Here is a 57,671-nt window from a genome sequence, read left to right on the forward strand (position 1 = left end):
AAATGTTATCGAAAATCGATCCTCACCGTTGATGTCAAGAAAATTGGCACTTTCACTCGGCGGAGAATGCACGAGAAAGAAGCTTAAATCGGCAAAGTTTAGAATCGCTTTCATGTTATCCATATAAGATACGGCAGCACCCAGTTTTTCCACATACCAGTCGGTTGCTGCTTCTACTTCCTTGACCGGTATGTAAATTGTGCCGACCCTTATTAAATCGATGTTCATTGAATTTCTTCCCTCCCATAAAATAAACCCCAATTTGAAAACAATGATATTTTCGAATTGAGGTCTTCCATTTATGTAGTTCTAGTTGCCAAAGCATTTTGAATATGTGCAAGATGATGATTGACGTGCCAAGTACTAAAAGCCAATGTGGAGAGTATAGTTTGTACACCCGTTTCCAGATGCGTATACTTCCGTTCTAATTGGTCCTTTGTTAACTTTTCAAATAAATACGCCAACCGCGCATGAAGTCCTTCTATGATTTGTAAGGACGTGATGATTGGGAGGCTGCAATCTGCAAGAGTTGCCCAGGAATTTTCTTCAAATGGTTTTATCTGTGGATTGTCCTCCGTTAATGCCAGTTTAATGCGCGTATATACATTTATTTGGGCATCCGCAATATGATGCACAAGTTGTTTAATTGTCCATGCACCTTCCCTGTATGTAAGCTGCTGTTCTTCATCATTCAAGGACCCTGCTATTTCCGTTAAACTTTGAGGGTACGTTGAAATACTTTGAATCCATTCAGTTACTAATTCATCCGTCAGAAAGTCAGGTTCTTTAAATTTTCCGATTGGGTATCTTTCATCCATTCTCTTTCACCTCATATTACCGTTTACAATGACCCCCCAGGCTTTTCAAAATTTCCTGTATTTGACTGAAATGATGCTCATCATGTTCAACAAATCCTTTTAAATAAGCTGTTAGCGTCAATGTCGTTTGATTTACTTTAATTTCTTGTGCCCATAGTTCATCTTCAATATTATTAATAACAATAATCAAGCTTCTTCTTGCAGCAATAAACCCTTTAATGATTTCCCCCTTTGTCTTTACTTTACTCTTAATAGAAGACTGACGATTTAGCTGCTCTGTTTCGGGACCTTTGGGAAGAATGGCACCTTCAATTAAATAGGGAAGGCGTTCATTTAAAAGAAACCGATCCCAAGCCTCGAAATGGCCGACGACTTCCGCGATTGTCCATTTCCCTTGCGCAATTGGTGTCCGCCATTGTTCTTCTGTCAAATTTTCTAAATTCTTCACCCAGTCTACCGAATTCTCAAAATGCATTAAGACTTCTTCCTTATTTTGATGCAAGAATTTCAGCTCCTATAGGTTTTCTTTGTTACTAGTTTTCTATAGAAAATCAAAAATCCCTTCTTTAATCTAATATGTATAGAAAAAAACCGAAATCATTTAATGACCTCGGCTTCTTATTATTTGTTCAAGAATTATTTTGCTTTTAGGAATGCTGGGGATATCATCTATTTCAAAGCTTAAATCTTGTTTCGGCACCTTGTATTCCATTCGATTAACCAAATAATCCAGGCTCAATTTCATTACGTCCACAGTAATCTGTTCACCCGCACATCGGTGTCCTAAATAATAATCCCCTCCCCCTTGAGGGATAAAACTAAATGGACTTCCTTGCCAATAGGTAAACCGTTCAGGGTTGAATTTTTGTGGGTCTTCCCATTTCACTGGATCATGGTTCGTGCCGTATAGATCTAACAGCGTTAACGTACCTTCTTTAAACTCGTATCCATTCCAGGTGAAATCAGTTTTTACTTTCGCAGCGATAAAAGGGAAGAACGGATAAAATCTTCTGACCTCCTGGACGAACATTTTGGAATAGTCCTTATAAGACCGAAGTTTCTCTTTTTCTTCAGGGAATTCAAGAAGCGCCAAAAGAGAGAAATTAATATAGATTGAAATAGCTACAATTGGCCTTAGCATGTTTATAATTTCAACTGCCACCGTCTCAACATCCAAAAGATTTCCTTGTGAATCTTTGTGAAATGAAAATTGATGAAGTACTGTACTTTGGGGGAACTTGATTTTCCCATCCCGTGTATCCTGGATTAGTTGATGAATTGTTTTTTCACAGTTGTTGCGAAAGGTTCTACCCACCCAATGTGCAGGACCGATTGCTGCCGCTGTTTCGAACATGGAAGCCAGCTCTTTTGTCATTTTCTTCACATCATCTTCATGCAAAGGATAGCCTATCCATTTAAATGCCACAATACAAAGCAATTCTTTTACTTCCTCATAAAAGACGATGCTATCCATTTTGCTCCACTTATCGATGGATTGTTCCCATTGCATCTGTATTAACTCAAATAAATGACTTAACTGTTCTTCCGTCATAACGGACATAAGCATTTCTTTTCGATTACGATGTTCTTCATCGTCCAAGGTTTGCACACTATTTTTTCCAAAAAGGGTTTGGACAAGTCGATTAGGTGCAGCATCTTTCCTTTGAAACTTCTGGGGATCATAGAAAATTTGGGCGGCTTCCTCCCCTAACATGCAAATGGCCTTTTTTCCTAAAATACGTGTCTCAAAGACGTTGGATCGAAGTTTCTCACTTCTATTTAGAATAAAATGATAGCCTTCCTTTAAAAGGCCTATACTATGATCGATTCCTTCTTCTCTCGGCATTTGATTTTCCATTATTGTCACCTCATTTTCCGTTCACTTTTTTAGTCTTTCTAAACCTGTTGTGATTATACTTACCCCTATGACATTAAACGTAATCAAAAAACACCAAAATGCAATTTAAGAACATTTTGGTGTTTGGTGCATGATTATATAATTAATAAATTACGGGAAGAACCCCTTTGGAGGAATCCCTTACCAATAGGTCTGCCAATTGTCCTTCGAATTCTAATTGAAGGTTTTTCAACAATTGCAGATCATTGGGGGACACAAGAGAAATAGGCTTCTCGAAACGGCTTATGCCGCCTTCATCCAGTACTTGTGCAACAAATTCCGAACAAAAGAAGGCATGCTTCCTGTGATACGGTTTATTTATAATAAACGTTATGAGTCCTAAAAGGTTATATCGATAGAGGTGCTTTTCTGTTTCAATTTTTTTAATAAATGCTTTCATTTTTTCGATTTGCGTAGCTGTTGCATCAAAACTATAGATTGCACATCTTGCATTTTTAAATAAGTCCTGTCTTAAATCTTCATTGACAAACCCACCAATAAAAGGATTCCGTGGTCTCTTACGCCCGAAACTATAAACTTCGTTGAAATGCTCATCAAATACAATCGATGCATGGTTATAAGGCTTTCTTGTATAAAGCTTAATCATTCTTGTAAACATTGTGCCTGTATCAGTCAGTAATAAATAAACTTTCATTCTTTCCACCCTGTTACCCCTTCGTTCATATCTTACTACCAATAATAAAATATCGACTCTCACCTGATAACCGACTGAAGAAATATTTCAGCATCAGACCTAAGACGTAGTTTCAATGCTATTATCATCTTTATGAAGAGTTATGTTGTTTATCAAAACTAATGCATAATAGGTGCACTTTTACATACTTGTTCTTATGTAATTACTTCGGAAAATAGAACTAGCTACTTCTCATTTAACGTTTTCCTCCTCAAGATTAGGCTTCAATCCACAAATAATAACCCGAAGAAACAATTAAGTCTCTTCGGGTTTCATCTATATAAAGCTAAGTTGTAATTAAGCATCTTATCCATTTCACTTTTTCTTTTGTTGGTTCTCACGCTCAATATGTTCCCGCATCTTCTTCAATCTTTTTATTTCGTGCTTCTTGATAGGAATCATTTCTGTCCTTAGCATTTTCCACAGTGTGATGGCAAGCAGCAATATAATGAAAGTGAAAGGTAAAGCAGCAACCAAGGCGGCTGTTTGCAAAGCATCCAAGCCCCCAGCATAAATTAAAACTCCACAAATAGCAGCCATTAAAACTCCCCAAATTAATTTTGTAATAACTGCCGGATTCATCGCTCCGTTTGAAGTCATGCTGGCCATTATAAATGTGGCTGAGTCTGCCGATGTGATTAGGAAAGTAAAAATCAGTATAATACCGATTGCTGATATTACCATGGATAGTGGCAAGTTATTCAACATCTGGAACAAGGCACTGGTAACGTCCTCATTTACCAATTCAGCGATATTGGTATTTTTGTGTAAGTCATACCAAAGTGCAGTCCCCCCAAAAGTTGCAATCCAAAAGCATGAGATTACTGGTGGAACGATTAATACACCGTATATAAACTCGCGCACTGTTCTGCCCTTTGATACCCTCGCTATAAAAGCTCCGACAAATGGTGACCAAGAAATGGCCCATGCCCAATAAAATACAGTCCAATCCTTTACCCATGTATCTTCTTTATATGGCTGCAGGCGCAGGCTATATTCAACAAAATGTGTAATATAATCACCTATCGCCAACGTGAATGTCTCCAAGATAAATACTGTCGGCCCCATAATAAATACAAAGGCCAGCAAAAGTAAAGCTAAAGCCATATTCACATTGCTTAGAATCTTGATGCCCTTTTGTAAACCGGTAGTAGAGGATAGCATGTAACCAATGAACATTATGGCAATAATTATGAGCTGCACTAAAAAATTGTTCGGCAAACCGAAAACTGCATTTAAACCGCCGTTTGTTTGCAGCACTCCTAATCCTATCGAAGTTGCCACTCCCATGACAGTAGCGATAACAGCAAAGATATCAACGAGATTTTTTATCCCTTTTTTAGGACCGGTAATTGGCTCTAATGAGGTGGATATAAGCAAATCTTTCTTTTTATTAAATTGCATATAACACATTATTAGTCCCATCAAGGCATAGACAGACCATTGGCTGATTCCCCAATGGAAGAATGAATAGCCCATGGCGAGCCTTGCTGCGTCAGTTGTTAATGGTTGCACTTTATCTGTTGGTGTAGTGAAAAAATGGCTCATTGGCTCTGCCACTCCCCAGAAAACCAATCCTACTCCAAGTCCCGCTGAAAACAGCATCGAAATCCAAGTAACAAATGAGAATTCAGGTTTGGCTTCATTTCCACCAAGTCGAATTGTTCCAAATTTACTAATTGCCAAAGAAAGCAAAAAGAGAATAATAAAAAAAACCGAAAGTAAATAAAACCAGGAGAAATTTCGAGTAGTCATATCAAATACTGCACTAGCGATTTCTCCAAACCGGACCGGAAACAAACCGCCTAGCAATACCAACACTAATATGATTAAAGCTGAAACCGAAAACACCGGGTTTTTTACTATTTCTTTCATAGAAAAAAACATCTCCTCATCAATGAAAACTCCTACTCTCAATCCGCTACCCGAGATCGCTCCAATAAAAACCTTAATTAATGGCGAAGGTTTTTGTAAAAGAACATACATAATATAAAAGTCCGGAATTATCCGGACCTTTGATTTACATAAATCTATTAGCTTTAGCGGCCGTTCTCAAAACTTGGGTCTGGAGCGGAATCTTTGTTTCTCCATTCATTTGAGATTTATGGAACTTCGGCTTAGCCCAGTTGCGGTGATTCTTTGAAGAATTAGGATCAAGTATTCCCTTTTTTCCCATCGGTCACACCCCTGTTCAAGTTAGTAGATTTATCAGTAAAATCAAAATTAGTATGATACACTTTCATCAAATCATGCGCCCATTCTTTAAGTTTACAAACTATACAGAAATTCCTTTGCTCAATAAAAGTTCTCCGCTCCATTTAATTATTCATTCTATATGGGAACACTTTTTTCACCCTTCCATATTTTATAAAGGAAAGGGGCGATAAATATGGTTTCGATAGAACCACTCGAAATAAACGGACACATGTTTACTGCTGTTACTGTACGGTTACCAAAAACAACACTTTTAACTGTTTCGAACGAAAACGGGTACATTATGTGCGGGGCGTTGGATGTTGGATTGTTGAATAGTAAATTAGCCGACCGCAAAATTATAGCAGGTCGTGCAGTAGGTGTAAAAACCATTGATGATCTACTAAAAGCACCTTTAGAATCTGTTACTCATGAAGCAGAAAAACTGGGCATTGTAAAAGGAACAATCGGTGAAGACGCTTTAATGATGATGATTTAAAAAAAAAGCCCAAGAAATTATTTTTCTTGGGTCACTTTCGTTTTCAGAAGCCCTTTATGCACAAATAAAATACCAATCGTTATCACTGCGCCAATATAAATAGACATTTGGATTGGTAATAGAAAAGCCCCAATAATAATGCTGGATCGCGCAATTAGGTCCCCTCCTGTATAACCTAAATTGGCAAAAGCCGCATAAGATCCCCTTTTATCTTCCGGCATCATGCTAGCCTGCTCAGCACTTACAATTGGAGAGTAGATTAATTCCCCGATGGTTGCAACAAAATTGAAAAATATTAGAATGTTCCAAGGATTTGCGGATGTAACGACGACATAACCCGCCCCATAAACAATCAGTCCAACAAAAATGATCTTTCTTTTATCGAACCGATCCGTTAAGCGGCTAACAAAAAAGGTAAGCAGTACGACGAGCAACATGTTCTCGACATTTAGAATACTAAGCATTCTAATCCCGGCAATCTGGAAATCACCGATGAAAATCGGCTCAAAATCTTCTGCCAATCGGACGGCAATATAATTGTTTAATGTCAATTCAGCTGCATTAATGCACATTAATCCAACTACCAATATAACAAATGATCGATCACGCAAGGCCATTTTATAGTTATGTATAATATCTTTCATTGCATTTCTATGCTCTTGTTTGAGGTAAGGTCGTTTGATGTCAGTGAGCCAACGCGCATATACAATGAAAATACCGATAGATATAAATGTGAGGACCGCAAATAATTCAATCTGGTGGCTTACATACAAAAGTCCACCGATTGCCGTTCCGATCGCCATGGATAGATTGTGCAGCCAATAGTCGGCTGTGTAAATTGATTTCCTATTCTCGGGAGTTGTGGAATCGATTATAAGCGCATCCATTGCCGGGTACTCAAGACTACTTGTCATGGTGAACACAATATAAGCAAATGCAAACAACAGGACAATGTTATGTTCCGGCAGCAAGCTTACCGTCATCAACAAGAACATTACCGCCGTAAAGAAAGATGATACCAATAGGAGCTTCTTGCGGCTAAAACGATCAGCCACATAGCCACCTACTAAATTGAAGATGAAACTGATGCCAACAGTTAATACTAAAAAGGTGCCAGCAGACACTTTATTCCATTCCTGTGCGAAAAATAACGCCATAAATGGCAATACGGCAGCTGAAAGAGCCCGGTTAAAGAATGATGTCAATAATCTCACTTTTACATTTTGAGGATAGTCCTTCCATTTCATGATGTAGATCCCCCTATCTACTTCATTTATAGCAGAATCCACGGGTTTGTAATAGTAAATTTTGTAAATACATACATCTACTCCTCTAAGTATAGCCATTATCATAATGGATAAAATAAACCAACAGCAATACTGATCCAAAGCGGGGTGAAACTTTGAAAACAGTACTTGAAATCATAATTTGTTTTATGCTTTTCTTTTGTTTAGGCAATACTGCACCCACACTGGCCCAAGAACCTCAAGTAAAATCGGAATCATCAAATGTAGATATAACAATTACAGGCGAAGTAGATGAACAGCTTCTGGATCGATTAAAGGAGAACCTGAAAACTGGCAATGAAGACGAATTCGATATCGAGGAAGCTATTAAAGGGCCAACGCAATATCTTGATATGGAACAATTTAGGAAAACAGCTCTTGATCTTCCTTACACTGATACACAAAACGACCGGCAACAACTCGATATTGTTTATCCATGGATCGGAAATCCTCCACATAAAGTAATAGTGGCCCTCCATGGTGGTGGTTGGTCAAACGGTAATCGTAAATCAGCATCTTTGAAATTAGTCCAGATGGCCACTCAGCAAGGTTATGCAGTGATAAATGTAGGTTATCGACTATCAGGCGAGGCGAAATGGCCGGCTCAACTTCATGATGTAAAAGCTGCCGTCCGTTTTATACGCGCCAATGCAAAACAATATCGATTAGACACACGCAATATCGTAGTTTGGGGAAATTCCGCGGGAGGACATTTAGCTAGTATGCTTGCAGCTACAAATGGGATGGAAGAAATGGAGGACCTCTCTATGGGTAACTCCAGCGCTTCATCCGAAGTACAAGGGGTGGTATCCTGGTACGGGATTTCGGATGTTTCCAAATTGCCAGATGCCAGCATTGATATAGCAAACAAGCTGATGGGTTACAATGTTCGGGACAAGGCAGAAGAAGCAAAGGTTGCCAGTCCAATTTATAATATTAATAAAAACTTTCCCCCGATTTTCATGATTCATGGCACAAACGATCAAGTCGTTCCGTTTGAGCAATCTGTCGAATTTGCAAAAAAAATTAATCAGATCACACAGAAAAAACAAGCCGCATTGAAACTTCACGTTAACGCAAAACATGGGGATGACCAGTTGAAGACTATGGAAAACGTGGATGAAAGCCTGAACTTTATAGATAAAATTATGTACCCCGAACGAAAAAATCCTTATCGTACGAAAAGATTTAAGGAAATCAAAACAACCTCAGATAAACCATCCTAATCATGAGCTGCTACAAAACAAAAATGCAAAAGACCATTTTCCCCAGTGGGGAAATGGTCTTTTGTTGATATACCAAAAAATTGATTACTCCATCGATTTTCAAATTGGTTATTAAAAATCTTCCTTCGTTCTAATGATTTCTACTTCTGTTCCGAGCTTCATTCGTAGTTGCTAATGGCTTATAGCATCACTAAACTTCCCGGTGATTTTTTCAATTTCGACCTCAAACAATTCCGTTTTCGGTAATGCAGGATAGCCATCCTTTTCAAAAGTCCAGTTTGGATCGCCGTATTTTTTCCATAGACGATCATAAAACCACTCTTTTTTCTCGACTTCCTCGATATGTTGAACTGTCCCGAATACAACAACACTTGTATAACCTAAAGCCGATTGGCATGCATATTTTTTACCCGGTACAATATCCCCCATCTCGCATACCTCAATACTCGTTTTGTCGTTTGCTTTGACATTTTCCCAAAAGTGACTTTCCCGCAAGTTTCCAATATGTATATAAAGTTTTGAACCACCTTCGTATACATACACAAAAGGAATCACATAAGGATACCCATCTTGACTGATGGTTGCAACATGAGCAACTTGTGCATATTTCAGAAATTCGTATGCTTCTTCTTCCGTTACTTCTCTTTTTTTGTTATGAATCGTTCCCCTCAACTTCTATCTCCCCTTTACTAAAAAGCATATAATCGCCCTTAAATATATATTCTAAATACTCTTTTAAACTCCTTCTTTTAAGTTAGTGACAAAAACAAACCTTCCCAACATTTATAAATGAACGATTATGTGATAAAATCAAATCGAACAAGCGAATACATGAGGGGGAATTGACAATGGGTAATTCAGTTTTAAAACCAAATGCCAAGATTAGTCCAGAACGCGAAAGTGAAGCATTGGCTATTCGTAATAACTTAATTATTGAATTATTAGTAAGTGTACTAGATGAAAAATTAGTTATCGAACGTCATATTTTACGTGAACGTTTAGCAAATCTTATCGAACTAGCTAAGTACGATGAGGAGCTAAATGAAACGCTTCACGGTGTAATCAATAAATTATAATTTCCGTATATAAAAGAGTCGCTCCATCTAAGGAGCGACTCTTTATATTTTCAAATAAGCAATGTTCGTGTCTGACTTTTGCTTAAATAATCGATACCGGACAAGCATAAACTTACTTATCAAATCGAAAGGAAGATGTATGTGGCATCTGCATTACTTTATATGGTGGTATTGCGGCTAATTTCCGGAAGTATAGAGTTGACAGTAGCTGGCTTAATGTATAAGACGCAGGATTTGGAAAAGGCACTTGCCCTTAATTCCATGCTCGCCTTGGTTGGTCCATGTGTTCTTATCATTACGACCGGTTTGGGAGTTGCTGGATTGGGCGATAAAATCTCCTTCCAAAAAATACTTTGCCTGTTCGGAGGAATATTGTTGATTTTATTAAGCTTGAAGATGAAATGATTATGCTCCATCCAACCTTATTTAAACCAGCCTTTCCTTCTGAACCAAAGCAACATAATAATACCGATGATCACCATCAACACCAGCGAGAACAGATACCCAAACTTCCATGAAAGCTCGGGCATATGCTCGAAATTCATGCCATAAATTCCGGCTATGAAGGTTAAAGGCGCAAAGATTGATGTAATGATGGTAAGTAGTTTCATGACATTATTTGTTTGATGTGAGTTTAACGAGAGATAACTATCTCTTATATCTGCAGTGACTTCCCGATTTGTCATGACCATTTCCGATAATTTCAACAGATGATCATAAATATCTGAAAAGTATTCCCTTCTCTCGCTAATGCGGTTGACATTCAAATGGTGGGAATTCAGCATGCGGTAAAGTAAATCCCTCATAGGATTGACTGAATGCAATAGGTTCAATAGCATATTTCTCGTCTCAAATAATTCATTCATCAGATGATTCATCGATTTCTTGTTCGTATTTTCAATCATTCTTTCCAGCTCATCTTCGATTTTATAAATCAACGGAAAGTAATTATCTACGATTTTATCCAGTATTTCATAAAAAATATAATATGGATCCCAGCCAGTTATTGAATCTTGGGATAAAAATCGATTCCAGACTTTTGAAACCTCTTCCGAAGGCAGCTTATGGAATGTAACAATACAGCTTTCCCCTACAAAAAAATCTAATTCATCCTTGTAGATACTCTCGTTTTCTTCCCGGAGGAGATGGGTTACATAAAATGTATAGCTTTTATAATAATCCAATTTAGGGCGCTGAAATTCAAGTACACAGTCCTCGATCGCAAGAGGATGAAAATGGAAAGTATCCGCAAGATGCTGGATTTCCTCTTCCGTTGGCTCGCTAAAGTCCACCCAAAACCATTTATAATCCGACAATACCGCTTGATTAATCGCAATATTCTTTTCTAAGTGATTGTCAGGTGTAATACCTAATATATTGATCATAAGACTTAACCCTCTCGAATTTAAACATATGTTATAAAAGGAATTCCCTTTTGCAAAGCTAAGCAAACTTTCGTTTGAAGTAATAGAAGTATGTAACTGCGTGCCCATTATTAGTCGTAGCCAATGGCAATTTCTATTCCCTGCTGTTTGCCTTCAATTTTTATGCTGAATAGAATCGAAAATCTTACGAATACTTTCTATGAGGCAAACTACTTTCTAGGGAGGGAAATTCGTGTATTTCTATAAAGAAGATTTAATTAATATGATTGTTCCAGATAAACCAGATCCTGCTGCTGCAAAGGTTTTGCAAGAAACCCTTGGTGGACGTTTTGGAGAAATGCGTACAATGATGCAATTCTCATTTCAAAGTGCCAATTTCCGAGGCAAAGCAAAGCCATACCGGGATTTAATTCGTGGTATTTTTCTTGAAGAGATCAGTCATGTTGAGCTTGTTCAGACTACTATCAATCAATTATTGAATGGTGCCGGGGATTCTGGTGTCGGCAATGCCGGGATTGATCAGGCCCCACTAGATGAGGCGATAAAACACGCAAATCCGCATCACTTCATCATGGGTGCCCAAAGCTCATTGCCAGTTGATGCAGCCGGGAACCCTTGGATGGGGAATTATGTTTACAGTCATGGAAATTTAGTGGCTGATTTATTAGACAACCTCGTACTTGAGTCGACTGGCGTTCTTCAAAAAACAAGAATTTATGAAATGAGCTCAAATAAAACACTCAGGGAAACGCTAGCCTTTTTAATTGTTCGTGATAATGCCCATCAAAACGCTTTCGCCAAAGCTCTTGAAACACTGGGAGTGGAATGGGCAAAATTATTCCCTGTACCGAATTATGACATTACCAAGTATCCGGAATGCCAAAAATATATTGATATGGGCTTCCATAATGCATTCTTTAACTTCCGATTGGATGACCATCGTGTAGGGGAAATCTTCACTGGCCAATCACCTAGCCGCAACGATGGCGAACTGCGTGTAGTTGATCCGCCGGCACCTCACCCAATTCCTGAATTGCCTGAAATGCCAAACGAACACAGCCCAGGATTATCCGATTTAAGTAATTAAAACAAGTGCTAGTCTCTATTTTTCCATAGAGACTAGCACACATACTGCACTTTTATCTCACATCGGCGAGATTACCTTTTTTTGTTGACGTTTTACCGGGTCTAATTGACGCTCTATGGCTCCTAGTAATATATCCGATAAAATAGCCATCAAAGCTGTCGGCAGAGCACCGGCCATAATAATCGCTGTTCGATCCGTTGCATTTGTACCCCGGATAATAATGTCGCCTAAACCTCCAGCACCAATAAATGCCCCGATAGCTGTAATACCAATGGCAATGACAAGGGCAATACGGATTCCTGTAATCATCACCGAGAGCGATAAGGGCAACTCAATCATATATAACACTTGTGTCTTCGTCATCCCCATACCTCGCCCTGCATCTGTTACACCTTTATTGATCGTTGTAATACCAACATAGGTATTTTTTATAATGGGAAGTAACGAGTAGAAAAAAACCGTTACAATAACAGTTGTTTTTCCTAATCCTAAAACAAGCATTAAGATCGCCATTAATGCTAAAGCGGGTATCGTTTGTATAATATTAGCCAATGTAATTACAACGTTAGAGGCTTTTCCATACTTCGAAATAAAGATGCCTATCGGAATTCCAACCAGGGCCGCCAGTAGTACACCATATATCGAGATTAAGAAGTGATCAAGAAACTGATTAAAAACGTACAAGCCATTTTCCTGCATATAGAAGATAAACTGATCTGTTGCAGACATTTGGGACATATCCTGCATTACTCCCCACCTCCTGAGAAGTATTTGTGTTCTTTCAAGAATTGTTCCGCCACTACAGCAGGTTCGATTAAATTATTGTCCGCCAAAAAGTTTAATTCCTGCATTGTTTCAGTAGAGATTGTTCCGATTAATCGTTCCACTGCATCCTTGACTTCCGGTTTTTCCTCTAGTAGTTCATTATCAGCAAATGGACTTGCATCATAAGGGGGGAAAAAATTTAAATCGTCTTCTAATACGACTAAATCATAAGATGCAATACGTCCATCCGTTGTATAACCGAGGACTACATCTAGCTCGCCGGAATCTACCGCATCATAAACCAAGCCAATTTGCATTGGGTAGGTGCGTGAAAAATCAAACCCATATTCTTCGACAAACGCTTTATATCCATCCCCTTCACGGTTCATCCAGGAAGTATCTACACCTGCTTCAAGTTCACCGGCTACGGAGGCTAGATCACTAACTGATGTTAAGTTATATTTTTCTGCTGTTTCCCTCGTTACCATAAAGGCATACGTATTTTCAAACCCATATGAATCGAAGAAAGTTTGATTAAAGTCTTCTTTAAACTCCTTCTGCACAAATGCAATTGCCTTATCCGCATCTTTTATAGGTTGAGCCTGCAATGGGCCTGTAACATCGGTCCCGGTATATCTGACAGCAGACATATTAGCATCCCCGTTTACCATCGCTTGATGGACGACCGTACCCGTACCCAGGTTATTTATGATTTCTGCCTCTTCATCTGTATAATGTTCAATCATATATTTCATTATATAGGCCAATATTTGGCTTTCGGTTGTTACAACTGAAGCGATTTTTATTGTGCTGTCTTCTTTATTATTGGAGAATGAGCATCCACTGACTAGTAAAGATAAAATAATGGCACTCGCTAGCAGAATACTTCTCATGCGGCATGACCCCCTTCAATCCTTAATCCTTTCGGAGTAACCCATTTTTCCAGCTTGGATAAGAGAAAGTCGGCAAGCAATGCCAAAAGAGTAACAATTATGGCACCACCAATAATAAATTCTGCTTGATATAAATTTAAACCGTTAAAAATAAAGTCACCTAAACCACCGGCACCAATATAGGAAGCAAGCGTTGCCCAGGAGATGACATAAACTGCGGATAGCCTGATACCTGACATAATGACGGGAATCGCCAACGGCAGCTCTACTAATACAATGGACTGGACGGTTGTCATACCCATTGCAATCCCTGCACCCTTCGTATTTCCATTAACCGAGCGCATGCCGATGAACGTATTATTTAAAATCGGCAATAATGAATAAATACATAATGCAATTACGGCTGGCACCTTCCCAACACCAAATAATGGAATCATGATCGCCAGCAATGCTAAGGATGGTACAGTTTGCAGAACACTCGTAATAGTTAAGGCAACCTTCGAAATATATTTAGATTTTGATAAAAGGATTCCTATCGGGACGGCAAAAACCACGCCTAAAGCTAAAGCAATCATAGAAATATAAAAATGCTCCCAAGTCTTCAAAAGGATATCCGAGCTGTTTTCAATGAAAAAGGTCATCATCCGCTAATCAACTCCCTAAAACTATCAGAAACGGTTTGCCCTTCGGATGAAGTTGTCGGTTCTTCATCCCCCCAAATTGTGTCATAAACGATATCTACAATATTTGCACGTGTCACTAATCCTACTAAATGATGTTCTTCATCAACGACAGGGATATTTTTTAAATTACGTTTTAAAATTCTTCGGACAGAGTCTTGTAATTTGGAACCAGTTTTTACGTAGAAGATGTCTTTTTCATAGCATTCTGAAACACTTCTCTTCGTTTTACGGGCACCCGTAAAGCTTTCCACATCCAAATATCCTTGCAGTCGATTATCGCCATCCGTTACAAATAGCGTATCAACCCGTTTTTCCACCATTAAACGAATGGCTTCATCCAGACTTTTTTCAATTGTTATGGAGATAGGCTTTATCATTACTTCATCAACGGTCTTAATATTCGGTTTTTGTTGAATGAGGCGATGGGAACCGATAAATTCTTTAACAAAATCATTAGCTGGGGCTGCTAATATATTATCTGGGGTATCGAATTGAATTAATTTTCCTTCATGCATAATCGCGATTCGATCTGCTAGTTTGATCGCTTCATCCATATCATGGGTAACGAAAATAATTGTCTTTTTCAGTCTCTGTTGAAGATCTTTAATCAGATCTTGAAGTGTATCCCTGGTAATCGGGTCAAGCGCACCAAAAGGTTCATCCATCAATATGATGTCTTGGTTTGCAGCAAGAGCGCGCAAAACACCGATACGTTGCTGCTGCCCCCCTGAAAGTTGGGCTGGGTACAAATCCAAGTAAGACTCTGGTAAATTGACCATTTCAATCAAACGGCGAGCGGTCTCGTCCTTCTTCTCTTTCGGCCATTTCAAAAGTTGTGGAACCAATGTAATATTTTCTCTTATCGTCATATGTGGCATCAAACCAATCTGCTGTATGACATAACCGATACTCCTCCTTAAAGTAACGGCATTCATCTTGGTCAGGTCCTTACCGTTCAAGGTCATCCTCCCACTTGTAGGCTCGACCATTCGGTTTATCATCCTTAGTGCGGTCGTTTTACCACTTCCACTTGTGCCAATGAATGCAATTAGTTCTCCCTCTTGGATATCAAGATTTAGCTTATCAACAGCGATTTTGCCGCCTCGGTATATTTTAGTTAAGTTTTCTATTTTCAACATGCTTTAATCTCCTTCCTCGCCTTCAATCATCCGCAGATTTAAGTACAAATCAAAGGGAAAGATTTACTTTCGCGCATAAAAGCGGCAAATTGACATTCCTCCATAAAATTATGTAGCAAGCAATCTATCTTTCAAGTACTAACTACCCTCTATTTTTTTATATAAACCAGTTTGAAAACGCACGGAAAATTCAAGCACAAGGGGGGATAAATGAATTAGATAAGCCATCAATCGGAGCGGGCGGCACAATGGAGCTATGTTATTTCTAGTTATTTTTTTGATATATTTGGCGCTGCTAAGCATATTTTCAAAAAAGTTTCAAATTTCATACTATATTAAGATATTATTAGATTAATAATTAGAGGGAGGAATAGAATATAATGCATAACAAGAGAGCACCGAAAAAGATACCTTCTTGGCTTCTCATATTTATCTTAACCTGTTATACACTATTAACCGGCTTACCAAATACGGCTTTTGCTAATACGGAGGAACAAATCATACAAGAAGATGCTTCGCCCGAAGATAATCCTCAGACAATTGGAGATATTGCCAACATAGAAGTGTCAGAGCAAAATAATACATACGATCATCTTATTACTGGTCAAACTTATCTCTTTATGTTTAAGCAAGACTACATAAACAACCAAATATCAATTACCAAAGGTGCAGAGCTCGGTGGTATCGCAAGTTCTGAAAATACAATCCAATTAATTATTGGAGAAGACACTTTATCAATCGATAAAAATGATGTGGAAATGATTGGCGCCACTGAGAATGGTGCTAATCATGTTCTTGAAAAGATAACTGCGAAAGGTACATTCACTATTTTTAAAGATAGCCAAATGACGATTCCCTTGGTTACAAGTACAAGAACAATGTCATTAAACGTTCTTGAAAAGGAAAATCATCTGTATACTGTTGATATAGGCAATACAACAGGTTATCTACCAATTGATTCAGCTGCAGTTGAACAAGCACAAGCAACAGAAAACAGTTATTCGGCCACTATTATCGCAGATGGGAATTTGCTTTCTGCAGATGGTGAAATTGCAGGTACAATCCATCAAAGCAATACAAGTTATACAGTCGAACCGGCGTCCGACCCTACTAAAGTTAAGATGACGATTGGGAACCATCAATATTTAATCGATAAATCATTAACTTCAACAACCGATCGTACGACTGCATCACAAGCTTCAACTAGAAATGAAATCATCCAATTAAAAGAAAATAGCACTATTTACTCGGATAGTAATCTTACAACCGCCGCAGTGTCTCTGTCCCAATCTGACAGAATAGGAATTGTTGGAGTTAATGGGAGTAGCTATGAAGTTTTAGTTGGACAAACCGTTGGATATGTCCCTATTCTCTCGACAATGGATGATTTCACTGTCCAACTGAAATCCGATGCGAAAATTTACGCTGATTCCAACAAATCTCAAGTCTTGGCCATCAATACAAATACATCCACAGTTTATACAGTTTCTAGAACTGAGGACACTAATCTCTTTTTAATATCAATTGGGGACTATCATTACTATGTTGAATATTCTGATTTAATTTTCACTGAAGATTCCATTACTTTAACAGATAATTTGCGTAAGGACACACTTACAACAAAGGCAGGATTTATTTTATATAAGGATGCAAGCACAAAAACACCTTTAGTGAAAAATGGGCTGGCTAATCAAAGGTTTACCGTAGTCGGTATAACCGGGCAATATTATCGTATTCTCTTCGGTGGTACCGTTGCGTATTTACCAGCTAAATACGCAACTGGCTTCGGCCCCAACAAAGAAATATCGACAATCGGAAGTTCTATATTGTACAAAAAAGTAAAAGATAACTACTATCCCTTTGGAACACTTAAAAGCGGTTTTACCTTTAAACCAACTTCAGCTAATTCAAAGTATTATTTGTTTACAAAAGATAATATAACTTATGCTGTCGAGAAGAGTGCGGCTGCTCCAACAAACAAATCGGCGACTTTAACAGTCAAGCAAAATGCCTCTTTCCCTATTACTTTATATACAGAAAATAACATTGCTGTTTATGATGAAACGGGGAATCATATTGGTGCTCTATACACTGCTAAAGGTGTGGACCTACTGGGGATTTCAAAAGACAAAAAAAGAGCCATTATCAATTTCATGGGACAGAGCGCACAAGTAAAATTCGAAGAGCTTTATCATAAAGACATTGTTAATGGGAAATCAACCGTCTCTTACTCGAAAATGTCCTATTATATCGAAGTATTATCACTCCTGTACCCTGAATTTACTGAACGCGAAATTATTGGATATTCCGCTGAAGGGCGCGCCATCTATGGTCTTCGTGTAGGAACAGGCGATAAGGAAATATTAATGGACGCTTCTTTCCATGCCCGCGAACATATGACCACTAATGTATTATTGGAAATGATAGATACATATAGTTTCTCATTTAACCGCAATGCGGTATTTAACGGATGGGATGTAAGAAATACTTTAAATAAAGTATCTATTTGGTTCTTGCCGATGATGAATCCTGATGGCGTTACCCTCGTTCAACAAGGCATCAGTGCACTAAAGGATCCAAAAAACATCAGTTATGCGAAAGCATACGCTAAAGACGGATCATTTAAAAGTTGGAAGGCCAATGGTCGGGGAGTAGACTTGAATCAAAATTTTGGCGGCGTAAGTTGGGACAAGATTCCTTCCAAAAAAAACTACCGAAACTATAAAGGTCCAAGTGCATTCTCTGAACCGGAAACACAAGCATTTGTAGAGTTTGTAAATGAACATAGATTCAAAACAAATCTTTCCTATCACTCCTCAGGCAGCATCATCTACTGGGGCGGAGTCCAAACAGCCAGTGAATTGGAACGCGATCGCAAACTTGTCAATAAAATTGCCAACTTAACGGGATATAATCCTATTAAGCCGAAAGGTGCCGCATATAACTATAAATATGGCTCGGGGAACTCCACAGCTTGGATGATAAAAGAAAAACGTATCCCTGCAATCACAATTGAAATTGCGACGTATCAAGGTGAAATACCTGTGGCATTAAACCAATGGACCTCCATTTGGAACAAAAATAGAACCATTGGGTTACATGCCGCGAAAGAAGCAGCTTCACGATAAACGTATGATGAAGTGATTTTAACCAGTTACTTACGAATTGTGAGTAACTGGTTTATATGTTTATACGATGAAGCGAATAAACATATAAACCGAGGTTCCGCAAGAAAGTTCGCTAAAATTTAAATATGGAACCTTCTAGTATTGTTAGGGAAGGTACTTTATATAAAATTTCCTGATTGGATGATCCCCCATTTGCCAGATAAGAGCGGACAATTTTGTAGCCAAGACAGTAGCCGATCCACTTTGGCAGCCCTTCTCCCTCATTGCCATATAAATATGAGAAATGGTTATCCACACTTTTTAATTTGATTGCTTCCACAAAGTGGTTCTTCCATACTTTCATACACTCTTCCTGTGAATATCCCTTTGTCCATGGGGATAACAAATTCTCACCGTATAACTCCCCAACAGCACATTCTGCCATTCCTTCGATTAGCAGAGAATCTAGCAGCTCAATTTCATGTGGAGATTTATTTAGGTAAGCAAGTCTGCATATATGGTGATACTCATGTGCAAACAAAGCTCTCAATTCTTCTGTTTCAAGTTCTGCGGATACGAATAAAATTAACAAATTATTATAAGAGACTCCATTCTTTGTTACTTCTTTACCGTCCACAATAGGCCGATGCTTTGTAAGTGGATAAATAAATATAGATACATCTGGTCCTTTCCATTTTTCTTTTAAATAGTCATATTCTTTTTGAATCGTATTCCAGACTCGTTTTGCTTCAAGCCTCTTTAAAACGTTTTCTAAAGTATTACTTTCAGATGGCTCAAATATCCCTCTCCATAAAAGCTCTTCCTGGATTTCATCGCATGAAGCTTCAGGGAAGTATCCCCTTAACTGTTCACACAGAACTTCGCGATGCATTTCTACTATCTTGACCTCCGTCTGCTGTTTGGACATTTCATTTAGTTTATGCAATAACGGCTTCGTATCTACGACTGACATCTACTTCTCCCCATTCCAAACTGTTATTTCTATAATTTATTGCTGCTATGGGAATATGTTTTGGACTCATAACTCGTGTCTAATTAATTTAGCTCCATATATTGATTATTAGTCTAGCAAAAAGGGGGGAAATAGAATGAATCCAAGAGAAGCATACGATCTATGTTGCCGTCACATTGGCAAAAGAGTCCACATAACGGAAAAATGCGGCCGTCGACACGTTGGTACTATTACTAGGGTTGATAGGGACATGGTTTGGATTATGCCAAGTCGTCGTTTTGGCGGCTTTGGTCTTGGCTACTGGGGCTTTGGCGGAGGCGGATTAGGTATTGGAATCGCAATCGGTGCAATTGCTGGAATCGCTTTGGCAGGAGCTTTCAGATGGTAATATGAATAAAAGAATCTATTTTGGACACATGCTCCAAAGTAGATTCTTTTATAATTAAAATTATTTATTTAACGTGTCGTTTTCAACTGCATACTTCAGTTTTGCCAATTTGTTATACCAGAATTTCTCATAGTAGGCGAGCCAATCCTTTAATTCCTGCAAGGGTTCAGGTTGAAGGTAATAGATTTTCTCTCGCCCATTCTTCTCCCCACGCACTAATCCAGCTTTCGTCAAGACATTCAGATGCTTTACAACGGCCGTTCGACTCACGTCAAAATGTGAAGACAGCTCAGCAATCGATTGACTGCTCTCTGAAAGTAATTGAAGGACCTCTCTTCTGGTCGGATCGGCCACCGCTTGAAATACATCGACTTTATGAGCTTCCGCATTCATTAAGCTTCAACCAGTTGTTTTAATTTCCGGACTATACCTGACCAACCTTGATCCATTGTTTTGCGAATTGCCGATTGTGGTTGTTGTGCTTTCGGTACAATCGCTTCTCCTTCTTTCCAACCTCCGTGAATCACGGTGAATTGCGTTTCACTCCCTATTTCCTTCAGGAGGAATGTTAACTCCCAGCCATCTGTATCCCAACCAATCAAAATTTTTGTCGGTTCTACAACTTCGATTACCTTACATGGAGATGGACCGAATGGGGACTGTATTGTAAATTCATGACCTTCTATCAATTTAAAATCACTGGGCATAAACCATTCCGCAATTCCTTCTGCTGTCGAAACATAATCCCAAACCTTCTGAATTGGTGCCTCTATTGATACTGTTTGGATAATGTCAGGCAGTTTATTTTGTTCATTTGACATGTGTTATGGCTCCTTTTACTTAAATATAACCTAAAGGTGTTATATTGTGATTATATAGAACCATATGGTGTTATGTCAAATATCGTTCCATTAAAAAATAAATTGAAAAATGGCGAATAACAATGGCAATATCGTCAAAGCAAACCCTAGTTTCATTAGTTTCTTAATAAATAAGAACACAACTCCTATTATCCAGAGAGCTACAAAAAAGGCATCCGCATACACAACTCTTTCGAAGCCACCTTCCCATATAGGGATTGAAATGAAAAAAGCAAAGATGGCTGTCCAAATAATATGTATCATTCTATAAACTTTAAAAAACATTAAAACCTTCCTTTCTCTATCTCATTACTAACGAATTCATGCATTGAAAGGATTCCTCCAATAGTAATTTGTACAAATACTCAAACCTTTATGAACAGTTCTGCATATAATAGCCGAATAAAGGGGTGAAAAATTTGTATTCGGCAAATGAGTCTGAAGAATTCAAGCGACCCAATATTCTTTTTTTAATCGTCGATGAGCAACGTTACCCTCCTTGTTATGAAACTGAAACGCTGAAAGAATGGCGAAGGGATAACTTAATTACGCAGGAAATTCTGCGTGAAAAAGGACTTTCTTTTATAAATCATTATGTTGGAAGCACTGCCTGTTCCCCTAGCCGAACGACGCTTTTTACCGGCCATTATCCATCTCTTCATGGTGTCACACAAACAACTGGAGCAGCCAAAGGAGCATTCGATCCAAACGTTTATTGGCTTGATTCTAATACTGTACCTACTTTGGGAAACTACTTCCGTACAGCAGGCTATCAAACATTTTGGAGGGGAAAATGGCACCTATCCGATGAGGATATTTTAACTCCCGGTACTCACAATGCACTGCCAAGTTATGATAAAACCACCGGCATTCCCGATGTTGCAAAAGAAAAGCTCTACACAGAAGCAGATCGTTTAAAGGAGTATGGCTTTAATGGTTGGATTGGACCTGAACCTCATGGAGCAGACCCTAGAAATTCTGGATCCTCAGCAAAAGTCGGGTTAAGTGGACGCGACGAAATTTATGCAGCAGAGGTTGTGGAATTAATTCAATCATTAGAACAAAATACAATGCAGCGTCAAAAACCTTGGCTGATTGTTTCGTCTTTGGTTAACCCGCACGATATCACACTTTTCGGCTCATTATCGAGGCTTAGCCCTAGTTTCAACTTTGAAATCGACCCTTCTGTACCAGAGGTTCCACCTTCACCTTCGTCAAAGGAAAATTTACGCACAAAACCTAAGGCTCAGGCGAGTTTTAGGGATGTATACCAAAAAGCCTTTCAACCAACGATTGATTCGGATTTTTATAGACAACTATACTATTCACTTCATAAGAAAGTGGACGAAGAACTTTTTAAAGTTTATACCGCGCTGGCCAATTCCATTTTCTATGAAGATACCATCATCATCTTCACCTCGGATCATGGCAGTTTGCTGGGAGCACATGGAGGGCTTTTCCAAAAATGGCATAACGCATATGAAGAGGCGCTGCATGTCCCATTCGTCATCCATAGCCCGAAATTATTCTCAGAACCAAAAGAGACCGACCTATTAACAAGTCATGTAGATATTCTTCCGACATTGTTAGGACTGGCCGGTATTAACATAGAGAATGTTCAAGAAACATTACGCAAAACCCACTCTGAAGTCCATCCTTTTGTTGGAAGAAATCTCGCTTCATTCATTAAGGGAGAAGAATCTCAACCAAAAGTTGACGAACCGATTTACTTTATGACTGATGATGAAGCAACAAAGGGCTTGAATCAGACAACAATACAGGGTGAACCCTATTCATCCGTTAGCCAACCAAACCATTTAGAAACGATTATTATTAAGTTGCCTACCGGCAGGGGAGAGACGGAGGAAATCTGGAAATATACCCGATATTTTGACAACCCGCAATTTTGGAGCACGCCTAATTCCGAAGATATCGAAACACAGCAACTATTCACTACGAAGCTTTCGGAGACAAAAGAGGCAACAATGATGATTAAAACGATCAAAACGGAACCGGTTGAAGCCGAATTTGAATTATACAATTTAACCCGTGATCCATTAGAAGAATTCAATTTAGTCCACCCATTGCATCAAACAGCGGAGACCAAATTAGTTCAGCTGCTTTTATCGCAAGTATTAAAGCAGCAAAGAAAAAAGAAACGGATTTCTCCATCGAATAAATAACGAAAGTGCCCCCTTCCTGTTGCTAGGAGAGGGAGGCACCTTTTTGGATGGCATTACGGATATGGGCCAGATGGTGATTCCCATGCCATGCATAGAGTCCGACATTCATCTCTAGGGGAATATCACCGGAATCCGGATGAATGAAATTCCTTTTATGTTGTGCAACCGTAAGATTTGCAAGTAAGAATGCCCATCGTTCATGCAATGATTGGATTATGTTTAATGAGATTTCAATAGGAAGGCTGGAATCCGGAAGTTCCGCCCATTTATCCTCCGCATACGGTTTTATAGTTGGATTTGTTTCTGTTAGTGCTAGTTTGAACCGTATATAGGAGTTCAGATGACTATCAGCAATATGATGGACAAGCTGCCTGATAGTCCAGCCTCCTTCCCGGTAAGTGTTTTCGAGCATTTCTTCACCTAACCCTTCTACAACTTCACGCAATTCTTTTGGAAATGTTTTAATTTCTTCAATCCAGCGCTGTATATCTTCTAAAGAAATCGTTTCACCACATGTAAACTGTCCAATCGGATACCTTTCGTCCATTTTGAGTCCCCCCATATTTTTATGCTACTTTATTCAACGCTAAAGCTTTTTTATAAAAGACAAGACTTAGTAATACAATCACTGCCATAACAAAGTATACTTCCCCAACAAAATGGGTCAGAAGCCATCCACCGAAAATTGGCCCAATAAATCCCCCGATATTTTTTAGTTGGGATGCACCTAAATATGTAGCTTTTTGAGTATCTGGTGCAATCTCCTCAATCATTGCATTCATCATCGGAAACGCAAAAATTTCCCCTATTGAAAAGACAATCATCGCCACAATAAACAATGTCCAGCTCGATGAAATGTTAAAAAGAATAAATCCAGATGCAAAGAAACACATCCCGAAACTTAAACTTTTAAATGCGGAGATTTTTTCCGTATAAACACTGATTGGCAGCTGTAACAATAGTACAATCGCGGCATTAACGACGAGTAAGACGGAGTATAATTGTACTCCCTCTTCGACAGAAAGATTAACTAACTGAGGCAGTGTAGAATCGTATTGTGAGTACCCTAGGCTAATTAGAACTCCTCCTGCCAGTAAAAGCAAAAGCTTTGTATCTGTTCCTACTACCCTCAACATTTGGGGAAGTGTTTGTCTTTCTGCGGCTATTTGCTGACGCATTTCAAAATGGTTTAGTAGGACAATTAGAACAAAACCATACGCTGCATACATTATGCCAGTGATTATGAATGGCATTACTGCATCCGATAAACTGGATATCCATACACCTAAAACAGGACCGATGACTCCCGCTATGTTGATACTTGTATATCTTATCGAAAATAACCTTCTACGTTTCTCTTTTTCTGTAAAATCAATCATTAAAGCTTGCGTAGCCGGTTCGAAAAAGGAGCGGCACAATCCATTCAGACTACTAAGAACGGCAATTAATATCACACTCTGAACGATGGCAAAGCCAATGAACACTCCACTCCAGACAAAAATCGTAACGATAATGACAAGCTTTCTTCCCAGTTTATCCGTCAAAAATCCTCCGAAGATTCCTCCAAAGGTTGCAAATAGCTGAGCTGCCCCCAGGGTGACTCCGATTAGTACCGGAGAAGCATTTAACTCATTATGAAGATATAATGCAAGAAATGGGATGGTCATAAAGCTGGCCGCACGGGTAAAAATGGTGCCGAGCAAAATACTCCATACCAATGGATGGAAATAGTTGAAAACTTTCAAATTAAACACCTCTATTTGTTCCATTACTGTAAACTAGTAAATAGTTAAAATAAAGTGTATTTAGCACTATTTGGATATTCTGATTAAAAAAGAGCATCATCCGGTTGATTCGGCATGACACTCATTTACGGTAACTTAATTACTTATCTCTTTACCATTCCTTGCAGCCAAGGAAACTAATACATCGTTTAACGCATTAGAATTTTGTTCGTATATTAAGGTGTATTCCATCATTCACTCCCACTCTGATTTTTTCATGCTAGATGTTTGGCTTCTCGGCCAAGAAATCACCATCAGAAAAGAATTTCCCCTTATATTTTTCCATTACTCTACTAAATTGGGAAGCGAGTATTTGCTGGAACAGCATACCAAACACAACCGGCATCACGACTTTCGCCGGAAAGTATGTGCTTGCTATTACGACACCAACAGCGATATTGCGCATTCCACCCGTGAAAACGACGGTTGTTATTATCCCGTAGTCTTTGAAAAGGAAATGGCCAATAACCAAACACATCAAATACCCACACAACGCTATCAATAAAACAGCCATGATAATCCAAGCAATTTCCCATGTGATGTTCTTCAAGAAGGGGGCAATAGTACTACTATTAATGGCCACAATCAGAAAAATACTCAGCTTTTGAAAAGGAGCGAGCGTTTTCCCAAGTGTGCGATCTATTTCGCCCTTTGTCCACTCATTCAGCAACACGGCCATAATGGAGGGCAATACAATCATCCAGAATAAATCGAGCATGATGGACATCGTATTAATTTCAACCGTTTCCCCTACTGCAATGTGAATTAAGGTTGGCAATACGAGCGGAGAAAGGATTGTATCAATCAATATGATGGATAGACAAAGAGGAAGGTTCCCTTTGCAAATACTTGCCCAGATAAAGCTTGTCACTCCAGTAGGGACGGCGACTGATAAAATAAACCCGATGATTAATAAGTGATCATCAAATAATAGATTAGAGATAAAATATGCCCATAATGGCATGAGTATATGTAAGAAAGCAATAGTAATTAATATTACCAAAGGATACTTCACAAAGCTTCTTAAGCCTCGGAAATTCAAACTCAAACCTCCAGCAAATGTCATAAATGCAAATAACCAAGGAACAAGAAACAGCAATTGCCCCCCGAAGTCTTCTAGTAAGACACCCACTATTAAGCTGAGGGGAGTTAAAATCGGCATTAATCTTTGGAGGCGTTTATTTAGTTCAGCTAACATCAAATCCTTCTTTCAAAAGTTTTTCTATTTTACTATACGCCTACTTTTATTTGTTAGTAAACAGTAAATGCCACAAAAATAGCCTGCGATAATATATCCGCAAGCTATCCTTATTTGTTATGGAAAACCCTTTTCATTTCCAAAATTGCCACCATACTTTTCTATTTCTCTCCCTATCTTTTTCGGCTTCGGTTGCTGCGGCAAGTTGTCTTCTCGTTTCCATGGATTCTTTCATCGCAAACATTAATTTTTTGTCTCTTTCCTCAATGCTGTTTTTTATATAGTGCTCTTGTTTGATCAATTGTTCTAATAGCTTTTTATTGAACTCCATTTGATCATTTTTGAATGCCGAAAATTCCTGAAGCAGATGGTTATAATCAAACTCTGATGAGTCGGCTTCATGATTGACTTGGCCTCTTTCATCCTCTGCTGCGAATCCTAGCGCAACTTTCACGGCTTGTTCCAAAGTGAGTGAACCTGAATTTTTGAGATCGATAATTCTTTTGATTGTTTCAATGTCTTTTTGATAGTATAGCCGGTGTCCATTTCTATTTTTTTGGAACTTGTAATTATAGTTTTGCATTAGAGTGCAATATCTCCTCAAGGTCTTTTCGTGAACACCCAATAGTTTACTCACCGTAGCCTTGTTATAAATAAGTTCTTCACCAGTTGATGCCTTGGATAGCACTGTCAATTCAGACATATTTATCACCCCTTGCTTCTTATAATTCGCAAAATATTACTATATTCCTTTTATAATCGTTCTACAAATAATGACATAAATAGTAAACCCGAAGACTAAAGTATTAGCAATTAACTGTCGTAGGGCAAAATCCAATTGAATTGGTTATCAAAAAAACCCACAGAAGCTTACTTTTTCTGTGAGTTTTCGTCTTATATTCTATTTTTGAAGTCAAATGTATCGTCGGTTATTGGCGCCATTTTCGCTTTTGCGTAACTTGATCCTTTCTGGCTGAAGAAATCGTATGTGGATCCTTCATTGCGGATACCGTTCATCACAATAGGATTTACTTCCTCTTCAGGGAACATTGCATCAAAGCCAACATTCATTAAGGCTTTGTTGGCATTATAGCGCACATAGGCCTTTACGTCCGGTGAAAGGCCCGTTTCCGCGTACACATCATCTGTATAACTCATTTCATTTTGATACAAATCCAGTAGTAGTTCGTAACCCCATACTTTTAATTCATCTTGCTTTTCGTTTGAAAATTGCTTGAAGAGATTTTGGGCAAAGAACCCTACTGCAACACCATGAATAGATTCATCGCGTAGTATTAAGGAAATGACCTCTGCTGAGTTACGCAAAATCCCTTGTCCACCCAAATAAAGAGGATAGAAAAAGCCCGAATAGAACAATAAAGATTCTAGCATTACTGATGAGAACATAGCTTTCCATAAGCTCTCTTGATTTCCTTCTTCAATGGCGTTATAAATATCCCCAATTTTATTTGCTTTGTACTGAAGATACTCATTCTTCTTTACCCATTCAAACAATTCGTCAATTTCAGAGTTTGTACAAAGAGTAGTAAAAATATAGGAGTAGGATTTTGCATGGATCGCTTCAAATGCCCCAAAGACAGTAAATACTGCTTTTTCTTGTAAATCCGTTGCATACGTTGCGATTTGGTTCATCCCGATATTGGTTTGTACGGTATCTAGTAATGTAAGTCCCGCAAATACCTTTTTATAAGTCTCTTGATGCTCAAAGTTTTGCCACTGCTTTACATCTTTACTCACCGCAATTTCTTCAGGAAACCAAATTTGCTTCCATTGCTGGTCCCAAAATATTTGAGCGAGCTCACTCGTTGGTTTATTCCAATTGACTGCCTCATAGATTAAATTTGACATGCTACACACTCCTCCAATGTTTGCAAACGTTGCCGTACATAGTAAACCGACTTAATGCCTCGCATCCAAGCATATATATAGATTTTCGCTAACTGCTCAGTTGTCCAAGCATCCGTTACATAGAGTGTCATGGAGATTCCCTGATCGACATGTTTTTGTGCAGCAGCATATAAATCAATCAGATCATACGCATTCACATCATAGGCTTCCACGTAGAGGTGAGCATTGTCATTCGTTAAATATGGCATTGGATAAATCGTGCGGCTATCTGCGTAATCACGCACTTCGACGCGTTCTGTGCACGGAGAGATCGATGCCGTGCATGATCTGATATAGCTTATAGAACCCGTCGGAGCAACAGCCAATCGATACGAGTGGAATAATCCATATTTTTTCACATCCTCCGCCAACTCTTTCCACATTGCCGATGTAATGATCGGCACATTTCCAAGAGCACGAATGGATTCAGGTCGAAATTCCTTTTCTTCCTTATTGATATAAGATTCAAAATAGTTGCCGTTTGCATATTCGCTCTTATCGAATTGGTAGAACGTCTCACCACGTTCCTTAGCAATCTCCATCGAACTTTTCAGAGAATAATAGTTGAGCGCTTCCATAAAACCATCGATAAAGTCAACGGATTCCTTTGACCCATACATGATTCCTTGAGTCACTAGATGGCCGTGCAAATTCATTACACCAAGGCCTACAGAGTGCATTAGTCTATTTGCCTTCGCAACAGATGGAACATTTTTAATATGCGTCATTTGGGATACATTTGTTAAAAGACGCATTGCTGTATCAACCAGTCTACCAAAATCCTCAACTTTACTCGCTTCATGTATATCGATCGAACCAAGATTACAGGAAACATCCAGCCCATACTCATTCGGTTCATCTTGATCTGTGATAATGCTCTTTTGCTGGAGCTGCAAAATTTCTGTACATAAATTCGACATTGCCACTCGGCCGATATTTTTTAGCGGATGCACTTCATTTACATTATCATCGAAAATTTCGAATGGATAACCTGATTCGAACTGGGCTTTCTTCACTTCCGTATATAGTTTCCGCGCATTCAAGCGTTTGATTTTGCGGATTCTTGGATTATCCAACAATTCATAATACATCTCCGAAATCGAAATTTCCGACATTCGCTTACCGTACTCTCTGTGAATATCATATGGACTGAAGAGTACGATGTCTTTATCCTTTTTCATAAGATCAAAGAAAATGCTTGGCAGGATTATTCCAGTTGATAATGTAGCGAGACGGATTTTATCGTCGGCATTTGGCTTTTTGGATGAAATAAAATTCTCAATATCAGCATGGAAAATATTCAAGTAGACTACCCCTGAGCCGTTACGTTGCCCTAACTGATTGGAATAACTGAAAGAGTTTTCCAGCAATTTCGCAACCGGTATCACGCCACTCGCACGATTTAGAATTCCTTTGATGGGATCGCCCAATGGACGCAGGTCGGTTAAGTTCACACCCACACCACCACCAAGACGGGATAATTCCAAGCAATAGCCGATATTTTCCGCAATGCTGTTCATCGAATCGTCCATCGATAGTTTGAAGCAGCTCACCAGCTCCCCACGAGCTTTCTTACCACTATTCAGAGCTGTTGGTGTAGCCGGTTGATATGCCTCCATCATGGCTTCCACAGCACGTTCCGCCAAATCGGTATCCCCTTGCGCTAAATACAAAGCAATAATTACAATTCGATCTTCATATTTTTCAAGTATCTCTTCCCCGTCACGACTTTTCATCGCATAGCTATCGTAAAATTTACTTGCACTCATGAAAGAGGGAAATCGGAAGTTATAGTCATAGGCTTTTTTATATAAGTGTTTAATAAATTCCAAGTCGTAGAGTTCAATAAATTCTTTTTCGTAATAACCTTCCTCTACTAAATAACGAATTTTTTCTTCAATATCAATAAAATATCGCAGTCGAACATTTACATATTCCAAAAAGTAACGACGCGTCGCTTCCCGATCCTTTTCCAGTTCAAGCTGTCCCGTCGTGTTATATCGATTCAGTACATCGTTATTTAGTTTCAAGTATGTTTTCATCCAATGACCCTCTCTTCATAAAACTGTTGAATCGCTTCATAATCCCCTTTATATCCACGCAAATCTAGCTTGCGAACTAAAGGGACTTGGTATCGTGATGCAATTTTTTCTCCTGCACCACCAAATACGTGATTTCCAAAGTTGCTGTTCCCGCTTACAACTACCCCTTTACAGAGGTTCCCATTTCGTTCTAAAAAATGAGCAACTTTTACTGGAATATCCCCAAGCCCATCTGTATATGTAATTAGTAGATAGGGCTTGTCCAACTGTAATCCTTCCTCTATCTCAATTGCTTCACCCTGTATTTTGGAAACCACATAACGTACGTTTCCGGTACGGCTAGAATATGCAATCACCCTGCAACCAGCTCAATTTGAGAAACAATCTCTTGAACATCCCCAATCAAACGGCCCTCGAATTCTAAAACAGGCACAGTAAAGAAGCCCGCATCAATAATCGTTTGCTTGGCATGTTCATCCTGGTCGATATTGATCAATTCAACTTCTAGACCTGCTCTTTGTAATTCCGATTTTACCCACATGCATTTAGGACATATTGTCTTTGTATATAATTTCATCTAATTCCACTCCTCCATTATGTTCATCTCTACTCCAATACCACTTTGCACATTGTGTAAACAGTAGAAGAAAAATACATTTTCAAGCCAATATTGACAAAAATAAAAAGCAACCTCTTTGAAAAGAGATCGCTCCGAAAATGGAAACGTTTATAATACCAAACAAATAGGTAACGTCCCCATCTCTCAACCCCCGAAGAAATGATTATACTGTTTCACTAGGCAGGTCTCCTGGCTTAGCTTCGACCTTTGATTCCCTTCCCATGATGTACACAGTGGCATCGAATCATCGTTAGCATTACAGTTGCGGGGACAGCGTCGGACTTACACCTAACTTCCCTATTAAACTACATGTAGTAGTACCTAACTAAAACAAACACAATATATAGTTTTATTTACGAAATTAAGTGTAGCATATATCCCAATATGATGTAAATGAGTAAAATTTCATTTACCATATTAAATATATGCTATAAAAATAGAAAACGAATTGAGGTGAAATTGATGTCCTTCTCCGTTTTAATTACGAGTGATTTACACGGAAGACTGGACCGCTTCAAGCTTTTAGCCAATCAGATGAAGGCATTAAAAGCGGACTTAGTAATCGATAATGGAGATTTTCTAGACGGTAGCCCAGCTACATTTTATTACAAGCATATCAGCAATAAATCACATCCAATGATAGAGCTGGCAAATGGAATTTATGATGTGGCGGTTTACGGAAATCATGAGTTCCATGATACTTTGCAAACTATCCAACAGTTGCATTCTGAGTGCCGTTTTCCTTGGATCAGCTGTAATATTGGCGAATTTGCCAAACCATACTTTGTCAAAAATATTCGCGGAAAAAAATTCGCTGTAGTAGGTGCAACCACCCACTTTACTCCGCTCTGGGACGAGCATGGATACGTAAAGGAGTTTAAGTTCGAGGATGCTTTAACCGCACTGCAGTTTTGGGTGGATTATGTAAAAATATATGAAATTCCCGACTATCTCATAGTTTCCTATCATGGCGGTTTTACCGAGGACCCTGCAACTGGTGCGGTGTTTCAAGAGCGTAATGGCGAAAATCAAGCAAATGAGATTTTAGAATCGATTACTGACATTGATTTACTCATTACAGGTCATCAACATTTATTTATTAACGAGAGGATTCACAACACTTTAACTATACAACCTACTTCTCACGGCAACGGTTTTTTTGAGGTGCAAATAGACTTAGATAATAGGAATAGCCAAGCAATCTTCCATCAGCTGGAGGTCAATTCACCTACTCTCGCTTATCCATTTGAAGTCGAGCAATGGTTAGATAAAGAGCTTACATCCATACTTGGGGATTATTCATACAAAGGAATATTAACATCACGGCTCTCAAGCCATCCCTTTATCCAGCTCATGCACGACATGCAACTAAAAGCTACAGGTGCCCAAATTTCTGTTTTTGACCTTATGTATAGGGATAATGGCGGTTTGAGAGGCAACATTACAAATCGCGATTTACTTAAAAACGCACCTCATGAGCACAAACTAAGAGTCGTTACATTATCAACGATGGAAATCAAACAATTGATAGAACAAAGTGCAGCTGTATTTGCTATTAATCGGGACGGGGAAATTGATTTTAGTACAAATATATTCCCCGACACCCCTCAGCCATATCAATATGACTTTTGGGGTGGGATTTCATATTTAATCGATGTCAGGGAGGTTGTCGGTCAACGTGTTAAAAATATGACCTACAAGGGCATGCCCATGGAAAGCCAGCAATACTTTCGGGTTGTGCTCAATAGCTATCGGTTAACAGGGTATGACTTTCCGATACTAAAAAACAGAAACATCCTCTATGAAACAACCCAAACTGTCCCCTTTTTATTTAAAGACTATTTACTTTCCAGTTTGCCTTCAGTCGTCCCAAGTCATGGGAACTTTAAAGTGATCCATTAGCAAAGCCCTCCGAAAATGACGGAGGGCTGGTTTCTTTTGTGTAGTTAATTAGTAGCCGTATCCATTGCTAAAGTAGTATGCACCAACAATAATTAGAAGGATGAATAATACTACTAATAAAGCGAACCAAGAACCATTTCCACCATTGCTATATTCGAACTCACCGCCAACATGTTTACCCATTCCAAAACACCTCCTCAATTTCTAACTCAGTACAATATATGCACATAGGAAAAAGTGTTCTAGACGAATGTATTGGTGTAAATGCCTAAGCCCACCTGTCAGTTACATCTGCCTATAGAATTTTCACGGTTTTATGGCGCTTGTTGGCTATTTAAAATAACCCTATAAATAAATACAATGCTGTACACCATATAAAAACGGCCGAGCATTTGTTAAATAAAATAAAGATCCCCGTTGGTATATTGATTTTCTTCAAAGTTGCCCCAAAAATGGCCAAGCCAAAAAACCATATCCATGACACCACTATACAAGCAACTGCAAACATTGCTTGTTCTTGCCCATTATACTTTACGGCACTTGTCCCGATCACACCGATTGTATCTAATAGTGCATGCGGATTCAGCAATGAAACTGAAAGGGCAAAAACGATCTGCTTCTTTATAGGCAAGGCAGTTTCCCCTGCGATATCAGCAGCAGGCGATGCCCAAATGACTTTTCCCATATACATTAGAAAAAGGATTCCACCTACCAATAAAACAATTCGAAGCCATTCAAATTGAAGCACAATCAATGACAGGCCGAAAATAGCAAGTAAAATCAAAACCGTATCGCTAATCGCGGCAGTAATCGTTGCGGGCAGGGCTTTAGCTAAACTTGGTTGTGACACACCTTGAGTAAAGACAAATATGTTTTGAACGCCTAATGGCAAAATAAGTCCAAATGCGAGCAACATTCCGTGCAGTAAAGGTTCCATACTCACCGACTCCTTTCTTCTCTATCATACATGTGTTATAAATAGAAAAAAGGTCCAATTGGATGGTTTTATTCCCACCCAATTTAAAGGAGGCGAGAAATGAACTGGCAACCGAATCGCGGCTTAAGCACGAGTTTATCCATGCAGATAGTTCAATGGATCACCGAACAGATACAAAATGGCGAGTGGCCACTTGGTACAAAGTTGCCTCCACAGCGTAAGCTTGCCCTATCGCTTGGTGTAAACCGTAGCACACTTCAAGAGGCTATTGATGAACTGAAGGCGAATGGATTATTATCTGCTAAAAAGGGTTCCGCAACATATGTTTCAAATGATTCCTGGAATTTGCTTGTGAAACAGAAACAAACAAACTGGCAACACTATATTGAAACGAGCATCCATAAAGCAAACTATCAAACCATTCAAATGATTAATGAATTTGAGCAAGACGACACCGTCATCCGGCTGGGGACAGGCGAACTCAGCCCGTCACTATTGCCGACCGCTGAACTCCAAAGGTCACTTAGCGAGGTACATTTGGATGGTAAAGCAATTGGCTATTCTTCTCCTCAGGGGGATTTCAGTCTGCGTCAAGCCATTAGCCAATATGTCAGGAAGCGGGGAATCGAAACCTCTCCAGAAAACGTCTGCATTGTATCGGGAGGGCTTCAAGCGCTTCAATTAATTGCACTTGGATTACTAGAAACCGGATCATTTGTTTTTCAAAACAGTTTTTCATATTTAAATTCCATTCATACTTTTCAATCTTTCGGAATGAATTTATATTCGTTGGCAGATAATCAACTCACTGCCGGGGAGATTGACCGAATCCGTAAAAAGAGGCAAGCCATTCTATATACAATTCCTACCCTTCAAAATCCTACCGGCAAGAGTATGGCTTTGGATGCAAAAAAGAATTTATATGCTTTAAGCGAAGCGGCACAATTGCCGATAATTGAAGACGATGTTTACTTTGAATTGCTTTTTGATGAACCGACGCCGGCAATTAAATCCATGGATAAGACAGGTCAGGTTCTTTATATTGGCAGTGTATCAAAAACATTGAGCCCCGGCTTGCGAATCGGTTGGGTCATTGCCTCCACAGCGGTCATTAAACGATTAGCCGATATAAAAATGCAAATGGATTATGGTTCGAGTGCAATTTCTCAACAAGTCGTCAATTATTGGCTACGGACAGGCAAGTATGAAGAACATATTGAACACCTGAAATTAAAACTGAAAAAGCGGGCAATGGTCATGCAAAACTTGCTAACGCAGTATTTTGGCAACGTTGCTTCATGGGAATCTCCGAAAGGTGGATTTTACGTATGGCTGAAGTTTCACAAGCCTGTTGTGACAACCGAGTTATTTATGAAGTTACTCAAGAAAAAGGTACTTATTAATCCCGGCTATATTTATGCATCGAATGATGCCCGGCATATCCGCCTGTCGTTTGCTTATAGCTCGGAAGAGGAAATGGCAAGGGGAATTGAAATTCTTTACCAAGAAATAATTCATGCGAAAGTATAGAATGCGGATATTCCTATCTCGTATACACTATAGATTTCTAATTTGTTAGCCCAATTGATTTTGGGCTTTTATTCTATTTATCAAGTGCTCTACTTCTTTTGTGGAAGTTAAAAAATAATTTCTTTTTCACGGGAGACCAATTCCAGTTTTTTTCTAACAGCCGGCTTTTTTGTTTTCGGATATTGCCATACCCATTTCAAAAATCCAAAATCTATCCACTCTTCACAGCCCTCTCCCAAACGGATTTTACGATAAACACCTTATCCCCTCATTAAGGGGATAAAATTAATATTCTAACACTTTTAGATTAATTAATATCCCCTAAATAGACCGGTAGATTCTTTGCTGTCATACAATCAATGATGTGCGTTCTCATTGCTTGAGGGTAAAGTCTGTAGCTTAATAACTCAGATAAAGGCAAACATTCCACGCCAATCTGCCCTTCGTCAGGGACAATTCCATTGCCAATTTCACGGCAATCCTCTTTAAGTTTACATAAAAACATATATTCAATTTGATGCACTTCTGAATCAAACTCAAAATGCTCATGGTTTTTCCCAATATATTCACGTATGAAGAGTAGATTGCCTACTTCTACCTCGGCATTAATTTCCTCTATACACTCTCGCTTCAGGGTTTCGTGAAGGTTCTCCCCATGTTCCTGGCCGCCACCAGGTAAAATATAGTAATAACCGTCTCTATCTTTCTTCTTTATGGCAAGCAACCTATCTCCATGAACTATAATTGCCTTTGCCGAGTTCCTAATTGGCATTTTTCTACCTCCATACCCGATGGCTATAGTTTATTTATTTCTTGGATGATTAATCGCAATTCCTCTAAATCTTCTATTATAAAATCAGCGTGAACCCGGTCCCAGTGGAAATCCTTTTTCCATACGCCAACCATTCCTACAGCTTTAGCAGCCTTAATATCATTTTCAGGATGGTCCCCTACATATAAACTTTCACTTGCATTCACTTCCATTTTATTAAGGGCTCTTTGAAAAATTTCTGGATGTGGTTTTTTTATACCTTCCCATTCCGAAATGAGAATTGTCTCAAAATATTGTTCAATTCCCAACGCTCCTATATTATTCATCTGGAACTCCCCTTTTCCATTAGTAATCATACCCAACCGGATAGAGTGAGCTTTTAAACTTTCCAAAGTACTAATCAGATTAGAATAGGGGATACAGTATTTGCAGAACTCGGTAACGTAATCTTGAAGCAACATTTCCCATGTTACTTCTTTTATTTTGAAATCAGCTACCATTTGTTGATAAACTAAATCCTTCCAGACGTACCCACGACAATCCAACTCTAGAAATCTAGAAATGTATTGTTCTTTCGGAATATATTCTAAGCATTTAATCAAACGATAATATTGATCTTCAATAAAATTTCGCACTGAAGCATCTCTATCTAGCAATGTACCATCTAAATCAAAAATCACTGCCCTAATCATTCAGAAATCACACCCTTAAAGTTTTCCCTAACTACTTCTTTACCACTTCAACTGCGATTTCCTTCTAAATGATCCAAAAACAAGCATTTTTTAGTATTTGGCAAGCAAGATACTTACGTGGGGAAAATATTTTGTCCAGCTGTACTTTAAAATTTCACACTAGATCAACATCGTTTCACTTTTATGATACATTCAAAATAAGAAGCAAAAACGCACTTTACAATTGTAAAATGCGTTTTTACTATCTATTGATCATTATTTCTTTCTTCGCATAACGAGGAAAGACCCAATGATAACTGCCAGCAACACGATAATGATTACCGGAATTAAAGGTGAAGTTTTTTCTCTTTCCTCTGTTTCCTCCACTTGCTCGCTTGTTGCTTGCTCATTGTTTTGTGCCATCTCTTGTGTAGTTTCCTGTTCTGTTTCATCTGATGATTCGGACGCAGTATTGGATTCGGGTACATTCACCGTAAATGAGTATTCCCCTTCCATAAGATGGCCATCCGCACCAATAATGCTCCATTCAACTTGATACTCCCCATTTTCCAATGGATTTGCAACTGTACCTGTCATTATTCCTTCGTTTATAGTGATTTCTTCAATAGAAATACTTTGACCTTCCATAGTGCTTAACTCAAACGAACTACTTTGCTCAATTTTCCCTTCAAAGTTTAAAGTGATTTCGCTTAGTTGTTCGGTCACGACTTGCCCTTCTTCCGGTGTCGAACTGCCTAAATGAGTATGGGCAAATGCGTTTGTGGCAGTGGCGAATACAAACACAAATGTAGCAAGTAATATTTTCTTCATTTTTAAAACCTCCAATTAATTGATAGCCAAAATCTTACCAATGCCAGTTAAATTCTTCAAAACCATCTCTACTTTAATGATGATGTTCATTGTTGCTTTCGATTACAGGTATGTCACTTTGCAAGAATTCTAATTCCTCTTTCGATAAGTCACCTACGACAAACTGCATTTGGGGTGAAATGATGGAACCGTTATTGCTAGCGTGAATTTTGAGGTAATAGAGGCCATCACTCTTAAAGTCTTTGCTTAGAGCATAAATTCCGTTGCCCATTTCCTTAGCCGGCTCCATATAATAATGAAGCGTGCCGTCTTGCTTCCATATCTCGAAGTGAACATAATCGGCACCATTCACCTTTTCTCCATCTTGGATCAAAAGGACTTCAATCGTTTCCTTGTGATCATCTGAATAGAATTCTGGTAAAGTTACTTCCGCTTTAAGAGGACTTTCTTTTTCGTAAAGTTCGGCAACATCTTCACTGAGGGAGCATGCACTTAGCAGAAGGCACGCCGTCAGAACAGTAAATAAGAACTTCATTTTCTCCATGGTTATACTCCATCCTTTTGTTTTCATGCATTCATAAATTTCTTGACCGCCGGGATTCTTTGAATTACCAAAAAGTCAACAATCCATACGAATATAAGCGACAATCCAACAAGCGGGAAGAGTATACCTAAACCTATTAAGACAAAAAGGAAAATCTTTGCTTTTGTAATACTTGGTGCTTTGGGTGCCCCCATTTCTTTTGTCGGCCTTCGTTTCATCCATAAATAAAATCCACTCACAACAACCAATATCATCCCTAAACAAATAAGAAGACTTACGATTTGGTTGATTAAACCAAATTGAGTACCTTTATGCAATGTAATGCCCCATGCGACAATCTTTCCAACCACCCCATAATTATCGTAGCGATAATCCGCCAAGACTGCGCCTGAATACTGGTCTATGTGCATAGTTGCTTCATCTTCAGCTTTTGGGGGAAAGGCTGATAAAGTATAAACACCTTCTTGATCGTTTGGAATGAAAATCGTATACCCAGGGACTATTCCCTCCCTATTTGCGGTTGCCACTACATCATCAATCGGTAGTTTAGTAAAACCTTGAATATCCGAAATTGGTACATCAAGAGTTTCAGCCGCCCACGGGACTTCTGCAATGTCTTTTGTTTTAACGTCAGATGCTGGTGCACTGCCTATCCATACTGAAGGTGGATAGCCCTCTCCTGAATTTGTGACGATGGATTGAAAGTTATTTCCCCAAAATCCAGACCAGGGGAGCCCTGTCATAATTAAAAACAGCATTCCGGCCGTAATCCAGAATGCGGGAACGGCGTGCAAATCTCTTCGCAATATCTTTTTCCCTTTATTGAACCTGGGGATGATGACACCGAAAATATTTTGTTTCTTACGGGGGTACCATAGAAACAAACCTGTGACGATTAACACTACTGCCCAACAAGCCACTAATTCCACAATACGGTCGCCTATAGTGCCCGCCATTAATTCCCCATGGAACTCCTCAATTCGATCCATGATCCGATCTTCGTTATTTAATGTCCCCAGTGATTCACCCGAGTATGGATCAATGAATACGGTGAAAGACTCATTTTTTTGACTTATGCCGACTTCACTTGAGCGGGACTCGGATTCACCCGGTCGAAAGGTGGTTACTAATGCTTCGGGGTATAATTCTTTTGCTTTTGCTATTTGCTGAGATGCCGGTAATTTATCTCCATTAGGTGCGACCACCCAGTAGTCTTGATAAAGGTTCTGTTCAATCTGGGGTTTGAATAAATAGATTGATCCCGTTATTGCCAGAATAAGTAGGAAAGGGGCAAATAGTATCCCAGCATAAAAATGCCACCTCCATATCGTACGGTACACCGAATTGCCGTTTTGTTTCTTATTTTCGGTGGAGGGGCTTTGAACTGTTCCCATCATATTGCTCCTTATTAAGGTATTTTTGATTCGATAATCCAGTTATCTACTATCCTTGATTCCTAGCTAATTGTAAGTTCGTAAGGCTTTCTGTGTAAATAGCTCATCCGGGCTATCAAGAGGATTGGTTTTTTAGTTATACTTGTAGAAGAATATTTAGATTCACTAAGGAGAGGAATTGCTTGTCTTATCGCCTTTTACAATTTATCAGTGTACTTTTGCCTACGATATTAATCGGTGGGTTCGAGTACATTCGCCATGACTTTCTTTTGCACTCTCTATCAATGGAAGCAGGTAATTTATATATTACAATTCTAACTTTTGTGCTTTCCCTTTTGTTTTCAATCTGGATGTTTCGCACAATTAAAGCAATGAATAACAAACTTGTGAGTGAACAATCCAAAAGAGCCGTCTATGAAGAACGGGAAAGACTGGCTCGGGAGCTGCATGACGGGATTGCTCAATCCATTTTCTATATGAATATCAAACTTAAACAAAATGATATCGAAGCGGCTTCCCGCGCTCTATCCACTATCGATAATCATGTGCGCCAGGCGATCTTCAATCTGCGTTCAGAGCCTGAAATAGATGATTCGCTTCACACAAGAATAACGAAATGGCATTCTGAATGGAGTCAAGTAACGGGAATTGAAGTAGAAGAGGACATCCAGATTCCCCATAATTACTTCACAACAAAGGAAGAAGTCCAAATTTTTGCCATTATTCAAGAAGCTTTTGCAAACATCCGTAAGCATGCACAAGCATCCAAAGCAATCATTACGATGAGGGAAATAACAAACACAAACGGATGGCAATTAAAAATTGTGGATAACGGAAGTGGAATCGATATGTTAAAGAAATCGAGCCGGCAATACGGACTATCAATGATGGAGGAACGTTCAAAGCAGCTCGGCGCAATACTGCAAGTTATCAATAGCCAAAATGGCGGAACCGAAATAATCGTCACAAAGGAGAAACAATAATGCCGTACTATAGTGTAATCATTGCAGACGACCACCCCTTAGCAAGAGAAGGAATTCGAAGTGTACTTGAGGCGGATAGATCGTTTTCCATAGTAGGTGAAGCTACTGATGGATTCGAAGCATTAGAACTTTGTGGGCAATTCCAACCCGATTTGCTACTTCTGGATATCAACATGCCGAGGTTAAATGGACTTGAAGCGGTAAGAAGAATACGTTTAGCCTACCCTCAGACACATGTTGTCATGTTAACGGTGTCGGATGATGTGAAAGATTTGTTCACAGCCATACAATACGGGGCACAAGGCTATTTATTAAAAAATATGGAGCCGGAGGACTGGATTGAATACCTTCATGCTCTCTTGGGAAATCAACAGGAAATTTCCCGCGAAATAGCGAGCAGATTACTCTATCGCTTCCGAAACCGGAATACGTATGAGGATGAACCTAGTCCCCTTAGTTTGACACCAAGAGAGTGCGAGATTCTATCAAGAGTAGCCGCTGGGGACACAAACAAGCAGATTGCCCAGAGCTTTTACATTGCCGAAAATACGGTGAAGAACCATATTAAAAATTTACTTGAAAAACTGCAGCTGGATAATCGTGTACAGCTTGCGGCATACGCTGTAAGGCATGGTTTGATTGAGGAAAACTACTAAGTTCAATAGAATAGCAAAAGCCAGCCTATTAACGGGTTGGCTCAGAGTGTAGACAAAGTCGATCTTCGACTTTGTCTTCACGTTTTTTAGGCTACTTCCTTCAATGAAAGATTACCCAGACTGTCTTGAAAACGCTTGGCAGACAAGGCGGGCAGTCGAGTGAATAGAGGGACGAACGAGACAATCAACGCAGGATGAAAGCATTTGTCAACAATCTGAAGCCAACCTATAACCAGTTGGTTTTAATGCTGGGTTCAAGATTACGCTTTTTGAATAATCCACTCAAACGGGTCTTCTATCTGTTCCCATGATTCATTGAATTCATTCGTTGTTAATAAACATTGATCCAATTCATGCGTAATTCGTTCTTTATCGAGGTTTGTACCTATGATGACGATTTTTGTCATACGGTCCCCGAATACCACATCCCACTCTTTTTGCATTTCAGGATTATCCGTTAATATTTGCTTTTGTTGCGGTTCTGATAAAGCAGCAACCCAATAGGAAACCGGTTCGATATTGACGGACGGGCCTGCCTGCGAGAATAAGATTGCATAATCATGATGGGCCGCACTCCAAACAATTCCCTTTGCTCTAATAATCGAAAGCGGCATCTGATCGCTCCATTCTTTAAAGCGAGCGGGATGGAAAGGCATTTTTCTTGTATAAGAGAAGGATGAAATTCCATATTCCTCAGTTTCAGGCGTGTGATTCTCATGGCCTTGTTCCAACTCTTTTAACCATCCGGCAGAATTCGCCACCGTTTCAAAGTCGAATCTGCCTGTATTTAATATCTCCTTTGGATCAATAATCCCCTTCGTTGTTCGTATAATCTTTGCCTCCGGTTGCAATGCACGGATGATTCGCTCTAATTTCGCTAGCTCTTCCTCCGACACTAAATCACATTTATTGAGTATTAAGACATCACAAAACTCAATTTGGTCAATTAGTAAATCGGCTATATCCCGTTCGTCCAATTCTCCTATAGCCTCTTTTCGGTCCAACAAAGTTTCTCCAGACTGGAAATCATGCCAAAAACGGTTTGCATCAACTACCGTTACCATCGTATCTAATTTGCAAATTTCGGGAAGGTTGATTCCTGATTCTTCATCAACATATGAAAATGTCTGTGCAACTGGAATGGGTTCACCGATACCTGTTGATTCAATGACGATATAGTCGATGTTCCCTAGATCGACAAGATTCTTTACTTCCACTAGTAAATCTTCGCGCAATGTGCAACAAATACAGCCATTTGATAATTCGATGAGCTTTTCTTCCGTTCTTGATAGCCCAGTTCCCTTTTGCACAAGTTCTGCATCTATGTTAATTTCACTCATGTCATTTACTATAACCGCTACTCTTAGATTCTCTTTATTCTGCAAAATATGATTCAGAACTGTTGTCTTTCCAGAGCCGAGATAGCCACTTAAGACTGTAACCGGAATTTTATTTTTCATATTATCCATCTCCTTCAATTCTAGTGATTTAATTGACTGCGCACTCATTTTGCAATGTGCAATAGTTGGATCTACCTTGTTACCAACTGGATTTTTTCACTCCCGGAATTTGCCCTTTATGTGCATACTCTCTAAAAGCAATCCGGGACATTTTGAATTTCCTTAAATAACCCCTTGGTCTACCTGTAACCTCACATCTATTTTTCAGTCTCGTTGGAGACGAATCCCTCGGAAGTTTCCTGAGCGCTTCATAATCCCCTTGCTCTTTTAACTCCCTTCGGATTGCTGCATACTTCTCCACCAGCGCCCGACGTTTCTGTTCTTTTACGACTTTTGATTTTTTGGCCATGTTATCACTCTTTCGCAAGAATTTCATTACGCTTACTTCCCTTGTACTACTCCCTATAACAGATACTATTTCGTTTCCCGATGTAAAGTACGTTTCTTTAGACGGGGGCTATATTTCATCAATTCCAGTCGTTCTGGATTCGTCCGCTTGTTTTTCGTTGTAATGTAATTTCGATCTCCTGTTTCTGTACAAGCCAGTGTAATTTTCACTCTCATTATTAATTCCTCCTAGGTTCATTTCGTAAATCGTAAAACGTAATAATTACGATTTAGTTGATAAGTTGTATTATAAATAGTAATCATTACTATTTGCAAGTGTTATGTGAATTTTATTTTTGGGTGGAGAGACCACAAAAATAGCTGGATCCGTTTTGGATCCAGCTAATGTCAGCATTCTTTTTTTATGGAGTAATTACTGTGTTCTATTCTTGCACTATTACTTCTTCTTAAGTTTTAACTCTCGTTGATATTTTACTTGTTCGTAGAGTCTCCTCTGTTCTTCTGACTCGATTACAACTTGAGGTACCTGACGGGGCTCCCCATCATCATCAACCGCTACCATCGTTACAAATGATTCAGTAGTTAATGTACTTTGACCTGTTTTTACCTGAAAAGAAGTTACTCTCACAAATACGGTAATTGATGTGTTTCCTGTATAAACCACTATACCTTCCAGTTCCAGGATATCCCCCACACGTGCCGGCGAAAGAAAATCAACAGAATCAATCGATACAGTTACAGTGTTGCCTCCTGCATGCTTCATAGAAGCTATCGCTGCCACTTCATCTATATACGCAAGTACTTTCCCCCCAAATATAGTTCCATGATGATTCGTATCGGGCGGCAAGATTAAATGTGCTTGTATTGTCCTCATATATCCTCCTCCTCATTACTTCGATCAATTGAAGCCATTCGTTTATTTGTCTCGCTAAGGAATACATGATTGATTTGCTTTAATTCTGGATGTTGGCCAATTGCGCTCTGAAGACGCCGTATTCTATTCCTCAGATTGTTCTTCATAGTAAAAAATAAAGTTCTTCCTAATCACTGCCACTCATCCGTCCTTAATAACTTATCCCTGATATAATTTCCATCTTAATTATATAATTAGATAAAGTATATACCTAACTATCAGTTCCCGAATTAGATTTTCCATTTAAATAGAGATATCCAAATAGAGAGACGAGGGTTTATATGAAGATTGGTAAGTTTGGACAAGTTAATAATATAACAGTGGATACCATACGTCATTATATGGATATGGGTTTACTGGTTCCCGAGAAAAAAGGCGGACAATATTATTTCGACGATAATTGCCAAAAGGATTTAGAAATGATTATGGAATTCAAAACAATGGGCTTTAGCTTGAATGAAATAAAAACAGTATTAATATTCAAAAACTTAGGGATGCTTGCTGGCTATGAAGAAAATGCTTACTTTCAATCTTTATTCAATCATAAATATGAGAAAATAGCTGAGGAAATTGCTAAATTATCAGCGGCAAATAAAAAAATAAAAAAGAAAATCGAGGAATATAACGAGAAGCCTGGACACACAAAAGTACCGATGGGAATTGATATAAGCTACTTAAGCCTCCTTTGCTGCCCAAAATGTGGCGAACCTCTTACTTTAGAAAACGGTACGATTAATAGAAATCAAATCATTGAAGGCGAACTTGCCTGCCATTGCCGCACATATAAGGTGGAAGCAGGCATTCTTATTACCGGTACTTTAAATGATATTATTCCAATATCAAATGCAGATGACTACATATCTGAATATATTTTAAACACAGATCCGTTCTATTTGGAGACCCTTCAAAAAGGACTTCAAACACTAAAACGAAAAATTACAGGATTAAATTTAGAAAGCAAAGTGATTCTTGAACCAGGTACGGGAGTCGGTTTTTTATTAAGGACGATTTATGATGCCCTACCCGATAGCTGTATATATATTGCGGTTGATCACAATATTGAGAAACAGAAATTTTTAAAAGGGCTATTGGAGAGAACAGGAATCAAGAAAAATATCCTATTTATCTGTTCGGACTTCTCGGAGATTCCAATTAAAAAACATTCAACTGACATCATTATAGATCATGCGGGGACGAGCAATTACAGTTTTGAGCACACTGATTTTCTGTTGGAAATATTGGACGAATTCATTAAGAAGGAGGCATACTTGCTCGGAACTTACTTGGCGTTTAAAAATTTCAGCACCACTAGTAAAGTTCTTCCTCAGTACCGCGATAACTTTATTCCTTCAAAAATAAGGGGAAAAATTGAGGCACTTCATTTTGAACTTCTTGAAGAAACTACCTCCGACTTAATCAGCAAGGGTGGACGCTATGAGGATTATTTCGTTTTTGGGGAAGAGGTATTTAATTATTTGTTTATTGGTAAAAGGTAGGGTTAACCCTATCTTTTTTATTTTATTACCGTTAAAATTCACCTTTTGCCTATTGCTCGGGGGTTTAGCCAATCCCGTATACTCTTTTTTACCACAGTATAAACAAGGAGGCAAAACGAATGGACGCACATTTAAATGGTAAAACGGAGAGAAGAAATTTAGCGCTTTATTCTTCGGGCAAAATCATCTCCGTTTTTGGAACATCAATTTATAATTTTGCCATTAGTTTTTATGTTTTAAAGTTAACAGGATCGGCGTTAAGTTTCACCATCACATTACTGCTTGGGACTTTGCCCATGATTCTTATCAATCCATTTGCAGGAGTTATTGCAGACAAGGTTAATAAAAAGAAGATGGTCATACTGATGGAAATACTCAGCGGAATTTTGCTGATTTCAGTTTATCTGATAAGTAGTTTTTCAGGCTTGAACCTATTACTCATTTATATTACAGCTTTCTGCTTGACTATATTTGTTACTTTCTTTGGAGTTGGTATGGAGGCGGCTAAACCTAATATTGTTTCTAGTAAAAAATTGATGAATATTAACTCCATTGGAAAAATCATTGACTCAGTATCTTCCATACTTGGTCCGATGCTGGGCGGAATGGTCTTCGCCTTTTTCGATATAAGAACCTTTATCATTTTTAGTGGTATTTGCTTTCTTATTTCTGGATTTTCGATGATGTTTATTGATTTTAACTTCAACAAGGAGTTACAGGAGTTGGTAAAGAAAACTGTTCGAATCGACTTTATCGAGGATATAAAAGATGGGTTTCATTATTTATACGAACGCAAGAATATAATGGGTTTGTTCCTAATTTTGATTTCATTAAACTTCTTTCTGAGTTTTGCAGTCACCATCCCTATTCCATATATCATAAACACTATACTGGAACTTGGATCAGGACTATTTGGAGTCATCCAGGCATCACTGCCGCTCGGTCTGATTGCTGGGGCCCTTGTTGTCAAGAAGATAACAGAACGAATGCCTTATTCAAAGCTGATGAGATTACTTACTATATTCTTATCTATCTGTATGATAGCCACAGGGTTTCCGCTCATATTTGAGAGTGCATCATTCAGCCATATGATTTACGGAATTTACTACTGCTTGCTAATGTTCTGCTTCGGGATCGTGATAGCGTTTATTGATATTCCGATTGCGTATTTCATGCAAAAAGAAATACCGGAAGAGTACAGGGGCAGAGTAATGAGTATTGGTATAAGCATCGGAAAAATCATGACCCCGGTTGCAATGGTGGTATCTGGCTTTCTCCTTGAACTGATTCCTCCATATACTTTGCCGATTGGCGGAGGGATTCTTTATTTGCTGATTACCCTCATCAACTCTAGAAAAATACCGATTAATCTATCTACTAAACTTGAATCCTCGTCAAACTGAACAAAAAATTAACAGGGATGGAAAATGGTTGCCTTAGCCCCCATCCCTTCCTACTGTTTTAATAAGATACTTATTCATATCTTGTACTTCCGTATATTATTTTGCTACTAAAGTGTTTTCTTCTATATACACTCAAGGCTACCCCAACAATAAAAGCATTCAATACAGTTGGCATTAAGCCGTAACTCATAAACGGCAAGGGCATTGAGCTGATTGGAAGCATACCAAAGGTCATCCCTACATTATAAAATAATTGTGTCGAGAAAAGGGTTGCACATCCTATGATAAGCAACTTTCCAAAAGACTCTTTTACCGTCCGGGAAATCAGCCAAAATCGTACAAGAAAAGCTAGTAAGATCATCATGATTACCATACCGATTGCATAGCCATATGTTTGAATTAAACTTCCAAAAACAAGTGTAGTATGTGCTTCAGGAATATACTTAACATTTTCTGCACCAAACAATCCCGCACTTTTTAGTGCATTTTCTAATGTTACATAAATATAACCACTACCCGTAGCATATTCTTCAGGATTAATAAAACCCAATAGACGACTAATTTGATAAGGGGCTATGCTTCCATTCTTATAAGCAACTACATATAAAATGATGATGCCAATCGCTAGACCAATTACACTCCCACTTACAAGTAATTTCTCTTTCCGAGTAAAATTGCTTAGTAAGAAAAGAACACCAACTATGGCAATATAAATAAATAGCATTGATAAATTAGGAACTAATCCGAATAGAAAAACTGAAAAAAGAAATAAGATAGCACCCTGCCACAATTTAAATGAAGATGTACTAAGAAGAGACGCCCACGCTAATAAAAATAAAGGAATTGCCATCCAGACTTGCACATCAAAAATGCCAAAAGAAATCATCAGCTCGCCATTAACAACTTTATTCGAGAAAACAGTAAGCACATAAATCAACCCTGCACCAGCTGCATAAAACAGATATCCCATTCTTTTTAATTTTCGATAATCAATAAACATAATCACAATGGCTAATAAAAATCCGATGATTATTGAAATCACTTTGTTCTGAAGCATTGTTGTCATATTCAAATTAGCTGTTTCTAAGTATTGTTCTAGATTTAAAGCGATAATTGGCAAAAAACTAAGTAACAATGTGACGCTTAACAATGAAACTAATAACCAATCTATTTTTGGTTTATGCAATTTATTGAGGGACTTGCCAAGCGTCAGAGGACTCCCCATTTCACGTACCGCCTTTTCCTCAGCCTGTAATTCACTATATCCTCTTTCTAGCCAAGATTGTTTCGATTTTTGTATATGTTGACTTAATTCAGTCTTCACATATTCCTTCGCTTCTCTCGACCGTATTTGAGTGATTACCGTTTCTAAAAAGTGACTAATTTTCATTAGGCGTCACCTCATTCAATAAATCCTTTAATGCATTCTCTTGATTGACCCGTAGCTGCTGTTTCTGTAATAATTTCAGACCTTTTTTTGTTAGTTTATAATATTTTTCATCTTCCTCGGACCAATAGGATTCAAGAGTTCCTTGCTGTTCCTGAGTATGGAGAGTTGTATATATAATCCCTTCATTATTAAGGATGCTTTTAATTCCTCTGACATGAAGTAATTGCGTTAACTCAGAGCCTGTCTTTTCACCAGTCAGCAGTGATAGAATTACATTTGTAATGTCTGCATCCTGCAATTGTTCTATCCTTTCATTGATTTTTTGATGATGGGCATCCGTGAACTTCACCTGACCAAATGTGTGGGTGTTCATTGCCTTTTTCACCCTTTTTAATCGTTCTTCCATTGCGAATCCTCCAGCATTTTTTTTAATAGTGATTTGCCTTTGCGCAACCTTGTCTTAACGGTATTTTGATTTACCTCGAGTACAGCAGCCACCTCTTTAATTGAACACTCCTCATAATAATAAAAATAAATGACTTCTCGATATTTTATGGGCAACTGCATGATTGCGAATGCTAATTGTGCATCGTCGTCTTGTTGAATAATTGTTCGTTCTACACTGTCTCTGTCTTCTCCTATAATGAAACCGAAATTATCTGCGGTCTTCACACGCTGGTTATACCAACTTTTCAAATAATCTTTTGAATGGTTAATCGCAATTCGCCAAAGCCAAGTTTTAATGGTTGATTTACCTTTATAGGAGGGCAGCGATTTATAACATTTTACGAAAACTTCCTGGGTCAAATCTTCAGCAATTGTCTCATTATGCACATAAGCGAAGATGAGTTGTTGAATTTCTTGACCGTATGTACGCATTAATTCGTCAACTAAATCTGCATGATTCCCTGTTGTAATTGAGGATTCCACCAACTTTTCCACTTTCTCTCCTCCATTTCGACTATTAGACGAGGCCAACATATACAAAGTTTTCATATTTGAAAAATTAAAAAGTTGGCTCCTTAAAGGAAGAACCAACTTATAAAGTAATCGATATATATTGTTGTCAATACTCTTTATTTAATGATTTATTTCCGCCAAAAAGTTGTACAGTCTGCTTTGTCAATTATGTTAAACTCTATCATCTTCTCAAGTAGTTCGTAATTTACCGGTTCATTCCATCTAATTCGAAATAAACCTTTGGTCGCACTGTAGCCAGCTTGTGCAATGTCATCGGCAAAGTGCTCCATGCCAAATTCTTCAGGTGAAACACTAAGATGATGCTTGGCCGTGGAGAATCCGATGATGTATGTGCCATGCTCGGTAAACATCGGTTGATTCCATTTAAGTTCCGGTTGTAAATTGGGGAACTTCCCCAGTATCCACTCGAAAATTTCTTCTACCCGCTTCCGTTGTTGTGGTTCATCAATCTTCGTTAAATAATCGGCAAAAGCTTCTATCTCAATCCCTCTCCTCACTATAAAAAGTACCCTTTTGAACATCATATCCAAAAGGGTCGGAGCGTTGCAACCGTCAGAACACATTCAAATTTCAATATCAGTGTCGATTTTTTATAAAGAATAATCTATCCACCTGAATAATAATTAATGGGACGATCGCCAAACCATAAACCATTAATAATTGGGGGCGGCTAAGTATGGCCACTTCGAACAATCCAACTATCAAGACGGTATTTAACAATACGAATCCAATAAGAAATGCTATCCAAACTGTCAGATTCGAAAACAACCCTATTTTAAATATTGATTCATCTGAACGACAGTTAAATCCATGGAACAATCTTGATAAACATAATGTTGCAAAGGCCATTGTGCTGGCTACCATCGTGTCCCCTGTGGCCAACCCTATTTGGAAGGCAATAATGGTCACGGCTGCGATGATTACCCCTTCCATCCCTACCTGCGAGACAAACTTCCTATTTAATAACGATTCATCGACATTTCTAGGTTTGTCATCCATCAGCTTTTTATTGTGCGGCTCCAAACCAATTGCAATGGCAGGTAAACTATCTGTCAACAAGTTGATAAATAGTAAATGAACGGGTGCAAATGGAGCCGGTAATGCAAAAAGTGTGGCATAGAGAACGACCAAGATCGCTCCAGTGTTGCCTGATAATAAAAACTTAATGGCATTTTTGATATTTGCATAAAGACTTCGGCCATTTGAAATGGCTTTAACAATAGTCGAGAAGTTATCATCGGTTAAAACCATCGAAGAAGCATCTTTTGCAACTTCCGTCCCCATAATCCCCATTGCTACTCCGATATCAGCTTGCTTTAACGCCGGTCCATCGTTCACTCCATCCCCTGTCATTGCCACAACATTTCCTTTATCCTGCCATGCCTTGACGATACGTATTTTATGTTCCGGAGATACTCGGGCATACACGGAGATGTTTTGGACTTTATCCCTCAGTTCTTTGTCTGTTAAGTGTTCTATTTCTTTACCTTCGATCGCTTCTGAAGAATCTTTGAGAATCCCGATTTTTTTGGCAATTGCTGTTGCCGTAATTTTATGATCCCCTGTAATCATCACGGGTTTAATGCCAGCTTTGATACAAGCGGTCACTGCTTGTGCCGATTCTGCCCGAGGCGGATCCATCATTGCCACCAAGCCTACAAAGGTTAAATCCATTTCATCTTTTAAGCTTATACCGATCGATTTCACTTCTTTATAAGCAAAAGCAAGTACTCGTAACCCTTCATTGGAAAACTTATGATTGGCTTGTTTTATCGCTTCTATTTGCTGCTTTGTAATATTGGATACACCTTGCGCATTTTCAATCTTTACAATTCGGGACAGTAGCACATCAACCGCCCCTTTTGTAATCATGATATATCGATCGCCCACCCGGTTAACCGTACTCATTAATTTTCTTGTCGAATCAAAAGGTACTTCCCCAAACCGTTTATACATCTCGCGTATATTCAGCTCGTCCAAATTGTATTGGTTGCCCATACGTACCAAAGCTATTTCGGTTGGATCACCAATTTCCTTCTCTTCAAAGGCAACAGAATTGTTGCATAGTAAAGCTAGGTGCATCAACTTATGATGTACTTTATTATCCAACTGCAATTGATCATGCTGGATTACTTTTTCACCCACAAGTAATTTTTGAACTGTCATTTTATTTTGAGTAAGCGTCCCCGTTTTATCTGAACAAATGACTGAAATACTCCCCAAACTTTCTACTGCATGGAGCTTGCGAACAATTGCATTTTCCTTGGCCATCTTTTGTGTCCCAAAGGCAAGAACAATGGTCACAATCGAGCTTAATGCCTCCGGGATTGCCGCAACTGCCAAAGATACTGCGAACATAAATGAATCTACCAACTCACGACCACGGAGAATATCCAGTGCAAAAATTATTAAGCAAATGATAATAATCCCGATTGCTAGTCTTTTTCCAAAATCCTCAAGGCTGACTTGAAGTGGGGTTTTCTTTTCCTTTGCATTATCCAGCAAATTGGCAATCTTCCCAATCTCGGTATTCATGCCAATAGATGTTACAATAGCTTTTCCGCGACCATTTGTTACGAAACTACCGGAGAAGACCATATTTGTTTTATCTCCAAGAGCTACTTCTTGGTCATTAATTACATTCACCATCTTCTGGATCGGCAGGGATTCTCCCGTCAAGGAACTCTCGTTAATTTGCAAACTATGACTTTCGATAATACGTCCATCCGCACTAATAAAATCGCCGGCATCCAACATAAGAATATCGCCAACAACCACCTCTTTTGAGGGGATTTCAGCAACTTGTCCATCCCTTAAAACCCTTGCTATCGGGGCAGCCATTTCCTTCAAGCTATCAAGTGATTTTTCCGCTTTTATCTGTTGCACCGTCCCCAGGATGGCATTAAGGATGATAACCACCCATATAACGATGGAACTTTCTACTTCCCCTAAGAATATAGAGATCAACGCTGCTACCATCAGAATAATAACTAGAAAATCTTTAAATTGTTCAAGAAAAATAACTATCGCACTCTTTTGTTTGCTCTCACGCAGTTCATTATAGCCATATTTTTTATGCCTCGTTCGAACTTCATAATCTGTTAATCCTTGATGTGTTACATCGAGTTCATTCATTACTTTTTGTATTGGTTCCCGGTAGTATTCTGACACATTCATACAATAATCCTCCATATCCTAGTAATACGTTTTCCTTGATCACCGGCAAATGATAGTCTCAATAAAACTACTTCTGTTCCTCAAAACTCCTGAACTATTTAGCTTTGAAGTTCCTTATAGAATCCGCCTAAGAGTGAAGTACTATAAAATTATATGTAGGAGAAAGCGAAATATGAGAATATCTTTTAAAAGAATATAATTGAAAAATATGATTACAAAACTCGCTGGACAATTTAATAGGAGAGGTTAATTACAAAAAGCGCTAATTCAATTTTTTGAATCAACGCTTATGTAAACAGATAAAACCAGCTCTCATATTTTAAAAATTCCGATCAATATTAAAGCAATTCCTGGAAGGAAGGTAAGTTTCTTCACCCAATTCATGTTTCGGAAAATCAAACCTATATTAATGCCGGCCATAACAAAAATGACACTGGAAACCGTGACTACAATCGAGAATAAAATTGGAGGCAAATCTATCAAAGCCGCACCAATGCCTGCACCAAATGAATCCAGAGAAAGTGCCAATCCCAAAAATAAGGCTTCTGTGCTTCCAATAGTGCCTGAGCGATCGAAATCGGCTTCTGTCGGCTTTTTTAATATCTTGATGATAAGTCCCAATCTTTTAATCTCCAAATCAACAATTTTTATAGTGCTTTTCCGTTGTTCAGAAGTATCCTGGGAAGTCAGGAATTGATAAAGAACCCATATACCGATTGTTATAAGTATAATTCCACCTACTCTTTCAGCCGCTTCATAAGAGATGAATAATTCAATGAGCGAACCAATGCCCATTGCGGTTAATAAGACGATGAAAGTGCAGGCAAAAATGATAATAAATGATTTAACCGGTATTGTTACCTTTCGCATTCCATAAGTCAAGCCGACAGTGAAACTATCAAGACTTACTGCAATCCCCAAGAGCAGTAATGAAAGTAAGTCACTCATTTTTTTACTCCTTTCAGACGTCGCTACCCTCTTATCGTATGAATTGACTTTGAAAAGTGTCCCCTCATCCTCATCACTACTTGAATCAAATATAGTGTCGTATACAGCTATTTGCACCAGTTGCCCGACGCCGGTAAATTTGGAGTCTATTATCTAGGGCAATAGAATATGCCTACAATAGGGAAAGGTCTTATCCTCACCAAAAAAACATCGACCATTGACAGACTTCAATGATCGATGTTTTATAGTATTATCCATCCTAAATATCTATGCTTCAAAGTATAAATGCTTGTGCAGGCTACAGCCCGGGTTAAAGGAACTCTTGCAGCTAGGACATTCCGATTGGCAGTCCAGATATTCATTAATTGTAAGCTCATGTCCACAAGCTCCACATAATATCGCTTGGTGATCGAATTGATCTTTTGGCCATACTTTTGGAGCATTGCAGCCTTCCTCTTCGTGGCAGGAGAAGCAAGGATAATATGTATGGCAACAGTAAAATTTAATGGCGATCCGATCGATTTCGGAGTGATAATGCCGACAGCGTGTTTCCTTGTCAATATCAGTTCCCTTCACTTCTTGGCCATGAATCCGCATTTTGTTCTCTCCTTTGTTCCTATCGCCATCCATTACTTTTTACACTTTTGAATAATATCGGCTTGAGGCGATATCCAAAAATCCCCGCAAAGACAGCCAGTATGATATCTTTCGGCAATGGCACAACCATCCATGCCCACGCCATTTTATAGGTAAATCCCGCTGGTGCTTCAAACCAAAACTTATAGGCAGCATACATCCAATTTGTCCCAATGAGATAATTGATGGCCGTACCTACTAATGCTGCGATCACAAAACCTTTCACCGAAGGCAGTTTTCGAACAATTTCCCCGACGGCATAGGCCACAAAAATATACGAAACAATAAATCCGAAAGTAGGTGAGATGAGTGAGTCGATTCCTCCAGAGAATTTGGCGAAAACCGGCAAGCCAACCAGTCCTATAAATGCATAAAATAGCATGGCGATTGCACCGGTACGGCTGCCCAATAAAATTCCAGCCAGCAATGCAAAAAATGTTTGAAGTGTAATCGGGACTCCCCCGATAATCAAGAATGAGGAAATATTGGCTCCTATCATCATTAATATAGAGAACATTGAAATTTGCACCATTTGCAAAGTACGAGAACGATTTGTTGTTTTTTCTATTGTAGTTGTCATGCTATACCTCCCAAACCCCCATATTTAGGAATAGTATATTAAACTAGCACAACTACGTCAACCTATTTTATTTTAAGTTAACACAAGGCCATTCATTTATATAAAAAAGGCATCTCTCCTACACGAGAAATGCCAATAAAACTATTTGCTTGCCTACAAATTAGTAGAATGCCTTTCAACTTATTTCGATAATCGACTATTATTGTTATTCAAAAATACCTTACGTTTAAAAAGGTACCAAGGAACGTTCACATTATATTTTCCTCTTCATTGGGCGTCAAATTAGCTTTCCACATATTTCGGATTTACTTTCTTCACTTTTGCTTTACCGCTCCATGAAAAATTCGTCCACATCCGCAAAATCACTTCAAGTGGACCGCGCTTAAACTTCTTCAAATACATTGTACTGCCAATACATTGCAAACTATAAACTGCTAAACCAAATAATATGCCCCACAGCACCCCAAGTTCTTCATGGAAACCTAATCCGTATCCATAAAAGGTAAATGTGCAAATAACCGTTTGCAAAATATAGTTGGTTAACGATAGCTTACCAACATTTTCGAAAACATTGGACATTCTTGATAGATACGTAGTGCTATACAGCAATGCAAACAAGCTAATATATCCGATTGATAACAAAGTAGATCCGCCTTGCAGCAAAACCCCCGTCCAATTGTTTTCCACTTGGGCAAATGCTTTACAAATCAGCCCGATTGGAACAAGTATTGATCCTGCGGCATACCATTTCCGTTCTCGTTCCATGTTTTCAAACGCCCTGACTTTTGCCAAAGCCATACCGAACAAAAACATCGGCGCATAGAAGATAGGGGCAAAAATTAGCATAACCAGAATGAATAACGGCGATTCTCCGAAGCCAGGTGGAATGACATTGTTTCGGAAATCATAGATTTCAGCGTATGTTCCATTTCCAAGAACTTCATATGATTGGGCTATATATTGATCCATTTCCTGCTTTTCTTCCCCAGTTGGTTCCATATATCCATATCCTAATGCGGTAATTATGACAAATAAAACAACTCCCCAAATAAGAAGCGTTTTAGGCTTTCGATTAATGAATACGATTAGGAATAGCATGATAACCCCATAAAATAGCAGAATATCTCCATCCCATAAGTAGGTTGTATGCAACAAGCCCATTACAATTAATCCAATGCTGCGGCGAACAATATGCCAACGACTTTTCCCGCCTCTTTTCCTAATCGACTCTACCAACTTAATGAGAGAATACCCAAAAACTAATGTAAAAATCGGCATGGCCGATCCTTCGACTACCACTTTTACAAACTTTAACGCAAACCCGTCAGTTGCAGACAATGAATCCAGATAATCTTTACCAAACATGCCATATTGGAATATAAGTAAATTGGCAAGAAGAATTCCCAGTAAACTGAACCCCCTTAAGCCATCGATGAAATACACTCTTTTTGACTCCATTTTTTTACTCCTTTATGGTAATTTATAAATATATTGTATCATTGGTATCTTATGTAAATATGATAAGTACCTTATGATAACCTTAAAAGTAGGTGGCCATTTTGATAAATGCATCAATATTCGTCTTGGAGGACGAACGTGCAATTGCTGATATGATTGAGATTATTTTAAGGAAGGAGGGCTTTCAGCAGATTCAGCTTTGCGAAAATGTCCGGGACGCTTCCAGTTTAATAAATAAGAACAAATATGACTTTTATTTATTGGATGTTATGCTTCCCGATGGGAGTGGGCTTGATGTCGCTTCGACGATCCGGAAACAAAGCAATGCCCCGATTTTCTTCTTAACTGCCAAGAGTAGCGATGCCGACAAACTTCGAGGCTTTATGAATGGTGCGGATGATTATATTACAAAACCCTTTAATCCACTAGAACTTGTTGCAAGGGTTAAAGTGCAGTTAAGCCGTTATTTAATGCAGGCAACACCTAAAAAAAATGTATATCGATTCGAACGTTTTACATTTGATGTTGAGGCTGCTGAACTAATGGTAGACGGCAAACGGGAAATCATTAGTGGGAGACTTTTCCACTTATTGACGTATCTATGCGAAAATGCTGGGCAGGTGTTGTCGAAGGATAAGATTTATGAACAGGTATGGGAGGATTTTTTGTTTGACGATAATACAGTAATGGTACATATCCGGAAACTCCGCGAGAAAATTGAGAAAGACCCAAGTAAGCCAAAATTTATAGTCACGGTGCGTGGAGTTGGCTATAAGCTCGTCGGTGATCCACAATGAAATCTTCCGGGAAACTAACCTTCCGATTCATTTTATATTTTGTCGTTTTTTACCTATTAATCATTATCGGTACAATTGGAAGCATCCTTTATTTTTTCTTCTATCTTTTTGATAAAGTCGGCAATGATATTCATACGCTGGATCCGTTCGAGATGGAGAGTGAAGTATTAAAAACCGAAGATGGATATCAGCTATCCGACTCATTAATTGAACAGGCGATCGAAAATAGTGGGCAAGTTTACTTGCTGAATAACCAAATGAAAGTACTGGATTATTCCGGTGAAACCTGCGAAGTTTGTTCAATGACAAAAGAGGAAATCGTACAGTTCGATAAAAAAGGGCTGCACACGTGGAAACTTCCTAATCACTATTTGCTGTTTATACCGAAGTCGCCACTCGAGCCCATATTCGTCGAAGTATACAAAAGTTGGACCGAAACAGGGAGTATTCCCCCTTCATTTAAACAAGAGATGGAAAAACAAAGTATATCAATCGAACTTTATGATGAAAGATGGAAGCGGAATATCGTTTGGGGTGAGAAAAAGCAGCTCCTGCATTTACCAGATATTCTTGCCAACAATTCGGATATTTTTGAACAGAAAGAATGGATAGAAGCCAAAACATTGGCAGATGGAACAACCTTTGTTGCCCGTATGCCGAACAAACTTTATAAACCATTTGAAGAACCATTAAATCGAGGCATTGTACTCTTCATTATATTCTTTACAATCTTCCATATATTCCTGCTGATTGTTATCATTTCTCTCTCTCTTGGCATCTCCAATCGTTTCGTTAGACCGATTGTTTACATCCTATCGCGTATTGAAAGAATTGCACGATTTGACTACAAGAAGACCTTTGATAGAAAAGTCCATCATAATAAGTCAGGGAAATTGAAACGGAAATTTAAATTATTTCAACCTATTGATGATTCGATTAATCATCTAGCAGACCGCCTCGCCTATAATGAGCGTCAATTGAAGCGTGCCGAACAACTTCGCGAGGAATGGATTACAGGGCTTTCACATGATTTGAAAACACCACTAAGTTCAATTTATGGCTATTCCACAATGCTTGCTTCAAATGACTATAATTGGTCGATTGATGAAATGCGCGCTTTTGCAAAAATCATGCAAGAAAAAGCAAATTATATGGACGCCC

General features: G+C 38.7%; 61 protein-coding genes and 1 riboswitch (2 of these 62 cut by a window edge). Of the genes, 16 read left to right on the plus strand and 45 right to left on the minus strand.

Translation table 11 applies throughout. The features are described 5' to 3' along the window. The 7 genes from CD33_RS10245 to CD33_RS19860 form a co-directional block, all read right to left on the minus strand. A protein-coding gene (locus tag CD33_RS10245; RefSeq protein ID WP_036200572.1) for a VOC family protein crosses the window boundary here: on the minus strand, window positions 1-228 show its 5' portion. The gene continues 195 nt to the left of window position 1, outside the view; 228 of the gene's 423 nt are visible here — the first part of the coding sequence; it begins with the start codon at window positions 226-228; its stop codon lies off the left edge, out of view. A 71-nt stretch (window positions 229-299) separates the two neighbouring features. Beyond that, window positions 300-818, minus strand: a complete 519-nt coding sequence (locus CD33_RS10250) for a YfiT family bacillithiol transferase (RefSeq protein ID WP_036200573.1) — start codon at window positions 816-818, stop codon at window positions 300-302. Window positions 819-834: 16 nt separating this feature from the next. Next, the gene (locus tag CD33_RS10255) at window positions 835-1,320 is read right to left on the minus strand and encodes a DinB family protein (RefSeq protein ID WP_036200574.1); all 486 of its coding nucleotides are present in this window, start codon (window positions 1,318-1,320) and stop codon (window positions 835-837) included. Between the two features lie 99 nt (window positions 1,321-1,419). Next, a complete protein-coding gene (cypC, locus tag CD33_RS10260; protein ID WP_036200575.1) occupies window positions 1,420-2,676 on the minus strand; it encodes a CYP152 family fatty-acid peroxygenase CypC in 1,257 nt (418 codons plus the stop codon). 142 nt (window positions 2,677-2,818) lie between these two features. After that, window positions 2,819-3,370: a hypothetical protein gene (locus tag CD33_RS10265; protein ID WP_036200663.1), complete on the minus strand. Its 552-nt coding sequence runs from the start codon at window positions 3,368-3,370 to the stop codon at window positions 2,819-2,821. A 354-nt stretch (window positions 3,371-3,724) separates the two neighbouring features. Further along, the gene (locus CD33_RS10270) at window positions 3,725-5,284 is read right to left on the minus strand and encodes a BCCT family transporter (protein ID WP_036200577.1); all 1,560 of its coding nucleotides are present in this window, start codon (window positions 5,282-5,284) and stop codon (window positions 3,725-3,727) included. A 145-nt stretch (window positions 5,285-5,429) separates the two neighbouring features. Continuing rightward, complete coding sequence (locus CD33_RS19860; RefSeq protein ID WP_084591316.1) at window positions 5,430-5,585, minus strand: YpzG family protein; 156 nt, start codon at window positions 5,583-5,585, stop codon at window positions 5,430-5,432. Between the two features lie 213 nt (window positions 5,586-5,798). On the opposite strand from CD33_RS19860, the gene CD33_RS10275 reads away from it, so the two are divergent. Next, entirely contained in the window at window positions 5,799-6,101 is a 303-nt protein-coding gene (locus tag CD33_RS10275; RefSeq protein ID WP_036200578.1) for a YunC family protein, read from the plus strand. A 17-nt stretch (window positions 6,102-6,118) separates the two neighbouring features. Here CD33_RS10275 and CD33_RS10280 read toward each other — a convergent pair whose 3' ends face one another. Then, window positions 6,119-7,348: an MDR family MFS transporter gene (locus CD33_RS10280; protein WP_036200579.1), complete on the minus strand. Its 1,230-nt coding sequence runs from the start codon at window positions 7,346-7,348 to the stop codon at window positions 6,119-6,121. Window positions 7,349-7,503: 155 nt separating this feature from the next. On the opposite strand from CD33_RS10280, the gene CD33_RS10285 reads away from it, so the two are divergent. Next, entirely contained in the window at window positions 7,504-8,613 is a 1,110-nt protein-coding gene (locus tag CD33_RS10285) for an alpha/beta hydrolase (protein ID WP_052130163.1), read from the plus strand. 171 nt (window positions 8,614-8,784) lie between these two features. Here CD33_RS10285 and CD33_RS10290 read toward each other — a convergent pair whose 3' ends face one another. Continuing rightward, window positions 8,785-9,285 carry a pyridoxamine 5'-phosphate oxidase family protein gene (locus tag CD33_RS10290; protein WP_036200580.1) on the minus strand — a complete coding sequence of 167 codons (501 nt, stop codon included), beginning with the start codon at window positions 9,283-9,285 and terminating at the stop codon, window positions 8,785-8,787. Between the two features lie 176 nt (window positions 9,286-9,461). On the opposite strand from CD33_RS10290, the gene CD33_RS10295 reads away from it, so the two are divergent. Both CD33_RS10295 and CD33_RS10300 read left to right on the plus strand, forming a co-directional pair. Beyond that, window positions 9,462-9,689: a hypothetical protein gene (locus tag CD33_RS10295; protein ID WP_036200581.1), complete on the plus strand. Its 228-nt coding sequence runs from the start codon at window positions 9,462-9,464 to the stop codon at window positions 9,687-9,689. Window positions 9,690-9,824: 135 nt separating this feature from the next. Continuing rightward, entirely contained in the window at window positions 9,825-10,094 is a 270-nt protein-coding gene (locus CD33_RS10300) for a YqhV family protein (RefSeq protein WP_036200584.1), read from the plus strand. Between the two features lie 17 nt (window positions 10,095-10,111). On the opposite strand, the gene corA is transcribed toward CD33_RS10300, so the two are convergent. After that, window positions 10,112-11,074: a magnesium/cobalt transporter CorA gene (gene corA / locus CD33_RS10305; protein ID WP_036200585.1), complete on the minus strand. Its 963-nt coding sequence runs from the start codon at window positions 11,072-11,074 to the stop codon at window positions 10,112-10,114. A gap of 232 nt (window positions 11,075-11,306) precedes the next feature. Between corA and CD33_RS10310 the strand changes: the two genes are divergently transcribed. After that, entirely contained in the window at window positions 11,307-12,161 is an 855-nt protein-coding gene (locus CD33_RS10310; RefSeq protein ID WP_036200587.1) for a manganese catalase family protein, read from the plus strand. 57 nt (window positions 12,162-12,218) lie between these two features. Here the strand turns inward: CD33_RS10310 and CD33_RS10315 are convergent, their stop codons facing one another. The 4 genes from CD33_RS10315 to CD33_RS10330 are packed head-to-tail and all read right to left on the minus strand — an operon-like array spanning window position 12,219 to window position 15,641. Continuing rightward, complete coding sequence (locus CD33_RS10315; RefSeq protein WP_036200588.1) at window positions 12,219-12,908, minus strand: ABC transporter permease; 690 nt, start codon at window positions 12,906-12,908, stop codon at window positions 12,219-12,221. Continuing rightward, complete coding sequence (locus CD33_RS10320) at window positions 12,908-13,819, minus strand: osmoprotectant ABC transporter substrate-binding protein (protein ID WP_036200589.1); 912 nt, start codon at window positions 13,817-13,819, stop codon at window positions 12,908-12,910. The genes CD33_RS10315 and CD33_RS10320 overlap by 1 nt, the downstream gene beginning before the upstream one ends. Then, the gene (locus CD33_RS10325) at window positions 13,816-14,463 is read right to left on the minus strand and encodes an ABC transporter permease (protein ID WP_036200590.1); all 648 of its coding nucleotides are present in this window, start codon (window positions 14,461-14,463) and stop codon (window positions 13,816-13,818) included. Before CD33_RS10325 ends, CD33_RS10320 begins: the two co-directional genes overlap by 4 nt. Further along, on the minus strand, window positions 14,460-15,641 hold the full coding sequence (locus tag CD33_RS10330; RefSeq protein ID WP_036200591.1) for a betaine/proline/choline family ABC transporter ATP-binding protein: 1,182 nt from the start codon (window positions 15,639-15,641) through the stop codon (window positions 14,460-14,462). Before CD33_RS10330 ends, CD33_RS10325 begins: the two co-directional genes overlap by 4 nt. 380 nt (window positions 15,642-16,021) lie before the next feature. Between CD33_RS10330 and CD33_RS19460 the strand changes: the two genes are divergently transcribed. Further along, window positions 16,022-18,769 (plus strand): M14 family zinc carboxypeptidase, encoded by a 2,748-nt coding sequence (locus CD33_RS19460; RefSeq protein ID WP_052130164.1) that lies wholly within the window; start codon window positions 16,022-16,024, stop codon window positions 18,767-18,769. Between the two features lie 112 nt (window positions 18,770-18,881). Here CD33_RS19460 and CD33_RS10340 read toward each other — a convergent pair whose 3' ends face one another. After that, the gene (locus CD33_RS10340) at window positions 18,882-19,721 is read right to left on the minus strand and encodes a DUF2268 domain-containing putative Zn-dependent protease (protein WP_036200592.1); all 840 of its coding nucleotides are present in this window, start codon (window positions 19,719-19,721) and stop codon (window positions 18,882-18,884) included. A gap of 136 nt (window positions 19,722-19,857) precedes the next feature. Between CD33_RS10340 and CD33_RS10345 the strand changes: the two genes are divergently transcribed. Next, entirely contained in the window at window positions 19,858-20,109 is a 252-nt protein-coding gene (locus CD33_RS10345; RefSeq protein ID WP_036200593.1) for a hypothetical protein, read from the plus strand. Window positions 20,110-20,169: 60 nt separating this feature from the next. On the opposite strand, the gene CD33_RS10350 is transcribed toward CD33_RS10345, so the two are convergent. Further along, entirely contained in the window at window positions 20,170-20,502 is a 333-nt protein-coding gene (locus CD33_RS10350) for an ArsR/SmtB family transcription factor (RefSeq protein ID WP_036200594.1), read from the minus strand. After that, entirely contained in the window at window positions 20,502-20,930 is a 429-nt protein-coding gene (locus CD33_RS10355) for an SRPBCC family protein (protein ID WP_036200596.1), read from the minus strand. The genes CD33_RS10350 and CD33_RS10355 overlap by 1 nt, the downstream gene beginning before the upstream one ends. Before the next feature lie 449 nt (window positions 20,931-21,379). On the opposite strand from CD33_RS10355, the gene CD33_RS10365 reads away from it, so the two are divergent. Beyond that, complete coding sequence (locus CD33_RS10365; RefSeq protein ID WP_373906692.1) at window positions 21,380-23,152, plus strand: sulfatase family protein; 1,773 nt, start codon at window positions 21,380-21,382, stop codon at window positions 23,150-23,152. A 22-nt stretch (window positions 23,153-23,174) separates the two neighbouring features. Here CD33_RS10365 and CD33_RS10370 read toward each other — a convergent pair whose 3' ends face one another. From CD33_RS10370 to CD33_RS10405, 8 genes are all read right to left on the minus strand, one after another. After that, the gene (locus CD33_RS10370; RefSeq protein WP_036200600.1) at window positions 23,175-23,699 is read right to left on the minus strand and encodes a YfiT family bacillithiol transferase; all 525 of its coding nucleotides are present in this window, start codon (window positions 23,697-23,699) and stop codon (window positions 23,175-23,177) included. Between the two features lie 19 nt (window positions 23,700-23,718). Then, window positions 23,719-24,906, minus strand: a complete 1,188-nt coding sequence (locus CD33_RS10375; protein WP_456243212.1) for an MDR family MFS transporter — start codon at window positions 24,904-24,906, stop codon at window positions 23,719-23,721. 250 nt (window positions 24,907-25,156) lie between these two features. After that, complete coding sequence (locus CD33_RS10380; RefSeq protein ID WP_036200605.1) at window positions 25,157-26,134, minus strand: bile acid:sodium symporter family protein; 978 nt, start codon at window positions 26,132-26,134, stop codon at window positions 25,157-25,159. Between the two features lie 133 nt (window positions 26,135-26,267). Beyond that, complete coding sequence (locus tag CD33_RS10385) at window positions 26,268-26,837, minus strand: DUF3967 domain-containing protein (protein ID WP_036200607.1); 570 nt, start codon at window positions 26,835-26,837, stop codon at window positions 26,268-26,270. A 191-nt stretch (window positions 26,838-27,028) separates the two neighbouring features. After that, on the minus strand, window positions 27,029-28,003 hold the full coding sequence (nrdF, locus tag CD33_RS10390; RefSeq protein WP_036200608.1) for a class 1b ribonucleoside-diphosphate reductase subunit beta: 975 nt from the start codon (window positions 28,001-28,003) through the stop codon (window positions 27,029-27,031). Next, window positions 27,991-30,084 carry a class 1b ribonucleoside-diphosphate reductase subunit alpha gene (nrdE, locus tag CD33_RS10395; RefSeq protein WP_036200610.1) on the minus strand — a complete coding sequence of 698 codons (2,094 nt, stop codon included), beginning with the start codon at window positions 30,082-30,084 and terminating at the stop codon, window positions 27,991-27,993. The genes nrdF and nrdE overlap by 13 nt, the downstream gene beginning before the upstream one ends. Further along, window positions 30,081-30,440 (minus strand): class Ib ribonucleoside-diphosphate reductase assembly flavoprotein NrdI, encoded by a 360-nt coding sequence (gene nrdI / locus CD33_RS10400; protein WP_036200613.1) that lies wholly within the window; start codon window positions 30,438-30,440, stop codon window positions 30,081-30,083. Before nrdI ends, nrdE begins: the two co-directional genes overlap by 4 nt. Continuing rightward, on the minus strand, window positions 30,437-30,661 hold the full coding sequence (locus tag CD33_RS10405) for a glutaredoxin family protein (protein ID WP_036200614.1): 225 nt from the start codon (window positions 30,659-30,661) through the stop codon (window positions 30,437-30,439). Before CD33_RS10405 ends, nrdI begins: the two co-directional genes overlap by 4 nt. Before the next feature lie 204 nt (window positions 30,662-30,865). Then, a riboswitch (cobalamin riboswitch) is annotated at window positions 30,866-31,043 on the minus strand. 122 nt (window positions 31,044-31,165) lie between these two features. On the opposite strand from CD33_RS10405, the gene CD33_RS10410 reads away from it, so the two are divergent. Further along, complete coding sequence (locus CD33_RS10410) at window positions 31,166-32,605, plus strand: bifunctional metallophosphatase/5'-nucleotidase (protein ID WP_052130166.1); 1,440 nt, start codon at window positions 31,166-31,168, stop codon at window positions 32,603-32,605. A 48-nt stretch (window positions 32,606-32,653) separates the two neighbouring features. Here CD33_RS10410 and CD33_RS19865 read toward each other — a convergent pair whose 3' ends face one another. Further along, window positions 32,654-32,788, minus strand: coding sequence for a YjcZ family sporulation protein (locus CD33_RS19865; protein ID WP_084591318.1), 135 nt, complete (start codon window positions 32,786-32,788; stop codon window positions 32,654-32,656). A gap of 151 nt (window positions 32,789-32,939) precedes the next feature. Then, on the minus strand, window positions 32,940-33,542 hold the full coding sequence (locus CD33_RS10415; protein WP_036200615.1) for a LysE/ArgO family amino acid transporter: 603 nt from the start codon (window positions 33,540-33,542) through the stop codon (window positions 32,940-32,942). A gap of 99 nt (window positions 33,543-33,641) precedes the next feature. Between CD33_RS10415 and CD33_RS10420 the strand changes: the two genes are divergently transcribed. Continuing rightward, entirely contained in the window at window positions 33,642-35,072 is a 1,431-nt protein-coding gene (locus tag CD33_RS10420; protein WP_036200616.1) for an aminotransferase-like domain-containing protein, read from the plus strand. 307 nt (window positions 35,073-35,379) lie between these two features. Here the strand turns inward: CD33_RS10420 and CD33_RS10425 are convergent, their stop codons facing one another. From CD33_RS10425 to CD33_RS10445, 5 genes are all read right to left on the minus strand, one after another. Then, entirely contained in the window at window positions 35,380-35,844 is a 465-nt protein-coding gene (locus CD33_RS10425; RefSeq protein ID WP_036200617.1) for an NUDIX domain-containing protein, read from the minus strand. Between the two features lie 23 nt (window positions 35,845-35,867). Next, on the minus strand, window positions 35,868-36,536 hold the full coding sequence (locus CD33_RS10430) for an HAD family hydrolase (RefSeq protein WP_036200618.1): 669 nt from the start codon (window positions 36,534-36,536) through the stop codon (window positions 35,868-35,870). Window positions 36,537-36,791: 255 nt separating this feature from the next. Next, window positions 36,792-37,346, minus strand: coding sequence for a copper resistance CopC family protein (locus CD33_RS10435; RefSeq protein WP_036200619.1), 555 nt, complete (start codon window positions 37,344-37,346; stop codon window positions 36,792-36,794). A gap of 73 nt (window positions 37,347-37,419) precedes the next feature. After that, complete coding sequence (locus CD33_RS10440) at window positions 37,420-37,890, minus strand: FixH family protein (RefSeq protein WP_036200620.1); 471 nt, start codon at window positions 37,888-37,890, stop codon at window positions 37,420-37,422. Between the two features lie 23 nt (window positions 37,891-37,913). Then, window positions 37,914-39,284, minus strand: coding sequence for a PepSY-associated TM helix domain-containing protein (locus CD33_RS10445; RefSeq protein ID WP_036200622.1), 1,371 nt, complete (start codon window positions 39,282-39,284; stop codon window positions 37,914-37,916). A 182-nt stretch (window positions 39,285-39,466) separates the two neighbouring features. Between CD33_RS10445 and CD33_RS10450 the strand changes: the two genes are divergently transcribed. Together CD33_RS10450 and CD33_RS10455 are read left to right on the plus strand one after the other, a co-directional pair. Then, complete coding sequence (locus CD33_RS10450) at window positions 39,467-40,267, plus strand: sensor histidine kinase (protein ID WP_036200624.1); 801 nt, start codon at window positions 39,467-39,469, stop codon at window positions 40,265-40,267. Beyond that, the gene (locus CD33_RS10455; RefSeq protein ID WP_036200626.1) at window positions 40,267-40,923 is read left to right on the plus strand and encodes a response regulator; all 657 of its coding nucleotides are present in this window, start codon (window positions 40,267-40,269) and stop codon (window positions 40,921-40,923) included. Before CD33_RS10450 ends, CD33_RS10455 begins: the two co-directional genes overlap by 1 nt. 260 nt (window positions 40,924-41,183) lie before the next feature. On the opposite strand, the gene CD33_RS10460 is transcribed toward CD33_RS10455, so the two are convergent. The 4 genes from CD33_RS10460 to CD33_RS10475 all read right to left on the minus strand — a co-directional run bounded on the left by CD33_RS10460 (window position 41,184) and on the right by CD33_RS10475 (window position 43,605). After that, window positions 41,184-42,383, minus strand: coding sequence for a GTP-binding protein (locus CD33_RS10460; protein WP_036200627.1), 1,200 nt, complete (start codon window positions 42,381-42,383; stop codon window positions 41,184-41,186). Window positions 42,384-42,462: 79 nt separating this feature from the next. Then, complete coding sequence (gene rpsN / locus CD33_RS10465) at window positions 42,463-42,732, minus strand: 30S ribosomal protein S14 (protein ID WP_036200668.1); 270 nt, start codon at window positions 42,730-42,732, stop codon at window positions 42,463-42,465. A gap of 65 nt (window positions 42,733-42,797) precedes the next feature. Further along, window positions 42,798-42,947 (minus strand): 50S ribosomal protein L33, encoded by a 150-nt coding sequence (rpmG, locus tag CD33_RS10470; protein WP_036200628.1) that lies wholly within the window; start codon window positions 42,945-42,947, stop codon window positions 42,798-42,800. A 220-nt stretch (window positions 42,948-43,167) separates the two neighbouring features. Next, window positions 43,168-43,605, minus strand: coding sequence for an acyl-CoA thioesterase (locus CD33_RS10475; protein WP_036200629.1), 438 nt, complete (start codon window positions 43,603-43,605; stop codon window positions 43,168-43,170). Between the two features lie 320 nt (window positions 43,606-43,925). Between CD33_RS10475 and CD33_RS10480 the strand changes: the two genes are divergently transcribed. Both CD33_RS10480 and CD33_RS10485 read left to right on the plus strand, forming a co-directional pair. Next, the gene (locus tag CD33_RS10480) at window positions 43,926-45,140 is read left to right on the plus strand and encodes a MerR family transcriptional regulator (protein ID WP_036200631.1); all 1,215 of its coding nucleotides are present in this window, start codon (window positions 43,926-43,928) and stop codon (window positions 45,138-45,140) included. A gap of 119 nt (window positions 45,141-45,259) precedes the next feature. Further along, window positions 45,260-46,543: an MFS transporter gene (locus CD33_RS10485; protein WP_036200632.1), complete on the plus strand. Its 1,284-nt coding sequence runs from the start codon at window positions 45,260-45,262 to the stop codon at window positions 46,541-46,543. Between the two features lie 70 nt (window positions 46,544-46,613). On the opposite strand, the gene CD33_RS10490 is transcribed toward CD33_RS10485, so the two are convergent. From CD33_RS10490 to CD33_RS10530, 9 genes are all read right to left on the minus strand, one after another. Then, on the minus strand, window positions 46,614-47,933 hold the full coding sequence (locus tag CD33_RS10490; protein ID WP_052130169.1) for an FtsW/RodA/SpoVE family cell cycle protein: 1,320 nt from the start codon (window positions 47,931-47,933) through the stop codon (window positions 46,614-46,616). Beyond that, window positions 47,923-48,339, minus strand: coding sequence for a helix-turn-helix transcriptional regulator (locus tag CD33_RS10495; protein WP_036200634.1), 417 nt, complete (start codon window positions 48,337-48,339; stop codon window positions 47,923-47,925). Before CD33_RS10495 ends, CD33_RS10490 begins: the two co-directional genes overlap by 11 nt. Continuing rightward, on the minus strand, window positions 48,324-48,875 hold the full coding sequence (locus CD33_RS10500; protein ID WP_052130171.1) for a sigma-70 family RNA polymerase sigma factor: 552 nt from the start codon (window positions 48,873-48,875) through the stop codon (window positions 48,324-48,326). Before CD33_RS10500 ends, CD33_RS10495 begins: the two co-directional genes overlap by 16 nt. 146 nt (window positions 48,876-49,021) lie before the next feature. Then, entirely contained in the window at window positions 49,022-49,393 is a 372-nt protein-coding gene (locus CD33_RS10505) for an iron chaperone (protein WP_036200674.1), read from the minus strand. 97 nt (window positions 49,394-49,490) lie between these two features. Then, on the minus strand, window positions 49,491-52,091 hold the full coding sequence (locus tag CD33_RS10510) for a calcium-translocating P-type ATPase, PMCA-type (protein ID WP_235863327.1): 2,601 nt from the start codon (window positions 52,089-52,091) through the stop codon (window positions 49,491-49,493). A 312-nt stretch (window positions 52,092-52,403) separates the two neighbouring features. After that, window positions 52,404-53,156: a sporulation membrane protein YtaF gene (gene ytaF, locus CD33_RS10515; protein ID WP_258516850.1), complete on the minus strand. Its 753-nt coding sequence runs from the start codon at window positions 53,154-53,156 to the stop codon at window positions 52,404-52,406. A gap of 150 nt (window positions 53,157-53,306) precedes the next feature. Then, complete coding sequence (locus CD33_RS10520; RefSeq protein ID WP_084591320.1) at window positions 53,307-53,636, minus strand: CHY zinc finger protein; 330 nt, start codon at window positions 53,634-53,636, stop codon at window positions 53,307-53,309. A 19-nt stretch (window positions 53,637-53,655) separates the two neighbouring features. Further along, a complete protein-coding gene (locus tag CD33_RS10525) occupies window positions 53,656-54,255 on the minus strand; it encodes a biotin transporter BioY (RefSeq protein WP_036200637.1) in 600 nt (199 codons plus the stop codon). A 282-nt stretch (window positions 54,256-54,537) separates the two neighbouring features. Continuing rightward, window positions 54,538-55,713 carry a DUF418 domain-containing protein gene (locus CD33_RS10530; RefSeq protein ID WP_036200639.1) on the minus strand — a complete coding sequence of 392 codons (1,176 nt, stop codon included), beginning with the start codon at window positions 55,711-55,713 and terminating at the stop codon, window positions 54,538-54,540. A 101-nt stretch (window positions 55,714-55,814) separates the two neighbouring features. Here CD33_RS10530 and CD33_RS10535 point away from each other — a divergent pair, with 101 nt between their 5' ends. Both CD33_RS10535 and CD33_RS10540 read left to right on the plus strand, forming a co-directional pair. After that, the gene (locus CD33_RS10535; protein WP_036200640.1) at window positions 55,815-56,510 is read left to right on the plus strand and encodes a response regulator transcription factor; all 696 of its coding nucleotides are present in this window, start codon (window positions 55,815-55,817) and stop codon (window positions 56,508-56,510) included. Beyond that, window positions 56,507-57,671: the 5' portion of a sensor histidine kinase gene (locus tag CD33_RS10540; RefSeq protein WP_036200641.1), read on the plus strand. The gene runs 476 nt beyond the window's last position; 1,165 of the gene's 1,641 nt are visible here — the first part of the coding sequence; it begins with the start codon at window positions 56,507-56,509; the stop codon falls past the right edge of the window. The genes CD33_RS10535 and CD33_RS10540 overlap by 4 nt, the downstream gene beginning before the upstream one ends.

Origin of the sequence: Ureibacillus sinduriensis BLB-1 = JCM 15800 (genome assembly GCF_000772955.1) — a bacterium.
Lineage (GTDB): Bacteria > Bacillota > Bacilli > Bacillales_A > Planococcaceae > Ureibacillus > Ureibacillus sinduriensis.

What these genes read in the sequence shown, in the direction of transcription:
- cypC (WP_036200575.1), bottom strand. Translation starts at nt 2,676, where the DNA reads ATGGAAAATCAAATGCCGAGAGAAGAAGGAATCGATCATAGTATAGGC.
- CD33_RS10445 (WP_036200622.1), bottom strand. Translation starts at nt 39,284, where the DNA reads ATGGGAACAGTTCAAAGCCCCTCCACCGAAAATAAGAAACAAAACGGC.
- CD33_RS10295 (WP_036200581.1), top strand. Translation starts at nt 9,462, where the DNA reads ATGGGTAATTCAGTTTTAAAACCAAATGCCAAGATTAGTCCAGAACGC.
- CD33_RS10440 (WP_036200620.1), bottom strand. Translation starts at nt 37,890, where the DNA reads ATGGAGAAAATGAAGTTCTTATTTACTGTTCTGACGGCGTGCCTTCTG.
- corA (WP_036200585.1), bottom strand. Translation starts at nt 11,074, where the DNA reads ATGATCAATATATTAGGTATTACACCTGACAATCACTTAGAAAAGAAT.
- CD33_RS10435 (WP_036200619.1), bottom strand. Translation starts at nt 37,346, where the DNA reads ATGAAGAAAATATTACTTGCTACATTTGTGTTTGTATTCGCCACTGCC.
- CD33_RS10430 (WP_036200618.1), bottom strand. Translation starts at nt 36,536, where the DNA reads ATGATTAGGGCAGTGATTTTTGATTTAGATGGTACATTGCTAGATAGA.
- nrdE (WP_036200610.1), bottom strand. Translation starts at nt 30,084, where the DNA reads ATGAAAACATACTTGAAACTAAATAACGATGTACTGAATCGATATAAC.
- CD33_RS10490 (WP_052130169.1), bottom strand. Translation starts at nt 47,933, where the DNA reads ATGAAAATTAGTCACTTTTTAGAAACGGTAATCACTCAAATACGGTCG.
- CD33_RS10405 (WP_036200614.1), bottom strand. Translation starts at nt 30,661, where the DNA reads ATGAAATTATATACAAAGACAATATGTCCTAAATGCATGTGGGTAAAA.
- CD33_RS10370 (WP_036200600.1), bottom strand. Translation starts at nt 23,699, where the DNA reads ATGGACGAAAGGTATCCGATTGGACAGTTTACATGTGGTGAAACGATT.
- CD33_RS10330 (WP_036200591.1), bottom strand. Translation starts at nt 15,641, where the DNA reads ATGTTGAAAATAGAAAACTTAACTAAAATATACCGAGGCGGCAAAATC.
- CD33_RS10280 (WP_036200579.1), bottom strand. Translation starts at nt 7,348, where the DNA reads ATGAAATGGAAGGACTATCCTCAAAATGTAAAAGTGAGATTATTGACA.
- CD33_RS10520 (WP_084591320.1), bottom strand. Translation starts at nt 53,636, where the DNA reads ATGCGGATTCATGGCCAAGAAGTGAAGGGAACTGATATTGACAAGGAA.
- CD33_RS10510 (WP_235863327.1), bottom strand. Translation starts at nt 52,091, where the DNA reads ATGAATGTGTCAGAATACTACCGGGAACCAATACAAAAAGTAATGAAT.
- CD33_RS10485 (WP_036200632.1), top strand. Translation starts at nt 45,260, where the DNA reads ATGGACGCACATTTAAATGGTAAAACGGAGAGAAGAAATTTAGCGCTT.
- CD33_RS10345 (WP_036200593.1), top strand. Translation starts at nt 19,858, where the DNA reads ATGAATCCAAGAGAAGCATACGATCTATGTTGCCGTCACATTGGCAAA.
- CD33_RS19865 (WP_084591318.1), bottom strand. Translation starts at nt 32,788, where the DNA reads ATGGGTAAACATGTTGGCGGTGAGTTCGAATATAGCAATGGTGGAAAT.
- CD33_RS10495 (WP_036200634.1), bottom strand. Translation starts at nt 48,339, where the DNA reads ATGGAAGAACGATTAAAAAGGGTGAAAAAGGCAATGAACACCCACACA.
- CD33_RS10410 (WP_052130166.1), top strand. Translation starts at nt 31,166, where the DNA reads ATGTCCTTCTCCGTTTTAATTACGAGTGATTTACACGGAAGACTGGAC.
- nrdF (WP_036200608.1), bottom strand. Translation starts at nt 28,003, where the DNA reads ATGTCAAATTTAATCTATGAGGCAGTCAATTGGAATAAACCAACGAGT.
- CD33_RS19860 (WP_084591316.1), bottom strand. Translation starts at nt 5,585, where the DNA reads ATGGGAAAAAAGGGAATACTTGATCCTAATTCTTCAAAGAATCACCGC.
- CD33_RS10315 (WP_036200588.1), bottom strand. Translation starts at nt 12,908, where the DNA reads ATGCAGGATATGTCCCAAATGTCTGCAACAGATCAGTTTATCTTCTAT.
- CD33_RS10350 (WP_036200594.1), bottom strand. Translation starts at nt 20,502, where the DNA reads ATGAATGCGGAAGCTCATAAAGTCGATGTATTTCAAGCGGTGGCCGAT.
- CD33_RS10475 (WP_036200629.1), bottom strand. Translation starts at nt 43,605, where the DNA reads ATGAGGACAATACAAGCACATTTAATCTTGCCGCCCGATACGAATCAT.
- CD33_RS10425 (WP_036200617.1), bottom strand. Translation starts at nt 35,844, where the DNA reads ATGCCAATTAGGAACTCGGCAAAGGCAATTATAGTTCATGGAGATAGG.
- CD33_RS10530 (WP_036200639.1), bottom strand. Translation starts at nt 55,713, where the DNA reads ATGGAGTCAAAAAGAGTGTATTTCATCGATGGCTTAAGGGGGTTCAGT.
- CD33_RS10320 (WP_036200589.1), bottom strand. Translation starts at nt 13,819, where the DNA reads ATGAGAAGTATTCTGCTAGCGAGTGCCATTATTTTATCTTTACTAGTC.
- CD33_RS10460 (WP_036200627.1), bottom strand. Translation starts at nt 42,383, where the DNA reads ATGAAAAATAAAATTCCGGTTACAGTCTTAAGTGGCTATCTCGGCTCT.
- CD33_RS10415 (WP_036200615.1), bottom strand. Translation starts at nt 33,542, where the DNA reads ATGGAACCTTTACTGCACGGAATGTTGCTCGCATTTGGACTTATTTTG.
- CD33_RS10265 (WP_036200663.1), bottom strand. Translation starts at nt 3,370, where the DNA reads ATGAAAGTTTATTTATTACTGACTGATACAGGCACAATGTTTACAAGA.
- CD33_RS10385 (WP_036200607.1), bottom strand. Translation starts at nt 26,837, where the DNA reads ATGTCTGAATTGACAGTGCTATCCAAGGCATCAACTGGTGAAGAACTT.
- CD33_RS10325 (WP_036200590.1), bottom strand. Translation starts at nt 14,463, where the DNA reads ATGATGACCTTTTTCATTGAAAACAGCTCGGATATCCTTTTGAAGACT.
- CD33_RS10250 (WP_036200573.1), bottom strand. Translation starts at nt 818, where the DNA reads ATGGATGAAAGATACCCAATCGGAAAATTTAAAGAACCTGACTTTCTG.
- CD33_RS10380 (WP_036200605.1), bottom strand. Translation starts at nt 26,134, where the DNA reads ATGTTAGCTGAACTAAATAAACGCCTCCAAAGATTAATGCCGATTTTA.
- rpmG (WP_036200628.1), bottom strand. Translation starts at nt 42,947, where the DNA reads ATGAGAGTGAAAATTACACTGGCTTGTACAGAAACAGGAGATCGAAAT.
- CD33_RS10455 (WP_036200626.1), top strand. Translation starts at nt 40,267, where the DNA reads ATGCCGTACTATAGTGTAATCATTGCAGACGACCACCCCTTAGCAAGA.
- CD33_RS10275 (WP_036200578.1), top strand. Translation starts at nt 5,799, where the DNA reads ATGGTTTCGATAGAACCACTCGAAATAAACGGACACATGTTTACTGCT.
- CD33_RS10270 (WP_036200577.1), bottom strand. Translation starts at nt 5,284, where the DNA reads ATGAAAGAAATAGTAAAAAACCCGGTGTTTTCGGTTTCAGCTTTAATC.
- CD33_RS10480 (WP_036200631.1), top strand. Translation starts at nt 43,926, where the DNA reads ATGAAGATTGGTAAGTTTGGACAAGTTAATAATATAACAGTGGATACC.
- CD33_RS10340 (WP_036200592.1), bottom strand. Translation starts at nt 19,721, where the DNA reads ATGTCAGTCGTAGATACGAAGCCGTTATTGCATAAACTAAATGAAATG.
- rpsN (WP_036200668.1), bottom strand. Translation starts at nt 42,732, where the DNA reads ATGGCCAAAAAATCAAAAGTCGTAAAAGAACAGAAACGTCGGGCGCTG.
- CD33_RS10420 (WP_036200616.1), top strand. Translation starts at nt 33,642, where the DNA reads ATGAACTGGCAACCGAATCGCGGCTTAAGCACGAGTTTATCCATGCAG.
- CD33_RS10300 (WP_036200584.1), top strand. Translation starts at nt 9,825, where the DNA reads ATGTATGTGGCATCTGCATTACTTTATATGGTGGTATTGCGGCTAATT.
- CD33_RS10355 (WP_036200596.1), bottom strand. Translation starts at nt 20,930, where the DNA reads ATGTCAAATGAACAAAATAAACTGCCTGACATTATCCAAACAGTATCA.
- CD33_RS10525 (WP_036200637.1), bottom strand. Translation starts at nt 54,255, where the DNA reads ATGACAACTACAATAGAAAAAACAACAAATCGTTCTCGTACTTTGCAA.
- CD33_RS19460 (WP_052130164.1), top strand. Translation starts at nt 16,022, where the DNA reads ATGCATAACAAGAGAGCACCGAAAAAGATACCTTCTTGGCTTCTCATA.